Genomic DNA, 57293 nt, shown 5'->3' on the forward strand with positions numbered 1-57293 from the left:
GTTTCGTAGTCCAGCGTGGTGCCGGCCTTGAATTGCAGGTTGGCGCCGCTGAGCTGAAAGCGTGCCTGGTCGGCGCCGCCGACAATGCTGTAGGTGAAGGTGTTGCCGGCATCCGGGTCGGCGCTGGTGAGGGAGCCGATGGTCAGCGCGCTGGCGGTGGCGGTGTTTTCTGCCACACTGCTGTTGCTCAGGCTGATGTCGCTGGGGGCTTCGTTGACATCGGTGACATTGAGGGTCACCGCCTTGGTGGTGGTGTGGGTGGCATCCCTGACATTGATGGTGAGGCTGTAGCTGGATTTGACCTCAAAGTTGGCCGGGCTGAGCAAACGCACGGCGCCAGCGGTGTCGATGCTGAATGATGCCGCATCGGTGCCGGTCAGCGCATAGGTGAGCGCATCGCTCTCGGCATCCGTGGCGGTGGCGGTATAAACCACCGTGCTGGTGGCGGCGTTTTCTGCCACGCTGCCGCTGGCTCCACTGGTGATGACCGGCGCCATATTGGCCAGGCTGATGACGATGGTTTTGGCTTGGTTGAGATAGTAGCCACCGGCATCGGTGGCGCGCATCAGCACATGATAGCTGCCTGCCGCCAAAGGCGTGGCGCCCACTTTCAGCGTGTTTCCCAGCATGGTGAACTTGCCATTGTCGGCGTCATTGCTGCCATTGCCCAGAGCCAGGCTGAAGGTGTGTGTGTCGCCAACATCGGGGTCTGCTGCGGACAGCGTGCCCACCGAGGCGCCCGCCACGGCGGTGGCAGAATTCAGGCCAGCGCTGGTGAAATTGACCGCTGTCGGCGCTTCGTTGACATTGCTGATGCTCAGTGTCACCGCCTGGCTGCTGGTGGCATAGCCATCGGCGGCATTGACGGTGAAGCTGTAACTGGGCTGGGTTTCATAGTCTGCCGGGCTGAGCAGGCGGACGGCGCCGGCGGTGTCGATGCTGAATGCAGCGGCATCGGTTCCGCTGAGCGAATAGGTAATGGCGTCGCCTTCCGCATCGCTGGCGCTGGTGGTGTACACCACGGTGCTGGTGGCGGCGTTTTCCGCCACGCTGGCAGTGTCGCCGCTGCTGATGGTCGGAGCGGTATTGCTGGGCTCGGCAATGTCGATGTCGTCCAGGCCGATGCCGCTGGCACTGCCGGCAAACTGGATCACCACGCTGGTAACACGATTGAAATTGCTGGTGACGCCGGGCGTGTAGCTGGCAAGCGAAGTAAAGCTGCTGGGCACTTCCACCAGCTCCTGCCCGCTGCTGGCGCCGTTGGGTTTGATGGTATAAATGCCGCCGGTATTGCTTGGGTCGGCCAGTTTCAGGCTTTTCAGCCAGAAGGCATCGCCAAACACGCCGTCGTTGTTGATGTCGGCGGTCAGGGTAACCGAGCTGCCGGCGCTGGAACCGGTATTCAGCGCCCAGGCGCCGGTGAATGCCGAGCCGCCCCAGCCGTATATGCCGTTATAACCGTAATCGTTGATCATCCGCCAAGTGCCGTTGGCGGCGGTCAAGCGGATGGCGGTGATGGGGGCGCTCCAGCCCCAGGTGGTGGAGGTGGCCACCGAGGTATAATCGCCCCCATCGGTGGTGCTGTCAAAATCATGCGAGGCCGCCAGCACGCCACGATACTGGTTGGCCACCTTGGTCAACCAGGCCGGAATCCGCTGGCGGCTGGGCCGGCCGACCTGCACATCCAGCGTCCAGCCATGGCCCGCGCCAATTGGCGTGGATGCTGCGGCAAGCTGGGCGCCGCTCCACTGTGCCAGCTCAGCGACAAAACGCTGGCCACGTGCTCCCTGTGCCACTTCACAGCCATACACCCACCAGTCGGCGTCTGTCGCCAGTGCGCGGCCAATCTGGCGCAGGCTATCCGCGTGTGTGGCCAGATTGGCTTGCGTCAGCCACTGCTTGCCCAGTAACAAGCCACCGCTGCGGCCGTGACAGAGCAGATGCAGTGTGTGCAGCGAACCTGCCGGCCTGTGCGCCAGGTGGGTGGCCAGTTGATCCAGCCCGCCATCCAGTATCACTACTTCAGTATGTGCAGATGAGGCTGGCAACAGGCTGACCAGATATGGCCAATCCTGGATGCCCTGATCAACCACAATCAATGATGCGGGCTTGGCTGCTGCGTACAGGGTGGGGGTGTCTGGATGGCGAACGAAAAAAGCAGGATTCATGGGTCTGGCGCGGTAAAAATGGTCGCTGATCGTGACATCAGCGCCGATCACTTCAATCGGTGAAAACGCAATATCCATCAAAAAACATATATGGCATGTTTTGGGCTTGAATTTAGCTGGATTCGTGTGCGCAGGGCGCCGGCAACATGCTGTTTGATTACGTCATGATGTGGGCCACTTCATCCCCAGGTGGGTGAGAAAATGGCCAAGGCGACGTTCAGCGCCGCTCACAAAATCCCTTGTGGCGTGGCGTACGCTCTTACGGCCACATGCCTAAGCACGATCACTTCGAGTTTTGTGAGCGGCGCTTAACCGGGCAAGATTTGGCAGCCTCCGCCATGGCGAAACCTTGCACGTTTTTCAACGTTTGCCGATGTTGGATAGCGGGCCAGGCAAAGTCAATTGCCACCAGAACGATTAAGACAGATTGAGCGGACTTTGCGATGAAATGTCGGTTTCCCAGCGCAAAAACTCCGCTTGCAATACGAATAAGGCCGCTCAAAAATGCCGTGAGGCAGGCGGCCGCAGACAGTAGAACTGACGTGCAACAATGCCACACGTGTTTTGTGCGTGCTTATTAACCGTGTTGATCTGCCGTGATTTCATGCATCCAGCGGGTAATGCCCTGCCCGTCGTCCAGCGCAGGATTGTGCGGGCCAGTCCGAGCCGGATTCAATGCCGACACGCTGCGCAGCGCGGCCGGAGTGACACCGTATGCCGCCTTGAAGGCACGGGTAAAGGTGGCCATGCTGGCAAAGCCACAGCGTTGGGCTATGTCGCTGATGCGCAGATTGGCCAGTTCGCGGGCACGCAAGGCAAAAAACGCCCGGCGCAGGCGACGGCTGCGGATATAGCCGGCCACACCGCCAAACGGTTCAAACAGCCGGTATAGGGTGGCGCGCGACAGGGCAAAGCGGGCAGCCACCTGCTCGGCGTCCAGCGCGGGGTCAGAAAGGTGGGCGTCAATATGGCGGCGCACGTGCAGCACCGTGCGGGTGACATTGGCGCCAGCCTGTTCATCCCGGGTTTCGATTTCACCTTGCAGACAAGCCGCCAGCAGGGCAATGGCGCCACCGGCGATTCTTTCGCACTCGCGCACGGTCATGTGTGGCGCCTGCTCGAACAGCACCAAAAGGTGTTGCGACAGAATCCGGTTCCAGGTGCTGCCGGCCTTGAGCACCAGGCCATGCAGGGCTTCCAGCCGGGGCAATTTGGCCTCCAGCAGTACCCGGGGAATCACCAATGTGAGGTTTTCAAAATCACTGGCCTGAGTATCAAATGTCTCCGCGCAATCCAGCACACAAATATCCCCAGCCTGTACTTCAATCTCTGCTGAGCCGGCGCGGCCGTGATACCCGCCCACCATGTAAAGCTGGACGATGATATGGTCAATGCCACTGCGGGCAATGGTGGTGGTCGAGCGGGAAAAACACTGCGCCACCGAGCGGGTGTGGCCCAGCAATACCGAGCCCAGTGAATAAGAGGTTAAATCCGCCTGAAAACGCCCGGCTTGCCCCGGGTCATGCAGGGCAATATCAAACAGCGTATCGGTGGCCTGACGCCAGATGGCGTAATTCTGCTCAGCCGGCAAATCCTGGCTGGTGAAATGAATCAGGGGCAGGCGGTCTTCACCTGTGCTGGACATCGGTGCGCTCGTGTGAGAATGATCCGAAAGATATTCTGCCGGATCATACCACCATTCATTATCCGCACTGTGACAGGCCAGACAGCACATGATTTTGCCTGGCCTGTACGCAAACGCCAGATTTTGTACCACTCCACGTTTTGTCCCCTTGTGCGGCCGGCGCGGGCGCACCTGACCAGATATGCCGCTCACAAACCCCTCTCGGCGTTGTTGCCCAGTACTTGTACGGCCTGCGGCTGCGCGCCTGGCCAGGCGTGCTCCGCTGAGTTTCGTGAGCAACTCTTAGCAGAAATTCTGCTAACGATGTGCAATTCCCTTGTTTAAAGCGCATAAAAACTGCGTGCTAAGGTGCGACCATCTTGACTGCATTCTGGCCTACCCGATGAACGTCCTCGCCATTTCTGGCAGCCCCAGCGCCACCTCGAAAACCCTGCGTCTGCTCGACCCGCTGGAGCAGGCGCTCAACGCCGCCGACATCGAGCTGCGCCGTGTGTCGGTCAGTGATTTTCCGGCCGAGGCGGCGCTGTTGGCGCGCTTTGACCATCCAGCCGTACAGGGTTTTCACCGCCAGCTGGCGCAGGCCAGCGGCGTGGTGGTGCTCACCCCGGTGTACCAGTCGGCCTACGCCGGCGCGCTGAAAGTGCTGCTGGATTTGATCCCGGAAGGCGGGTTGGCCGGCAAGCCGGTGTTGCCGCTGGTCAGCGGCGGCTCGGCCGGGCACCTGCTGGCGGTGGATTACGCGCTCAAGCCGGTGCTGTCGGCGCTGAAAGCCAGCGAGATTCATCAGGGCGTGTTCGCGGTCAGCGGCGACATCGGCGTGGACGCCGACGGCGGCCTGGCATTGGCGCCGGCGCTGCGCGCCCGGCTGGACGAAGCCGCCCAGCTGTTTGCCAGCCAGCTGTCGGCGCGACGGCGCGCCCAGCAGGCGCCGGCCTCGTGGTCTGGCCTGCGAGTGTGTCTGTGAGCGCGCGCCGCTGTGTCTGGGCGCCGTTGCGCGACATTGATCAGGGAGACATGTCATGAAACCGGTTTTTCGTCTGGCCAGCGCGCTGCTGCTGGCGGCATCGCTGTCTTCAGCCTGGGCGCTGGAGCTGAACATCGGCTACCAGAAAAGCGCCATCAATCTGGCTTCGCTGAAAGCGCAGGGCGTGCTGGAGCAAAGGCTCAAGCCGCTGGGGGTGGAGGTGAAGTGGTTTGAATTTCAGGCCGGCCCGCCGATTCTGGAGGCGATGAACGCCGGCAGCGTCAGCTTGGGCATGACCGGCGATTCGCCGCCGATCTTTGCCCAGTCTGCCGGCGCCGAGATTGTCTACATCGGCCAGGAGCCGGCCAAGCCGGAATCCTCCGCCATCCTGGTGCCGGCGGCGTCGTCGATTCGCACGCTGGCGGATCTGAAGGGCAAGAAAATCGCCTTCACCAAGGGCTCCAGCGCCCATTACCTGACGGTGAGCGCGCTGCAAAAAGCCGGCCTGAGCTACGCCGACATTCAGCCGGTGTATCTGAGCCCGTCCGAGGCGCGCGCCGCGCTGGAGCGCGGCAGCGTGGACGCCTGGACCATCTGGGATCCGTACTACGCCGCCGCCCAGCGCGCGGGCGGCGTGCGCGTGCTGGCCACCGGCCAGGGGCTGACCAGCAACAACACGTTTTATCTGGCTGCGCGCAAATTTGCCCGCGCCAACCCCAAGGTGATCGACGTGGTGTTTCAGGCGCTCACCGAAAACGACCGCCAGCTGGCTGGCGAGGTGAAAAAAGTGGCTGCCACCTTGTCCGGCTACACCGGCCTGGACGCTGGCGTGTACGAAACCATGCTGGAGCGCCATCCCAGCTATCGGGTGGATTACCTGACGCCTGCGGTGCTGCGCGAGCAGCAAAAGATCGCCGACACCTTTCATGGTCTGGGGCTGATCCCGCGTCCGATTCAGGTGCACGAAGCCGCCTGGCGGCCAGGCCGCTGAGCGCCGGCTCGGGGTTTCCGCCCATCACCGAATTCAATCTGGCAGGAGTGTATTGCAATGAATGTGTTCTGGTTTTTCCCCACCCATGGCGACGGCCGCTTTCTGGGCAGCCCGGAAGGCGCGCGCACCGTGGACCATGATTATCTGAGCCAGATTGCCCGCGCCGCCGAGTCGCTGGGTTTTGATGGCGCGCTGATTCCCACCGGGCGTTCGTGTGAAGACCCGTGGGTGACCGCGTCCAGCCTGATTCCGCTGACCCGCAAGCTGAAGTTTCTGGTGGCGGTGCGCCCCGGCATCATGTCGCCCACCGTGGCGGCGCGCATGGCGGCCAGTTTTGACCGTCACTCCAATGGCCGCTTGCTGATCAATGTGGTGGCTGGCGGCGACCCGGTGGAGCTGGCCGGCGACGGCTGCTGGCTGAGCCACGACGAGCGCTACGAGGCGGCCAGCGAGTTTCTGGATGTCTGGAAGGGCGTGCTGTCCGGCCAGGTGGTGGACCTGGAAGGCAAGCACATCACCGTCAAAGGCGCGCAACAGTTGTTTCCCCCGGTCAGCCAGCCGCATCCGCCGGTGTATTTTGGCGGCTCGTCGCCGGCAGCGCACGACCTGGCCGCCCGCCATGTGGATTTGTACCTGAGCTGGGGCGAGCCGCTGGACGAGGTGGCGAAAAAAATTGCCGATCTGCGCCAGCGCGCTGCCGCCTATGGCCGCACGTTGCGCTTTGGCCTGCGCGTGCATGTGATTGTGCGCGACAGCACCGAAGAAGCCTGGCGCGCAGCGGATGCCTTGATCAGCAAGCTGGATGATCAGGTGATCACCAACGCCCAACACACCCTGGGCCGCGCCGATTCTGAAGGTCAGCGCCGGATGGCGGCCTTGCACGGCGGCCGCCGCGACCGGCTGGAAATCGCCCCCAATTTGTGGGCGGGCGTGGGCCTGGTGCGCGGCGGCGCCGGCACGGCGCTGGTGGGCGATGGCCCCACCGTGGCGGCGCGGCTGCGCGAATATGCCGAGCTGGGCATCGACACCTTTGTGCTGTCCGGCTATCCGCACCTGGACGAAGCCTATCGGGTGGCCGAACTGGTGTTTCCGCACCTGCCGGGCCGCGCCCAGCCGGCGCGCACCGGCGGCCATGCGGCCGGCGAGGTGATGGCCAACCAGCATGTGCCGCGCCTGGCGGCGGCGTCGTGAACGGAGCATCCGCATGAAAGCTTCCTGGTTTTCCCGGCTGATTCCCTGGCTGGCGCCGTTCACCCTGCTGGCGCTGTGGCAGCTCGGCTCCAGCCTGGGCTGGATCAATCATCGCGTGCTGCCGGCGCCGCTGGCGGTGCTGACTTCTGGCTGGGGCTTGCTGAGCAGCGGCGAGTTGTTTCGCCATCTGGCCAGCAGCTTTGGCCGCGCCGCCAGCGGCTTTGTCATCGGCGGCGGCCTGGGTTTGATTTTTGGCCTGATCGCCGGCCTGTCGCGGCTGGGCGAGGCGCTGTTCGACACCACCCTGCAAATGCTGCGCAACATCCCGCCGCTGGCGATTTTGCCGCTGGTGATTTTGTGGTTTGGCATCGATGAATCGGCCAAGGTGTTTCTGGTGGCGTTCGGCACGCTGTTTCCGGTGTACCTGAACACCTATCACGGCATCCGCTCAATCGACCCGGCCTTGCTGGAAATGGCGCGCAGCTATGGTGTGTCCGGCCGCGAGCTGTTCCGCCATGTGGTGCTGCCTGGCGCGTTGCCGTCGATTCTGGTGGGCGTGCGCTACGCGCTGGGCATCGCCTGGATCTTGCTGATCGTGGCGGAAACCTTGTCGGCCACCAGCGGCATTGGCTATCTGGCCGCCAACGCCCGTGAGTTTTTGCAAACCGACATTGTCGTGCTGTCCATCCTGCTGTACGCCCTGCTGGGCAAGGTGGTGGATTCGCTGGCCCGCTGGCTGGAGCGCCGCTGGTTGCAGTGGCATCCCTCGTACTTCCAGCCCGCATGACGCCGTGCAGAAGAAAGGAAACCGTGATGAAACTTGACGACCTGCCCAGCGCAGAACACGCGCCGATTGTGTTGTCCGGCCTGACGCGCCGCTTTGGCGAACGGGTGGTGCTGGATGGGCTGAACCTGAGCATTCCGGCCGGCCAGTTTCTGGCGGTGGTCGGCCGCTCCGGCTGCGGCAAGAGCACGCTGCTGCGCCTGCTGGCCGGGCTGGATCGCGCCGACGGCGGCGAGCTGCGCCAGCCGGCGCAGCAAAGCGTGCGGGTGATGTTTCAGGAGGCGCGGCTGTTGCCGTGGAAGTCGGTGCTGGACAACGTCGCCCTGGGCCTGGCCCCGGCGCAGCGCGAGCAGGCGCGAGACGCGCTGGCCGAAGTCGGCCTGGCCGATCGGGCCGATGAATGGCCGGCGCGCTTGTCCGGCGGCCAGCGCCAGCGGGTGGCCCTGGCCCGCGCGCTGGTGCACCAGCCGCGCCTCTTGCTGCTGGACGAACCCCTGGGCGCGCTGGATGCGCTCACCCGGCTGGACATGCAGGGGCTGATCGAACGGCTGTGGCTGGCGCATCGCTGCACCACCGTGCTGGTGACTCACGATGTGGGCGAGGCGGTGAACCTGGCCGACCGGGTGGTGCTGGTGGAAAACGGCCAGGTGGCCATGGACACGCCGGTGCCGCTGGCGCGCAGCCGCAACCCGGCCGACCCGGCCTTTGTGGCGCTGGAGCACGCCATCCTGCAACGGGTGCTGCAAGGCCCCAACGCCCAGCCGGCGTCTACGCCTACGCCTGCGCCGGCGATTCATGTTTCGCAATTGCAGTGGGCGCTATAAGAGCGGCTCACAACACCCAGCGCAGCGATCCTGGCTAGGCGCACGACCGTAGACAGTACGGGTAGTACGGCAAGGTCGGGCAACAACGCCAGGAGGGTTTTGTTAGCCGCTCGAGGCCCCGCTGCGTGTTTTTGACAGACATCCCTCTGAATACTGAATAAGGACTCACCCCATGACCATCCAATCCATCAATGTGCGCAACCAGTTTCGCGGCACGATCAAGGAAATCATCGAAGGCCCGGTGCTGTCGGAAGTCGATGTGCAAACCGCCTCGGGCATTGTCACCTCGGTGATCACCACCCGCTCGGTGAAAGAACTGCAACTGAAGGTCGGCTCGGAAGTGGTCGCCTTCGTCAAATCGACCGAAGTGTCGATCGCCACGCTATAACCCCCGCCCAAGGAGCCTCACCATGGCCACGCCCCTGCCCGACGCCGCGCTGGAACAACTGTTCACCCAGGCGCGCTCACTGCACCGTTTTACCGATCAGCCGGTTAGCGATGCGGTGATCGAATCGCTGTACGAGCTGCTGAAATGGGGGCCGACCGCCTTCAATGGCCAGCCGGCGCGCTATGTGTTCGTGCGCGGCGCCGACGCCAAGGCGCGCCTGGCGCCGACTTTGTCCGGCAGCAACCGCGACAAGACCCTGGCCGCGCCGGTGACGGTGATTGTCGCCTACGACCGCGAGTTCCACGAGCGTCTGCCCGAGCTGTTCCCGGCGTTTGACGCGCGCGGGGTGTTCGCCAAGGCCCCCGAATTGATCGAACCCAGCGCGCGCACCAGCGCCACCTTGCAGGCGGGCTATCTGATTCTGGCGGCGCGCGCGCTGGGGCTGGACGCCGGGCCGATGACCGGCTTTGACGCCGACGCGGTGGATCAGGCGTTTTTTGCCGACAAGCGTTTGCATTCGCTCTTGCTGGTGAATCTGGGCTATGGCGTGCGCGAAGGCGCCGCGCCGCGTGGCCCGCGTCTGGCGTTTGACGAGGTTGCACACATCGTGTGACGGGGAGGCTGACATGCGGGCACTGATCATCGGCGGCGACCACGTTGACGCCGCCAAACGCGCGCTGTACGCCAGCGGCTACACCGAGGTGGTGCACTGGACCGGGCGCAAGAACAACGACCTGAAGCGGCCGCTGCCGGCTGGCGTCACCCATATGGTCATCATGCTGGAGTTTGTCAGCCATGCGCTGGCGCGCAAGATGAAAACCACGGCGCGCAGCCAGCGCATCAGCGTGGCTTTTGTCGGCCGCAAGCAGGGCGGTCAGGCCGAAGTGGCCACTCGCCTGCAATCCACGCCGGACACCGCCGCGCTGCGTTATGCGGCGTGAGACAAAAATAGTGTCGGCGCAGTCGCGACAGGCGTTCTGCGCCGATGGCCACGCCTCTGACCGGGGACACTTTCTTCACCGATAACAGCCTGGTTAATACCCCATCAGGTATTACCCCTGAATCCGCTGGTGAAGGTGCGCCCCCGGTCAGAGGCGGGCGGTGAATCCTGGTTTAGCCTGGCTTAGTGCCGCTCACAAAACTCAGCAAAGCGGTCCTGGCTAGGCGCGCGGCCGCAGACAGTACAAGTCGTACGGCAAGGCCGCGTAACGACGCCAGGAGGGTTTGGTGAGCAGCGCTTAGTGCGCCAGGTTTCGTCTCTTGCGTACTTTTCTCATCGCAGGCCGACCGGCCAGATTGCCGTGAATGCCCACGAGCCCCCCAAACGGTTCCAGGTTGGCCAGCATGCCGACAAGCTGAGGGTGACACGAGGTCTTGGCGTTCATCAAGCGTGGGTTCCTTTGGTGAGGCGGCGCTTTCTTGCCGCGAGAGTCTGCTGTGTGCTGGCAGCTGACAAACGTCATCATAGTGGCCACTGTTGGCATCGTTTGTATCTGAATGATATAAGTCCGCAACAATTTGCATGCTTTTCGAATGCTTATCCACGGTCTTTTTAGATTTATTAGAAATATAGAAATCCTGTTTTCTTACAAAAAGAAATATATATGGCCGGTATAGTGAAGCACATCCACTCTTCACAAGGATTTCGCCATGAGCACCGCCACCATTGATGATTCTCTCGATGCCCCGCTGTCTGATCTGGCGGCGCACACCCCTGCCGACATTCTCAGCCAGGCGCGCCTGCGCGGCCAGCAATCCGGCGCCATTTACGCTGGCGGCGTGTATCCGCCAGAAGCCTGGGCGCTGTTTCAGGCCGGCGCCGCGCAGTTGGTCGATGTGCGCTCAGCGGAAGAACTCAAATTCGTCGGCCATGTGCCTGGCGGCCAGCATGTGGCGTGGATGACCGGCGCCGCGCTGGTGAAAAACCCGCGCTTTGTCCGCGAGCTGGAAAAAATCGCCAGCAAGGACAGCGTGATCCTGCTGCTGTGCCGCAGTGGCAAGCGCTCGGCGGCAGCGGCAGAAGCTGCCACCCTGGCCGGTTTTACCGCGGTGTACAACGTGCTGGAAGGCTTTGAAGGCGACCTGGACACCCAGCAACGTCGCGGCGACAGCGGCGGCTGGCGCCACTGGGGGCTGCCGTGGGTGCAGGACTGAGCCAACACCCATCGCCCCCATACGGAGAGTTGCCATGAATGACAGCGTGCGCGCCGGGCTGAGCCCGGCCCCGGAAGTGTTTGGCGGCCAGTGGGCGCTGGCCGATGTGGTGGCGCGGCTGCGCGTGGCGCGCATGAGCTGGCGCAAGCGCCAGGGGCGCGGACGCGAGCCCGGCGGGCGCGAGCTGCCCTCGCGCGAGGCGCTGGCCGAGATTGTCCACGCCGTGTGCGGCGCGCTGTTTCCCATGCGGCTGGGCCCGCCCGATCTGCGCGAAGAAAGCGAAGATTTTTACGTTGGCCACACCCTGGACAGCGCGCTGAACGCCCTGCTGGCCCAGGTCAAGCTGGAGCTTAACTATCAGGTTCGCCACGAGGCGCGCGAGCGGCCGGATTTGCACCAGCGGGCGGTGCATATCGTGCAGGACTTTGCCGCCGCGCTGCCCGGTCTGCGCGGCCTGCTCGACGACGATGTGATGGCGGCGTTTCATGGCGACCCGGCCGCGCGCAGCGTGGACGAAGTGCTGCTGTGCTACCCCGGCATTCTGGCCGTGCTGCATCACCGCCTGGCCCATCAGCTGTATCAGACGGGCGCGCCGCTGCTGGCGCGGATGATCGCCGAGCTGGCGCATGCGCAAACCGGCATCGACATCCACCCTGGCGCGCGGATTGGCCGTGGATTTTTTATTGATCACGGCACCGGCGTAGTGATTGGCGAAACCGCGGTGATTGGCGAGCGGGTGCGGCTGTATCAGGCGGTGACGCTGGGCGCCAAGCGCTTTGCCACCACCGAGGACGGCTCGCTGGAAAAAGGCGCGCCGCGCCATCCGATTGTTGAGGATGACGTGGTGATTTACGCCGGCGCCACTGTGCTGGGACGCATCACCATCGGCCGTGGCTCCAGCATTGGCGGCAATGTCTGGCTGACGCGCAGCGTGCCGCCGGGCAGCCATGTCACCCAGGCCAATGTGCAAAGCGAGGTGCGCCATGACTGAACGCACGTAGCGCCGCTTACCAAACCCTCCTGGCGTGGTCGTGCTTGTACTGTCTAGCCAGGACCGCTCGCTGGGTTTTGTGAGCGGCGCTTATCCCTGCCAGGCGGCAGTGAGCTGAACCCGCAAGACCGCATGGCGCCCATCTGCCGACACACCGGCTGACCGCCACCCGACACTGAATGTTTTCCGTGGATTTTTCCCCCGGCAGGCCCCCGTTTGGCCGCCGAATATGACAAGGAGCTTAAAACATGACAGACTACCAGAATATCCCGCAGCAGGCGCTGGGCGACCATGCCGCCCGCCAGTTGGCCAACGCCACCAAAACCGTGCCGCAGCTGTCCACCATCTCGCCGCGCTGGCTGGTGCACATGTTGCAATGGCTGCCGGTGGAAGCGGGTATTTTCCGCCTGAACCGGGTGAAAAATGCCTCGAACGTGCAAGTGGCCTGCTCGCAACGCGACGAAGCCGAACTGCCGCAAACCTATGTCGATTACGAACAAAACCCGCGTGAGTATTTCCTGAACGCGGTCACCACCGTGCTGGACGTGCACACCCGCGTGTCCGATCTGTACAGCAGCCCGCACGACCAGATCCGCGAACAGCTGCGCCTGACCATCGAAACCATCAAGGAGCGTCAGGAAAGCGAACTGATCAACAACCCGGAATACGGCCTGCTGAGCAATATCGACCCGACCCAGCGCATCAGCACGCTGACCGGCGCGCCCACCCCGGATGATCTGGACGAGCTGCTGACCAAGGTGTGGAAAGAGCCGGGCTTCTTCCTGGCCCACCCGCTGGCGATTGCCGCCTTTGGCCGTGAATGCACCCGCCGTGGCGTGCCGCCGCCCACCGTCAGCCTGTTTGGCAGCCAGTTCCTGACCTGGCGCGGCGTGCCGCTGGTGCCGTCGGACAAGCTGCCGATCGTGGACGGCAAGACGCAAATCCTGTTGCTGCGCGTGGGCGAAAAGCGCCAGGGCGTGGTGGGTCTGTTCCAGCCGGGCCTGGCTGGCGAGCAAAGCCCGGGGCTGTCGGTGCGCTTCATGGGCATCAGCCGCAACGCCATCGCGTCCTACCTGATTTCGCTGTACTGCTCGCTGGCTGTGCTGACCGAAGACGCCGTGGCCGTGCTCGATGACGTGGAGATTGACAAGTACCATGACTACCCCAACACCTACAAGTGAGCTGACGGCCAGCCCGTTTGACGTCGCCGGCCTGGCGCAACTGGCGAATGCCTTTTTTGCCAGCCTGCCCGGCCAGACCCCACCGGTCACCGCCGTGCAGCCCGCCGCCCCCGCCAGCGTGACGCCCGCAGCGCTGCCCGCCACCCCGGACGATGCGCCCGCGCCGCCGGCCGAACTGGCCGACTTTGGCCGCGCCGGGGTGGCCTCCTACGCTGCGCCAGTGGGCTTTGGCGCCGGTCTGCCCGATGTGCCGGCAGGCGGCCCGCGTCCGCACAGCGACAGCGCCGGGGCGTATTACTTCCTGGCGGAAAACGGCGCGCTGGGCGGCCGCAGCGGCCCATCAGAGCCGGCCGACCTGCCGCCGCTGCCGGCGCAGGGCGACGATGCCGTGGTGGCGCGCGCCTTTGGCCTGCCGGGCGAAGATGGCCTGCGCCTGCTGCTGGCCGAGCCGCCGCGCGCCGCGCCAACGCCGGCCGCCGCCAGCGCGCCGTCGTATTATTTTCTGGAGGGCGATATTCCCCGGCTGTATGCCCAGCCGGCCGCGCCCAGTCACCCCGGCCAGCACAGCGGGGCGCTGGATGTGCAGGCGGTGCGCCGGGATTTTCCCATCCTGGCCGAGCGGGTGAACGGCAAGCCGCTGATCTGGCTGGACAATGCCGCCACCACGCACAAGCCGCAGTCGGTGATTGATCGGATTTCGTACTTTTACCAGCACGAAAACTCCAATATCCACCGCGCCGCGCATGAGCTGGCAGCGCGCGCCACCGATGCTTACGAGGCGGCGCGCGACAAGGTGGCGCGCTTTATCGGCGCCGGTTCGTCCAGCGAAATCATCTTTGTGCGCGGCGCCACCGAGGCCATCAATCTGGTGGCCAACACCTGGGGCCAGCAGAATATTGGCGCCGGCGATGAAATCGTGGTGTCGCAGCTGGAGCACCACGCCAATATCGTGCCGTGGCAGTTGCTGGCGCAGCGGGTGGGGGCGGTGATCCGGGTGATTCCGGTGGACGACAGCGGCCAGATCCTGCTGGATGAATACCGCAAGCTGCTGAACGCGCGCACCAAGCTGGTGGCCATCACCCAGGTGTCCAATGCGCTGGGCACCATCACCCCGGTGGAAACCATTGTCGCGCTGGCGCATGCGGCAGGCGCGCGCGTGCTGGTGGATGGCGCGCAGTCGGTGTCGCATCTGCGCGTCAATGTGCGTGCGCTGGACGCGGATTTCTTTGTGTTCTCCGGACACAAGGTGTTTGCGCCCACCGGCATCGGCGTGGTGTACGGCAAGGCAGCGCTGCTGGAGCAGATGCCGCCGTGGCAGGGCGGCGGCAATATGATTGCCGACGTGACCTTCGAGCGCACGCAGTATCAGCCCGCGCCGAACAAGTTCGAAGCCGGCACCGGCAATATCGCCGACGCCGTGGGCCTGGGTGCCGCCATCGACTATGTCGAGCGCATCGGTCTGGAGCGCATTGCCCATTACGAGCATGATCTCTTGGCCTACGCCACCCACGGCTTGCAGCGGGTGCCCGGCCTGCGGCTGATCGGCACGGCGCAACACAAGGCCAGCGTGCTGTCCTTTGTGCTGCCGGGCTACCGCACCGAGGAAATCGGCGCGGCGCTCAACCGCGAAGGCATCGCCGTGCGCTCTGGCCACCATTGTGCCCAGCCCATCCTGCGCCGTTTCGGTCTGGAAGCCACCGTGCGCCCATCGCTGGCGTTTTATAACACCTGCGAGGAAGTGGACGCGCTGGTGGCGGTGGTCAACCGCCTGGCGCACGGCCGCCGCTGAGTTGCATCCAAGCCTAGGGGGCTTGTGTCTGACGGGCATGCCAGCTGGCATGCCCTTTTTTTGTCCCCATTGCATTTAGAATTATTTTAACTATAAAAGTCATATTTTTTGTTTTTTTAATTCTATGCAAGCAAGGTACAGTGGTGGTGCGGCTCGTTTCCGCAACCTCTGATTGTCAACATTGGCTTACGGCAAGGCCTGGAGCCGCTCACAAAACTCAGCGCAGCGATCCTGGCTAGGCGTGTGACCGCAGACAGTACAAACAGTACGGCAAGGTCACACAACAACGCCAGGGAGTTTTGTGAGCGGCTCTTACTCGGCCTTGCCGCTTTTTCGGGAGATTTGACCATGACCCCTCTCAACACTGCCCCGCATTCCAGCCACACCCTGCGCCGTGAACTGCACGATCTGGGCCTGCGTATGTGCGTCTTGCGCTCTCGACTACATGCCTTGCTGGCCGGATAAACCGCGCCAGCGCCTGACAGTGCGGCTGGCGCCAACCGTCAGCCCTTGACGGAGCTTTCTCCATGCTGACTTTCCTGAATCTGATCTGGCGCGTGCGCCTGGGCGTGGCCTTGCTGGTGGCGCTGTTTGCGGTGTTGGGCCTCACGGCCGGTTATGGTGCGGCACGGATGCAGGCGACAGTGCAGCGTCTGGCCCAGGTGGAAGCCGCGCAAGTCGAGCAGGCCACCCGCACCTTGTTTCTGGTCAACGACCTGGAGCGCGATATTCATCTGCTGGTCAACAGCAATCCCACCGCCAGCGAGCTGATGCGCTTCAAGCAAAGCTTGCCCGGCCGTGACAAGGCCATTGGCGCGGCGCTGGCCGGCGCCGCCAGTCAATTAAATCAGCCCGCCGAGCGCGCCGCGCTGGCGCGGCTGCAAAGTCTGCATCGCACGCTGATCACCCTGGCACCGCAATTGGCCTCGCTCTTGCAAAGCGGCCAAGAACCGGAAGCGCGCGATCTGTTCGCCCGCGAAGGCGTACCGGTATTGCGTGAATACAGCCAGCGCATGAGCACTTTTCTGGCCGAGCGTCAGCGCGCGCTGCGTCAGGCTGGCGAGCAAGCCGGCGCCGATGGCCGCCAGCTGACGCACTGGCTGTGGGCGCTGGCGCTGGCCAGCGGGGTGACGGCGCTGGGGGTCGGGCTGGGCATTTTGCACAGCGTGCAACGCCCGCTGGGCGGCGATCCGCGCCAGGCGGCGCATGCGCTGGCCTCGATCGCGGAAGGTGATCTGGGCCACAGCGTGCAGGCAAAAAACGCCCACCCGCACAGCCTGATGGCCAATCTGGAGCGCATGCGCGCCCAGCTGCATGATCTGGTGTCGCGCATTCAGCACGCCACTGGCAGCGTCTCTGGCGCGGCTTCATCAATGGGCGAGCTGTGCCACTCGATCCACCAGGGCGCCGAAGGGCAAAGCACGGCCACCGCCGCCATGGCCAGCGCGGTGGATCAGTTGGGCGACAATATCCAGCGCCTGTCGCACAGCTCGCAGCAGGTGCAAGCGGTGTCTGAGCGAGCGCTGACCTTGTCCGAACGCGGCGACCAAGTGCTGCGCGACGCCGCCGGGCATATCCAGCGCATGGTGGATTCCATCCATGCGTCGTCGCAAGAGGTGGCCGAGCTGGCCAGTAAAACCGACGAAATTCACCGCGTGGTCGGCGTGATCCGCGAGATTGCCGAGCAAACCAATCTGCTGGCCTTGAACGCGGCGATTGAAGCCGCCCGCGCCGGCGAGCAAGGGCGCGGCTTTGCCGTGGTGGCCGATGAAATCCGCAAGCTGTCGGAACACACCACTCGCTCGACCCAGGAAATCGGCGTGACGGTGAACGCCATCCAGCAGCAAACCCGCGCCTCGGCGGCCAATTTGCTGCAAGGCGAAGACCTGGTGGCGTTTGGCGTGCAGTTGATTGGCGAGTTGTTGCAGCCGTTTGCCGAGCTGCGCGAAGGCGCGGCGCTGGCGCACCGCGAGCTCAACGGCCTGATCAACGCCCTGGGCGAGCAATCGCTGGCCACCCGCCATATTGGCGAGCGCACCGAGCATGTGGCGCAGTCGGCGCAACGCTTCAGCGTGGACGCCCATCAGGCCATGGGGCTGGCGGAATCGTTGCGCAGCATTGTGCTGCAGCTGGATCAGGAAGTCGGCCGCTTCCGGCTGGCGACCTGAATGCACCCCGCCCCCGGCGCAGAGAGGCTGCGGCGGGGGCGGGCACGAAAGGTCTGGGTGCGGGCCGGGTGCTTATTGCTTGGCGGCTTCCGGCTTTTCAGCCTTCTTTTCTGCCTTGTGCTCAGCCTTGTGTTCAACCTTCTTCACGTCTTTCTTCTCGGCCTTTTCAGTCTTTTTCACTTCGGCCTTCACTTCCGGCTTGGCTTCAGCCTTGGCAGCCGGGGCGGCAGCGGCTGCCGGGGTCGGTGCGGCGGCGGGTTTGGCTTCCGGCTTGGCGGCGTCGGCGGCAAAGCCCAGGCCGGCGGACACGGCAAACACACCAGCGATCAGGGATTGGGTCAGGGTCTTGGCGTTCATGGCGGCTATCCTTTTATCTCTCAAGCGTTCAGGGTTTGGGGCATATCCCCAGGGGTTTGGGTGTCGCTGCCTTGTCTTGCAGCCGATGAGTGAAGATTACCCGCTGCCCTGAATGCGGTCTGTGAGTGAGGCGTGTCGGAATGTAACCGCGTGTATACCACTACATCCGGAAGCGCTCCACCTGGGTTTTCAGTGCCACGGCAATGCCGTTGAGGTGGGCGGCATTGATGGCCGACTGGCGGATGGTGTCGCTGGTTTCGGCCACCATGGCGGCCACCCGCTGTACCTGGCCGGCAATGGCGTGGCTGGCTTGGGTTTGCCCCTGGCTGGCCTGGGCGATGTCTTCCACCCGTGCCACTGTGCGTTGGGCGCCATCGCGGATGGCATCCAGCGCCCCCGCCGCCTGACTGGCCAGTTTCTGGCCGTCGTCCACTTCCGGCAGAGCGGCGTGCATGGCGTGCACGGCGGCATCGGTATCGTGCTGGATGGCGTTGACCAGGCCGTCGATTTCCAGCGTGGTCTGGGCAGTACGTTCGGCCAGCTTGCGCACTTCGTCGGCCACCACGGCAAAGCCGCGCCCTTGCTCGCCAGCACGGGCAGCTTCGATGGCAGCGTTCAGCGCCAGCAGATTGGTCTGGTCGGCGATATCCTTGATGACCGAGGTCATGCTGGCGATCTTGTCGGCGCGCTGATCCAGCACCTGGATGGTGTTGGCGGCCTGGCTGACCGTGCGCGACAGGCTGTCCATGCGCGTGGCGGCGCTTTGCGCCAGTTGGGCGCCTTCGCGTGACAGGGTCAGCGCGGCGTCTGCGTCGTGGCGGGTGGATTGCGCGCTCTCGGCAATGCGCGCGGCGCTGTCCAGAAAAGCATTGACGCTGTCGGTCAGTGCGCCGGCCGCCAGGGCTTCCTGCTGGGCGGTGTCCGCCATGCTGGCCGAGGCCCGGCTGGTTTCATCGCCATCCAGTGCCAGCTCCACCGCCTGTTTGTCGATGGCTTCCAGCAGGGTGCGCAGCGCGGTAACCATGTCGTCCAGTGTGGCCAGCAAGCTGCCGGCCGGGGCGTCGATATGCACGGTCAGGTCGCCGTCAGCCACCCGGCGCATCATCTGCCGTGCGGCACGCGGTTCGCCGCCCAGCTCGCGCTTGAGGCTGGCCAGCACCCGCTGGATCAGCACGGCAGCCACCAGCAGGCTGACCGCGCCCAGCACCAGCACGGTGTGCATGGCCTGCCGGCTGTCGGCTACGGTATCGGCCTTGATCTGTTCGGCAGTCTGGCGCTGGCTTTGCCGGGCATCCAGCAGCACTTTGCGCAAGGCACGCCAGGCCGGGGTTTCACTGGCATTCAGTGTGGCGACGGCTTCGGCGTGCTGATCGGCCGCCAGTTGGAGAGTGTGTTCCAGTGCGCGGCGGCGCTGCTGTTGCAACTGGTCGATCTGCTGCCAGAGTTCGGCGCGTTCGGGACTGGCTTCGCGCGCGCTGGCCAAGGCGATGTCAAAGGCTTTCAGCGCAGAAGCCAGGTTTTGATGGCCCTGCGGGTTGCTGTGGTCAAGAATGACATTGCGCAGCGCCTGGCCGGTTTGCAATCCCTGCGCGTACATTTCGTCGATGGCGTGCAGGGTTTTCAGGTCGTGGTCAAAAAAGCGGCTGGCGCTGTGCTGGCTGGCTTGCAAGGCCAGGGCAGCGTAGCCCAGGCCAATCAGGGCGAGCAGCAGCGCACCGGCCACCATGCTCATGATGCGAAGACGAAAGCTCATGTGAAAGTCCGTGAAGTCAACGCTGGCCACCGGGTTTTCGCGTGACGCATCAGGCCGGGCGTGCTGGCACAGGCACAGCGCGCCGAGCAGCCAGGCTGCTTCGCCACACGGGAACATACGGTAAACAGCACCAGGAACGGCGGACAAACCCCGCGCAGCGGTTCAGGCCAGTCAGCGCGGCCCACAAAGCCCGTCTGGCGGGCTTGTGTCACCGATATGGTGGTGGTCACACGCCTGGCCAGGACCGTTGCGCTGAGTGTTGTAGGCAATGCTTGAGGATGGGTCAGCCGTTCCAAGGGGCCAGCGCAGCCCGCTGATTCATGGTCAGGCAGACCATCAGGCAAGGCATGCGCTCGGGTGCCAGCCTGCGCCTACGAAGCGCGCTCCGTATCCCGGCTGACGTTCTGTTTTATGTTTTGACAGATTGTAGCGGGATTCCACAAGCACAGAAGGGTTTTTGCCAAATATCAGTCACGCGGGGTGCGCACCACCAGCACCGGCAGGTGGCTTTCCCGCATCACATATTCGGCCACGCTGCCCATCAACGCATGGCGCAAACCACGCCGGCCGTGGGTGCCCATGATGATCAGGTCGGCATGGATGTCGCGGGCATGCTTGAGCAGGGCGCGGGCAATGTCCTTGCCGCCTTCCCAGCAGTGCCGCACGCTGGTGTGCAGCGGGCCGGCATGCTGGCCGGCGTGTTGCTTGGCCGGGGCCAGCACGGTGTGGCCATGCTGATCGGCCAGCGTGGCCAGTTGCGCCGGATCGTGCTGGCGGGGGTCTTCTACGGCCAGCTCCAGCAGGTTGACCACAGTGACCAGATGCAGCTCGGCCGGGTGCAGGCCGGCCAGTTTCAGTGCCTCATCCAGCACATGCGGCGTGCCGTGGCTATTGTCGATGGCAACCAGGATGCGGCGGTACATGACAAACTCCTGTCAACGGGAGAAATTCGGAATGCGCTGGCCACGGCAAGCTGCAGGCCAGCTTGGGCTGGTGGACCCATCCTCAGTCGAAACGTTCGCCTGGCGCCAGATAGCGCCACTGGCCCTGCGGCAGGTCGCCCAGCATGAGCTTGCCGATACGGATGCGCTTGAGGCCCAACACGCGCAGGCCCACCAGATCGCACATGCGGCGGATCTGGCGCTTTTTGCCTTCGCGCAGCACAAAGCGCAGCTGATCGTCGTTTTGCCACCACACCTTGGCCGGGCGCAGCGGCTGGCCATCCAGGCTCAGGCCGTGGTTAAGCTTGGCCAGTCCTTCGGCCGACAATTTGCCGGCCACCCGCACCAGATATTCTTTTTCGACGCCGGAATCTTCGCCAATCAGCGTTTTGGCCACCCGGCCATCCTGGGTCAGCACCAAGAGCCCGGTGGAATCGATATCCAGCCGGCCGGCCGGGGCCAGGCCGCGCAGGTGTTCGCGCTGAAAACGCAACGGCGCCGTATCACCGCCCCAGCGCCGCTCGGGCAGGATCAGGCTGACAGCGGGTTGATAGCCTTTTTCCGCCTGGCCTGAGACATAACCCACCGGCTTGTGCAGCAGGATGGTCACCCGCTCTTGCTGGGCGCCGCGCGCCTGGGCCAGCAACTCGATGCGGGCGTCCGGGCTGACGCGCAACCCGAGGGTGGCCACTTCACCATCCACTTTCACCCAGCCGCGCTCGATATAGCTGTCTGCTTCGCGGCGCGAGCACAGACCGCGTTCGGCCATCAGTTTGGACAGGCGGGGCAGGGCGGCGGAGTCGCTCATGGACGGAAACTTTCGTGAACAAAACCGCATTGTAGCGCAGCCATCACGACAAATTACCCGGGCATCAGCCATGCCAGGCTGACAAACCGGGCAGCCATGGCATACCATTCAACTAAATCACGCTGGATATTGATCAAAATCAAACGATTAATCGCTTGTTGCCTTTGTGTGCAAAGGCCGGAGATATCGCCATGCTGAACCAATTGAGTATCCGCACCCGCCTGGCCATTCTGGCCATCATGGCATCGCTGGCCCTGCTGGTGCTGGGCTCGGTGAACTACTGGCAGACGCGCCAGCTGACCCAGGCACTGGAGCAGGCATCGGCCGGCCAGGGCAAGCTGCGCAACCAGGGTGAGGCCGACATGATGCACGACGCGGTTCGCGGCGATGTGCTGGAAATGTATTACCAGGCCAGCCAGGCCAATACCACGCCGGCCACGCTGGACGAGGTGCGCAAATCGTTTGCCGAGCATGCCAAGGATTTGCGCGAACATGTCGCCAAAAACGACGCGCTGCCGCTGTCGTCCCAGGAGCGCCGCGAGCTGGATGCGCTCAAGCCGGATCTGGAAGCCTATCTGCGCGAGGCCGACGCCGCGCTCAACACCCTGGCCAGCCACGGCGATGCCCACCAGGTATTCGATACCTTCAACCAGCGTTTCAAGGCGCTGGAAAAATCCATGGATGCCTTCAGCACCACGCTGGAGCGCGAGGGCCAGCAAGAGCAGCAGCAGGCCAGCGCCCAGGCCGAGCGCACCAGCACCAATCTGGTGATTGCCCTGCTGCTGTGCATGGCGGGGCTGATTACCCTGGATGTGCTGTTCGGCCGCAGCATCGTGCGTTCGCTGGACGATATCCGCCAGTTTCTGGCCGGCCTTGGCAATCATCTGGACCGGCGCTTGCATAGCCGTGGCCGTGATGAAGTGGCGGATATCGCCCGTGCCATCGACAGCATGCTGGATAAGCAGGCTGACACCATCCGCATGATCCAGCATGCAGCCAGCACCCTGCGCCAGACTTCCGGTCAGGTGTCGTCACAATCGCAGACCGCCAGCTCGCGCGGAGCCGATATCGCCCACACCATGTCGGCGCTGACCGCCGCCGCCGAGCAGATGCGCGCCGGGATCGACGCCATGGCGCGGGCGATTGGCGGCCATGCCGAAGAAGTGCGTCAGGCCAACCAGGCCAACCAGCATGCTGAATCAGCCATGCTGGCCTCGCGTGATGCCAGTCAGGGGCTGGTAGACGCCACCCGCCAGTTGGGCAGCATGATGAGCGAGCTGAACGAAGCGGTGGGGCGTATCGGGGCCATGGCGCAAGTGATCAACGACATCGCCGATCAGACCAATCTGCTGGCCTTGAACGCGGCGATTGAAGCCGCCCGTGCCGGCGAGCAAGGGCGGGGTTTTGCCGTGGTGGCCGATGAGGTGCGCAAACTGGCCGAGCGCACCAGCAGCAGCACCGGCGATATCACCGCCATTATTGAGGCGATCCGGGGCTCGACCGAGCATGCCGCACAGTCGATGGGGGCGCTGACCAGCCAGGTGGAAGATGGCCTGGCCGCGCTGGATCAGGCTCGTCTGGCCCAGGACACCATTACCGGCCACATGCACAATATCCATCAAGTAGCAGGCGAAGTGGCCAGCGCCACCCGCCAGCAGGCGGCGGCCATGGCAGAAAACGCCGAAGGCATGCAACATATTCATGGCAGCTTGCAGGTTTTGCAGCAGGTAGTGGAGCAGCTGGATGTCTCGGCCAGCGCCCTGGCTGAAGAAGCTCAGCACCTGGCCGGCCATGCGTCGGCGTTTCATACCGGCTAGGCCACGTCCTCACGCTTATAATGGCGTTTTGCCGGAGCCCTTGCCATGTCTGATCCCGTTGTTGTCCGCCCCAGGGTGGAAATCCGCTATTGCACCCAGTGCCGCTGGTTGCTGCGCGCTGCCTGGATGGCGCAGGAGCTGCTGACCACGTTTGACGGGGATCTGGGCGAGGTAGCGTTGATTCCGGCCACGGGCGGGCTATTCAGTGTGCATGTGGATGGCGTGTTGCTGTGGGACCGCAAAACCGAAGACGGCTTTCCCGATATCAAGACACTCAAGCAGAAAGTGCGCGACCAGATCGACCCTGGCCGCTCGCTGGGGCACAGTGACCGGCCGGCCAATTAGCGCGGAGAACAAAACTCTCCTGGCCGTACTGGCGCATCGCGGGTCTTGTCCGCCGAGTGTGATTCGCGGCACTCAATGAAAAATAAAAACCCCCGCGCCATGCACTGGCGCGGGGGGTTTTTATTGAGCGGCTTGCGGGTTACACCACGAAGCGGCTGGCCATATCGCGCAGCGAGCCGGCCAGTTCTTCCAGGCGCTGGGCCGAACTGGCGCTTTCGCGGGTGGCCGCGCTGTTTTCTTCGGCCATGCGGGCAATCAGTTCGACATTGCCGGACAGCACATTGGTGGCTTCGCGCTGCTGGTGCAGTACTTCGGCAATCACGCCCACCGAATCCGAGGCAGCAGCCAGATCGTTGTAAATCTCGCCCATGGTGGCGCTGGCGCCATTGGCCTGATCCACACCACGGCCCACCTGGCTGGCGGCGCTGGCCATGCCATCCACTGCGCCAGAGGCGCTGTCCTGCACCTGCTGGATCATGCCAGCGATTTCGCTGGTGGCCACGGCGGTGCGTTCGGCCAGCTTGCGCACTTCGTCGGCCACCACGGCAAAGCCACGGCCCTGTTCACCCGCGCGGGCGGCTTCAATGGCGGCGTTCAGCGCCAAGAGATTGGTTTGGTCGGCGATTTCACGAATCACGGCGACAATGCCGGAAATCTGCTGGGATTTCTCGGCCATGGCGTGAATGCCCGAGGCGGCTTCCTGCACCAGCGAGGCGATGGCTTCCATTTCGCTGGCGGTGGACGAAATCGCTTCGCGGCCGGTGTGCGAGCGGGTGCTGGCTTCGTGGGCAATCTGTTTGGTGGTGCTGGCGTTTTCGCTGACGCCGGAAATGCCGGTGGACAGGGTTTCCACCGCCAGGGCCATCGACGAGGCCGACTCGGCCTGCTCCATCGAGCGCGAAGCCACTTGCGACGAGGCCACCGACACTTGCTGGGCGGCGGCGGCGACTTCCAGCGAGTTTTTCTGGATACTGCTGATCACTTCGCGCAGGCCGTCACGCATCGACGCCAGGTCAGCCAGCAGGCTGCTGCGGTCGCCAGACTTGACCGGCACATGGGCGGACAGATCACCCTTGGCAATCTTGCGCATCACTTCGCTGGCCACATGCGGTTCACCACCCAACGGCACGGTGACGCTGCGCACAATCCAGAAGCCTGTGGCGAAGGCCACCACGCATGCACCCAGGGTGACCACCACCAACAGAGTACGCAGCACATCAGCAGCGTCTTCTGCGGTTTTGGCATTGGTGTCAAAGTGCTTGTTTTGCTCGTCCACCAAGTCTTCGAGTTTTTTCATATAGGTCACCAACGGACCTGCCGCCTCGTTTTTGAACACCAGGCGGCCTTCGTCAAACTTGCCTTCTTCAAATAGCTTGAAGGTCTTGAAATAGACATCCGTATAGGCTTTACGCTTGGCAGTCAGATCATCAAGAAAGGCTTTTTCTTCCGGCTCGGTCATCAGCGTGGCCAGTTTCTTGAAATTTTCCGAGATGCGGCCACGCTGACCAGGAAATTTGGCTTTGACTTCTGGCAGCAGCGAGGGGTTATCAAACATCAGGAACATGCCGTTATTGAACTGGTTGGCCATGTAAATGATGTCAGCCGCTGCGCGGGCGCGCTCCCAGTCTTTTTCCACCATTTTTTGCATGGTGTGCTGGCTTTGCGTCAGGCCATAAATCCCCAGTGCGGCTGTCACCAACAGCGATAGCACCATCATGCCAATGCCAAGCATCAGCCGGGCAGAGAGAGTCATGCGTCCCATGGTCATTAATCTCCGGTAAGTCTCAAATAGCGTGTGTGTTTAGCGCGAATACGTAGAAATACGTAGCGCAACCATGGGTTGCGCGGTTTTTGTCATTTTTGTGGCTATTGTAACACCAACATAGCACATGTTGCGGCGCAGCAAAAGAGTGTTTCTTGCGTTTGTCACAACAAAAAAATCTATTGCATTTACAGAGGCTTGTATGCATGCATGAAAAATTCCCGGTTGCCATCTCCACCGGTGATCGGACTATCCAGCCAATTCAGCCAATTCAAATGATTTTCCACCGCCATACTTTCCATTCGCATACGAACATCAAGATAACGCGATGGGTCTTTTACCAGCCCACCACGGCCAATGCCTTCCCGCCCCACTTCGAATTGGGGTTTCACTAAATGCAGAATATGTCCGCCTGGCCGCAACAGGGCAAGCAAGGGAGGCAGGGTCAGGGTCAGCGAAATAAACGAGACATCGCCGACAATCAGATCAAACAACGCGCCGTCATTGGCCTGGCGCAGGCTGTCCAGCTCGGGAGCCCGGGCATTGACGCCTTCGAACCAGCGTACACGGTCATCGGCGCGCAAGCGCGGGTGCAATTGGTCGTGGCCAACATCAATGCCGACCACCCGCGCAGCGCCTGCCTGCAACAGGCAATCGGTAAAGCCGCCAGTGGACATCCCCACGTCCAGCGCCCGCCAGCCCAGCACATCCAGGCCCACTTCAGCCAGCGCGCCGGCCAGCTTCAAGCCACCGCGCGAGACAAAGCGGTCATCGGCATGTGGTTCGACATACAGTTCGACATCGTCATCCAGCTTGGCACTGGGCTTGCCTACCCGGTGGCGCTGGTTTGCCGGGCCATGATAGACCCGCCCTGTGTCAATCAAATGTTGCGCGGCAGTGCGCGAGACGGCCAGTCCACGACTGACCAGCAAGACATCGGCTCGAGTCATGTTGTGCTTGAGTGAGAATTATTCTTTTATTATATCCCAGGCCCGACCCGACAGGCAGCTTAGAGCGGCTAACAAAACTCAGCGCAACGCGCCTGGCCAGGCGCACGACCGCAGACAGTACGGTAAGCAACAACGCCAGGAGGGTTTTGTTAGCCAAAGCCGCACATGCCAGAGCCAGAATGGGCGCAGAAAACAGGCAGAACACCAGGGTAGGCCATATGGCAAAAGCCCTGGAAAAATCAAGCGAAGCATTGGAGCATGCTACGTATTTTTACGCAAGTTGGGCATGCTGTTTGGGAATGATGTACCGAAAAATGGCACATTCATGCAACACTTTTGTGATTGGCCAGGGCAAGGACGCGCCGTCATGGCTGATGTATGCCAATACGGCAGCGCCAGCGTATTGGCATTAAGAGCCCGTTGGTGGAAAGCTCGCTTACAGGTGGGCGCGTACCGCGGCGTCCAGTTGCGCCTCGCTGAGTTTGCCGGTCAGCCGGGCGACAATCTCGCCGCGCTTGTCCAGCACCAGGGTGAACGGCAGCACCCCCACCTGATTGCCGGCCGCACGCATCACGTTCAGCGCGCTGCTGTCGCCCAGCAGCACCGGATAGCGGATATTGAACTGCTGAACAAAATTGCGCACCGCCACCTTGTCGTCAATCGCTACGCCCACCACTGCCAGCGGGGCGGCGCCGTAGCGGTCGGCATACTGGTTGAGCATCGGCATTTCCTCACGGCACGGCGCGCACCAGGTGGCCCAGAAATTCAACACCACCACCTTGCCGCGCCAGGCGCCGGTCAGCCCTTGCGATTTGCCGGCCAGATCGGGATAAAACACGCCATCCAATGGCGCAGCGCGCGCCGGCAGAGCAATGCTGCACAAGGCGGCGGCAGCCAGCCCCAGGGCGTGGCGACGGGTAAAGAGAGGCATGGTGGGCTTCCTTGTTGATCTGATCATGACATTCTGTGCACAAGACGGGCGAATGCTAGACTGGCGGCCATTGCAATCTATTGATAAAGGCCTGCTTCGTCATGTCCGTGCTTGTTTGCGGTTCGCTGGCCTACGACACCCTGCTGCATTTTGACGGGGCGTTCAGCGACCATCTGCTGCCCGACCAGCTGCACAAGCTGTCGGTGTGTTTCAAAGTGCCGCGCCTGCGCCGCGAGTTTGGCGGCTGCGCCGGCAATATTGTCTACAATCTGCGCGCACTGGGCGGGCATCCCTGCCTGCTGGCCAGCGTCGGTGAGGACTTTGCCCCTTACCAGGCGCATCTGGACGCGCTGGGGGTGGACAGCCGGCTGGTGCGCACAGTTCCCGGCCAGTATACCGCGCAGTGTTTCATCACCTCCGACCAGGCCGATAACCAGATCACCGCGTTTCATCCCGGCGCCATGGACAACCCACCAGCGGCGCACCCGTCGGCCGCCGGGCCGCTGCAACTGGCCATCCTGGCCCCGGGCGGGCCGCAGTCCACCCTGCAACTGGCCGATGAGCTGAGCGCGCTAGGTGTGCCATTCATGTTTGATCCGGGCCAGGAGCTGCCGCTGTTCAGCGTCGAGCAATTGCATGCGCTGATTGCCCGCGCCCGCTGGCTGGCGCTGAACGACTATGAATCAGAATTGCTGATGCAGCGCACCGGGCTGGACGTGGCGCAACTGGCCGCGCGCGTGGCCGGGCTGGTGATCACCCGTGGCGGGCAAGGCTCGGACTTGTACGCCGACGGCCAGCACTGGCGCGTGCCGGCGGCGGCGGCCGACGCGATTGTCGACCCCACCGGCTGCGGCGACGCCTACCGCGCCGGGCTGTTGCACGGTCTGGCGCAAGGCTGGCCCTGGCTGGATTGCGGCCGGTTGGCCAGCGTGCTGGGGGCGATCAAAATCGCCAGCCGCGGCGGACAGAATCACCCGCTGAATCACGACGACATTCGCCAGCGTTATCAGACAGCGTTTGGCGAGCCGTGCCCGCTGTGAGTGACGGTTAGGACAGCGCGGATTGCTCCAGCACAATCGCGCCGGCCAAACACACCGCAAAATCAAACCCCTCGATGCCCAACTTTGCCGGCATCGAGGGGTTTTTACGTTGGCCGCGCTTAACCCAATCGCCCGCGCCGCAGGCGCAAGCCGCTGTGCTGCAATGCGCTGAGCGCGCCCTGGCTGTGGTTGGCGTGGCACAGCGCCACCGCCAGCGCGTCGGCGGCGTCGGCCTGTGGCGTGCCATTGAGCTTGAGCAGGCGCACCACCATGGCCTGCACTTGCTCTTTGCCGGCATGGCCGTTGCCGACCACCGATTGCTTGACTTGCAGCGCGGTGTATTCGGCAATCGGCAGATTGGCCAGCACCAGCGCCGACAGCGCCGCGCCGCGCGCCTGGCCCAGCAGCAGGGTTGAGGCCGGGTTGACGTTGACGAACACTTGCTCGACGGCGGCTTCAGTCGGTTGGTGCAGGCGGGTGACTTCGGCAATGCCGTCCAGAATGGCGCGGATGCGCTCGGGCAGCGGCGCGCCTTCTGGCGCTCGGATGCAGCCCGAGGCCACATACTGGCGATGCTGGCCGTGCAAATCCACCACGCCAAAGCCGGTGATGCGCGAACCAGGATCGATGCCCAGCACCCGGCGCGGCGCGCTCACGCGCCGGCCGCCAGCGCGCGGGCGTCGTCCAGCCGCGCTGGCGTGCCCACGTCCAGCCACTGGCCGTCCCAGCATTCGCCGCTGACCTGACCGCGCGCCATGGCCGCGCGCAGCAGCGGGGCCAGTTTGGCCGGCGCATGGGCCGGGGTGTCGGTAAACAGGGCCGGGTGATACACGCCGATGCCGGAGAAGGTCAGCCCCGGCGCATCGTGCACGCGGCCGTCGGCGTCCAGGGCAAAGTCGCCCTTGGGGTTGTGCTCGGGGTTGGCCACCAGCACCAGGTGCGCCAGCACGCCGTCGGCGTCCAGCTGCGGCGCGCGCGCCAGCAGGCGAGCAAATGGGTAGTCAGTGTAGACGTCGCCATTCACCACCATGAACGGCCCCTCACCCAGCAAGGGCAGCGCGGTGGCGATGCCGCCGGCGGTTTCCAGCGCGCTGGGCTCGGCGGAATACGCCAGTTGCACGCCCCAGGCGGCGCCGTCGCCCAGCCGGGCTTCGATCTGCGCGCCCAGGTGGGCGTGGTTGACCACCACCCGGCGCACGCCAGCGGCGGCCAGCCGGCGCAAATGCCAGCCAATCAGCGGCTCGGCGCCCACTTGCAGCAGGGGTTTGGGCGTGGTGTCGGTCAGCGGGCGCATGCGCTCGCCGCGTCCGGCGGCCAGCACCATGGCCGGGCAGGCGGGCGCGGCCATCAGAAGGTGTAGCCCACTTGTTCGTCCTCGCCCACCAGCGACTGAATCAGACGCCCCAGCGGCAGCAGCTCGGTGTAGCGCTTGCAGGTGCGCTTGAGGTAGTGCACCACCAGCGGGATGTCGTCCAGGTAGGCGTGCTTGCCGTCGCGGTGCGACAGGCGGGCAAAGATGCCGGCCACTTTCAGGTGGCGCTGCACGCCCATCCATTCAAAGTCGCGATAGAACGCATCAATGTCCGCCTGCACCGGCAGGCCGGCCTTGCGGGCTTTTTCCCAGTAGCGGATGACCATGTCGAGGATGAATTCTTCCGGCCATTCCAGATAGGCGTCTTTCAGCAGCGACACCAGATCGTAGGTGAGCGGGCCGTACACCGCGTCCTGAAAATCCAGCACGCCGGGGTTGGGTTGGCTCACCATCAGGTTGCGGCAGTGGTAGTCGCGGTGCACCAGCACGCGCGGCTGCGCCTGAATGGCGTCCAGCAGCAGGCGCTGGGCGTCTTTCCACACCGTCAGGGTGTCGTGGTCAAACGGCTTGCCCAGATGACGGCTGGCGAACCACTCGGGGAACAAATTCATTTCGCGGGTCAGCAGCGCCTCGTCGTAGGGCGGCAGGCTATCGCCGCCAGCTGCTTGCTGGATCAGCACCAGCGCGTCGATGGCGTCCAGGTACAGCGCGCGGGCCTTGTCTTCGGTGAGGCCGGCCAGATAGGTGGTCGAGCCCAGATCGTCCAGCAGCAAAAAGCCCTGTTGCAGATCCTGGGCGTGCACGCGCGGCACATGCACACCGGCGGCGGCCAGCAGGCCGGACACGCGCACAAAGGGCTCGCAGTTTTCGTGCTCGGGCGGCGCGTCCATGACGATGGCGGTGGCGCCATCGGCAAAGGTGGCGCGGAAGTAGCGCCGAAAGCTGGCGTCGCTGGAAGCCGGCTTGAGGGTGAAGGTTTGGCCGGGACGTTGTGTCGCCAGCCAGGCGGAAAGGGTGTCAAAACGTGCAGTCATTGGGGGCGCCAGAATTGCGGTAAACGCTAAAGTATGCGATTTTATACCGCCTTGATTTCCAACGTACACGGGCGCTTGTGCCCCGGATGTTCCATGCCGCTCTTTCGCCTGACCCCGATTGCCGCCGCCCTGGTGGTGTACTGCGCCCACGCAGACCCCGTAGAACCCGCCGACCCGGTCGCCGGGCAGATTGCCGTTGAAGCCGACCACATGAGCGGGGTAGGCTCCGAACGCGTGCGCGCCGAAGGCCGAGTGGTGGCCGTGCGCGACGACGAACGGGTGGAGTCCGACTGGCTGGAATACTACCAAACCCGCCAGCATGTGCGGGCCGGCGACCGTGTGCACATGACGCGCGGCCCGGACGACCTCACTGGCGAGGCGCTGGATTACAGCATGGAAGCCTCGCAAGGCACGCTGGAAAACGCCGATGTCTACCGCAACCAGCCTGGCCGACGCGGTGCGCCTGGCTATCGCGCCGGTGGCGCACTGGTGCGCATGACCGGCAAGGATACCTACGAAATCAGCCAGTCGCGCTTTACCACCTGTGAGCCGGGGCGCGATGACTGGTATGTGCGCGCCCGCGAGATGGATCTGGACTACGCCAGCAATCTGGGCGTGGCGCGTGGCGCCTGGGTGGAGTTCAAAGGCGTGCCGCTGCTGTACACGCCATGGATTGATTTTCCGCTGCAAGAGCGCCGCAAAAGCGGCCTGCTGGCGCCTACTTTCAAGCTGGGCGGCGGCAATGGCATTGAGTTTGCCCAACCGTATTACCTGAATCTGGCGCCCAATTACGACGCCACCGTCATCCCGCGCGTCCTGTCGCGGCGCGGCCTGATGCTGGGCGGCGAGTTCCGCTACCTGATGCCGGACTACAACGGGCAGATGGCCGGCGAAATCATGCCGGACGACCGCAAGCGCAATGGCGACACCCGCTTTGCCTATACGCTCAGCCACCTTCAGCAAGCGCCCAGCCTGAATATGGCGTTTGGCTACAATATCCGCTACGCCTCGGATAATGACTATTTCCGCGACTTTGGCGACCGCCGCGCCATTGCCGACGGCGCCAACCTGCTGCGCGAAGGCTGGGCCAACTGGCATAGCCCGTTTGGCTTTTTCACCGTCAAGGCCCAGCGCTACAAAACCATGCAGGACAGCAAGGCGCTGGTGGATGAGCCGTATGCCCGTCTGCCGCAGCTGACCTGGAATTACGGCATCGGCTTGCCGGCTGGCGTAGAGGCCAATTTTTACGCTGAATACAACCAGTTCAGCCACGGCCAGCAAGTGGTCAATGGCGGCCTGAACGCTCGCCAGGATGGCAAGCGGCTGACGTTCTATCCGAGCTTGTCCTTGCCCTTGCAAGCCAGCTACGGCTTTATCACCCCGAAAGTCGGCCTGCACTACACCGAATACTGGCTGTCGGCGCAAAACGCCCCGGCGCAAGGCGAAACCGGCAATTATTCGCGGGCGCTGCCAGTGGCCAGCGTGGACGCCGGCCTGGTGTTCGAGCGCGACAGCAACTGGTTTGGCCAGAGCCTGACGCAAACGCTGGAACCGCGGCTGTACTATCTGTACATCCCTTACCGCGATCAATCGCGCCTGCCCAACTTCGACAGCGCACGCTACGACACCAGCTTTGCCCAGCTGTTCAACGAAAACCACTATGCCGGCGGCGACCGCATCAATAACGCCAACCAGCTGACTGCCGCCATCACCAGCCGCTTTATCGACAACGACAATGGCGTCGAGCGCCTGCGCGTGTCCTTGGGCCAGCGCATGTATTTTGACGAACAGCGCGTCACCCTGGACGCCAACGACGTGCGCCGCACCAAAACCCTGTCCGATTTTCTGGCCTCGGTCAGCGGCCAGCTGACCCGCGACGCCTGGATGGACACCAACTACCAGTACAACCGCGAGCTGGGCAAGGCCGAGCGTTACAATCTGGGCTTGCGCTACAACCCGGCGCCGGGCAAGACGCTGAGCCTGCGCTGGCGCTACGAGCGCGATACCGAAGTGGCCGGCGCCGCCCTGCGTGGCCCGTCGCGACAGATCGACATTGCCGGTCAGTGGCCGATTGCCCGCAAATGGTATGTGGTGGGCCGGCAGAATTATTCTTTTACTGGCAAGCAATCGCTGGAAACCCTGCTGGGCGTGGAATACAACGACGGCTGCTGGGCCGTGCGCCTGGTGGGCCAGCGTTATCAGAAAGACCTGAACACCAGCACCACTGCCTTCTACCTGCAACTGGAGCTCAACGGCCTGGGCGGCATTGGCAGCAATCCGCTGCAAACCCTGCGCCAGAGCATCCCTGGTTATAGCAAGATCAACGACGTTCCCGGAAAACTCTGATGAAAAAACTGCTGATTGCCGCCCTGCTTGCCACCGCCTTCGCCCAGGCCGGCGCTGCCGTGCGCGAGGCCGACCGCATTGTGGCGGTTGTCAACAAGGACGTGATCACCGAAGTCGGCCTGCGCCAGCGCGTGGCCGAAGCCCAGGCCATGCTAAAAAAGCAAAATGTGCCGCTGCCGCCGGCCGAGGTGCTGCGCACCCAGGTGTTCGAGCAAATGGTGACCGAATCGGTGCAACTGCAATACGCCGAGCAGACCGGGCTGCGCCTGGACGACGCCGAGCTGGAGCGCACACTGACCCGCATTGCCGAAAGCAACAAGCTCAGCCCGGAAGCTTTCCGTGAGCGCCTCAAGCGCGAAGGCACCGACCTGAACCAGTTCCGCGAACAAGTGCGCCGCGAAGTGATGCTGGACCGCCTGCGCGAGCGCGAAGTGGACAATAAAGTCGTGGTCACCGACGCCGAGGCGGATCTGTTCATGAAAAGCGCGGTAAACGCCAACCGCAGCGAATACCACCTGGCGCACATTCTGGTGTCGCTGCCCGAGCAAGCCACCCCGCAAGTGCTGGAAGGCCGTGCCCGCCGTGCCGAAGAAGCGCTGCAAAAAGTGCGCGCTGGCGGCAACTTTGCCCAACTGGCGGCCAGTTATTCTGACGCGCGCGACGCCATGAGCGGCGGTGAACTGGGCTGGCGCCCGGCCAGCCAGCTGCCGGCGGAGTTTGTGCGCGAGCTGGACCAGCTCAAGGCCGGCGGTGTCACCCCCATCCTGCGCTCGGCCTCTGGCCTGCACATCTTCAAGCTGCTGGACAAGCGCTCCGGCGGTCAGTCGCATGTGATTGAACAAATCCAGGCCCGTCACATCCTGATCAAGACCAACGAAGCCATCAGCGAAGCCGACGCCAAGCGTCGTATCCTGCAAATCCGTGACCGCCTGCAAAGCGGCATGAAATTTGAAGAAGCCGCCCGCCTGTACTCCGAAGACGCCAGCGCCAACCGTGGTGGCGACCTGGGCTGGCTGGCGCAGGGCGACACTGTGCCGGAATTCGAACGGGTGATGCTGGCCCTCAAGCCGGGTGTGCTATCCGAGCCGGTGCGCTCGCCGTTTGGCTGGCACCTGATTGAAGTGATCGGCCGCCGCAACCAGGACGTGGGCGCCGAGCGCGACGTGCAGGCAGTCAAGCGTGAAATCCGTACGCGCAAGGCCGAGCAGCAATACCAGGACTGGATTCGCCAGCTGCGCGACAGCGCCCATGTGGAAAACTACCTGAACGAGCAATAAGCATGGCCACAGCCCTGCCGGTGATCGCCATCACCGCCGGCGAACCCGCCGGCATCGGCCCTGATCTGCTGGCGCTGCTGGCCGCCCGCCCGGCGCTGCCCGCTGGCGCGCGCTGGGTGGCGATTGCCGACCGCCATCTGTTGGCCAGCCGCGCCGCGCAACTGGGCGTGGATGCCCAATGGGCGGGTTTTCAGCCAGACGCCCCCGCCCCGGTGCGCGGTCTGGAAGTGCTGCATGTGCCGCTCGCCGCGCCAGCCGAGGCCGGCGTGCTCAACGCCGCCAACGGCCGCTATGTGCTCAACACGCTCGACGCCGCGATTGACGGCTGTCTGGCCGGGCAATTTGCCGCCATGGTCACCGCCCCGGTGCACAAGGGCGTGATCAACGACGCGGGTGTGGCGTTTTCCGGGCACACAGAATACCTGGCCGAGCGCACCCACACTCCACGCGTGGTGATGATGCTCACCGGCGGCGGCATGCGCGTGGCGCTGGCCACCACCCATCTGCCGCTGGCGCAAGTGGCGCCCAGCCTGACGCCGGCCTTGCTGGACGAAGTGTTGCGCATTGTCCACGCTGACCTGCACGATAAATTCGGCATCGCCCAGCCGCATATTCTGGTGGCCGGGCTGAATCCACACGCGGGCGAAGGTGGCCATATGGGCCGCGAAGAGCTGGACGTGATCATCCCGGCGCTGGATGCCTTGCGCGCAGAAGGCCTGCGTCTGAGCGGCCCCTTGCCGGCCGACACGCTGTTTAACCCAGCCACCCTGGCCGACGCCGACGCCGTGCTGGCCATGTACCACGACCAAGGCTTGCCAGTGCTGAAATACGCCAGCTTTGGCCATGGTATTAACGTCACCCTGGGCCTGCCGATTGTGCGCACCTCGGTGGACCACGGCACCGCGCTGAGCCTGGCCGGCACCGGCCAGATCGACCCTGGCAGCCTGGACGCCGCCATGGCGCTGGCGCAGCAGCTGGCCAGCGTGCGCGCCGCCTGAGCGGCGCACACAAAACCCCGCGCCGCGTGCGCGCGGCCGCCCCGCGCAACACCGCCCGGAGGGTTTTGTAAGCGGCGCTCACCCCGCAAATCCTGTTCTTTTTCCGCTGACTTGGGTCGGCGGCGGAATAACCTTGTTTCCAAACGTGTTTTTCGCAGCGCGCCAATTCCGCTAAAATGAACGACTTTTCCGTATTTGGCCGCTGCCGCGAGTCCCGATGAACGCTCCCACACCCCGCTTGCGCGAAATTCCGTACAACTACACCTCGTTTTCCGACCGCGAGATCGTCATCCGCCTGTTGGGCGAGGACATCTGGAGCTTGCTCAACGAGCTGCGCGGCGAACGCCGCACTGGCCGTTCCGCGCGCATGCTGTTTGAGGTGCTGGGCGATATCTGGGTGGTGCGCCGCAACCCCTACCTGCAAGACGACCTGCTGGACAACCCCAGCCGGCTGACCCTGCTGGTGGGCGCCATGCGCCACCGGCTGAACGACATCGGCCAGCGCCGCGCCGGCAACGAGCGCGTCAGCCAGATGCTCGCCGCCGCCCATCAGGCGGTGGACAGCTTTGCCGCCGCCTTTGCCGACATGGCCGCGCTGCGCAAACAGATCCAGCAGCGCTTTGCCGGCATCACCCGCAAAGACAACGTCGCCTTTGATGGCCTGGCCCGCGTGGCCCACGTCACCGACGCCACCGACTGGCGGGTGGAATACCCGTTTGTGGTGCTCTACCCGGACACCGAAGACGAAATCGCCCACATGGTCAAAGCCTGTATCGAACTGGGCCTGACCATCATCCCGCGCGGGGGCGGCACTGGCTACACAGGCGGCGCCGTGCCGCTGTCGCCCAAGTCGGCGGTGATCAACACCGAAAAACTCGACCGCCATCAGGGCGTGGAATACATCGAGCTGCCTGGCCTGGAAGGCAAGCACGCCACCATCCAGTGCGGCGCGGGCGTGGTCACTGCGCGCGTGTCCGAAGCCGCCAGCGCGGCGGGCGTGGTGTTCGCCGTCGATCCGACCTCGGCGGAAGCCTCCTGTATCGGCGGCAATGTGGCGATGAACGCCGGCGGCAAAAAAGCCGTGCTGTGGGGCACCGCGCTGGACAATCTGGCCAGCTGGAAAATGGTCGACCCGGACGGCAACTGGATGTTTGTCGAACGCATCGGCCACAACTACGGCAAGATTCACGATGTGGACGTGGCCAGCTTCCGGGTGCGCCGCTTTGCCGCAGATGGCAAAACCCTGCTGTCGGAAAACACCCTGAACATCCCCGGCCCGTCCTTCCGCAAGGTGGGCCTGGGCAAGGACGTGACGGATAAATTCCTGGCCGGCCTGCCGGGTGTACAAAAAGAAGGCACTGACGGCATCATCACCAGCGCGCGCTTTGTGCTGCACCGCATGCCCAAGCACACCCGCACCGTGTGTCTGGAATTCTTTGGCACGGTGGCCGAAGCCACGCCGGCGATTGTGGAAATCACCGACTACTTCAAGCCCGGCGGCGGCGGCGTGCTGGCTGGCGTGCAGCTGGCTGGCCTGGAGCATCTGGACTGGCGCTATGTGCGCGCAGTGGGCTATGCCACCAAGGCCAAATCCAAGGGCCGGCCGAAGATGGTGCTGATTGCCGATATTGTCTCGGACGACGAAGCCGCTGTCGGCGAAGCCGCCAGCCATATCGTGCGCCTGGCCAATGCTCGCAATGGCGAAGGCTTTATCGCCGTCACCCCGGAAGCGCGCAAAAAATTCTGGCTGGACCGCAGCCGCACGGCGGCGATTTCGCGCCACACCAACGCCTTCAAGATCAACGAAGACGTGGTGATTCCGCTGCCGCGCCTGGGTGATTACTCCGACGGTATCGAGCGCATCAATATCGAGCTGTCGATGGCCAACAAGCTGCGCCTGCTCGACCAACTGACCGAATTCTTCCACGGCCGCCTGCCGGTGGACACCTTGGGCAGCGCGGTCACCGCTGATGAGCTGCTGGGCGACCGCCGCGAAGCCGCGCTGGCGCTGATTGACGCAGTGCGTGCGCGCTGGAGCTGGATCAACAGCCAGATGGACGCGCCGTTTGCCGATTACACCGCCCGCTACCCGGACGCGCCGCTGGAGCCCAGCGCCGCCCACCTGAGCCCGGCCACGGTGTTTCACGCCATGCGCGACTTTGCCCTGCGCGTCTCCTGGAAGCGCGAGCTGCTGGAAGACCTGGACACCCTGTTCTCGGGCAAGACCGACGCGCCGATTCGCCAGGCGGTGGCCAATATCCACCAGCAGGTGCTGCGCGGCCGGGTGTTTGTCGCCCTGCACATGCACGCTGGCGACGGCAATGTGCACACCAATATCCCGGTGAACTCCGACGACTACGACATGCTGCAAACCGCACACAAGGCGGTGGCGCGCATCATGGACCTGGCGCGCGGGCTCAATGGCGTGATTTCGGGCGAGCACGGCATTGGCATCACCAAGCTGGAATTTTTGCGCGACGAAGAAATCGCCCCGTTTGTCGCCTACAAGCAACAGGTTGACCCGAAAGGCCACTTCAACCAGGGCAAGCTGCTGCCGGGCGCCGACCTGCGCAACGCCTACACCCCCAGCTTTGAACTGCTGGGCGCGGAAAGCCTGATTCTGGAGCAATCCGACCTGGGCGAGATTTCCGCCTCGGTGAAAGACTGCCTGCGCTGCGGCAAGTGCAAGCCGGTGTGCTCCACCCACGTGCCGCGCGCCAACCTGCTGTACAGCCCGCGCAACAAGATTCTGGGCGTGGGCCTGTTGACTGAGGCCTTCCTGTACGAAGAGCAAACCCGGCGCGGCGTCAGCCTCAAGCATTTTGACGAGCTCACCGACGTGGCCGACCACTGCACCGTCTGCCACAAGTGCGTGAACCCCTGCCCGGTGAAGATCGACTTTGGCGATGTGTCGGTGGCCATGCGCAACTTCCTGCGCAAGGCCGGCAAGAAAAAATTCAACCCCGGCACCGCCGCCGCCATGGCCTTCCTCAACGCCAAGGACCCGGCCACCATCAAGGCCATGCGTGCGGGCATGATGGGGCTGGGCTACAAGGCGCAGCGCGCCGGCCACCAGCTGTTCAAGCGCCTGGGCCTGATTCAGGAGCAAACCAGCCAGCCGCCGTCCACGGTGGGCAAGCCGGCGGTGAAGAGCCAGGTGATTCACTTCTTCAATAAGCCGATGCCGGGCAATCTGCCCAAGAAAACCAGCCGCGCCCTGCTGGACATCGAAGACCCGAACATCGTGCCGGTGATCCGCGACCCGCAAAAGGCCAGCGAAGGCGCCGAAGCGGTGTTTTACTTCCCCGGCTGCGGCTCGGAGCGCCTGTTCAGCCAGGTGGGCCTGGCCACCCAGGCCATGCTCTACCACGCTGGCGTGCAAACCGTGCTGCCGCCCGGCTATCTGTGCTGCGGCTACCCGCAAAACGCCACCGGCAACGCCGACAAGGGCCAGGCCATCACCACGGAAAACCGCGTGCTGTTCCACCGCGTGGCCAATACGCTGAATTATCTGGACATCAAGACGGTGATTGTCTCTTGCGGCACCTGCATGGACCAGCTGCAAAAATACGCCTTTGGCCAGATCTTCCCCGGCTGCCGGATTCTGGACATCCACGAATACCTGATGGAAAAGGGCATCAAGCTCGACGGTGTGCAAGGCGTGCGCTATATGTACCACGACCCCTGCCACACGCCGATGAAGACCCACGCCCCGCTGAAGGTGGTCAACGAGCTGATGGGCAGCGAAGTCAAGCTGACCGACCGCTGCTGCGGCGAATCCGGCACCCTGGCCGCCACCCGCCCGGATGTCTCCACCCAGGTGCGCTTCCGCAAGGAAGAAGACATCCGCAAAGTGGCCGCCGGCCTGCGCGAGCAAAGCCCGGACAGCGAAGTGAAAATCCTCACCTCCTGCCCGGCCTGCCTGCAAGGCCTGTCGCGCTACCACGACGACGCCAACGCTGACGCCGATTACATCGTGGTGGAAATGGCCAAGGCGGTGCTGGGCGACAACTGGATGGCGGATTATGTGGCCAAGGCCAGCCAGGGCGGGGTGGAACGGGTGTTGTTGTAAGCGACGCTCACAGCTGCGGCGGGTGCGCCAGCGTGCATCCGCCGCCCTGTCTACACGGTATTTTTTTGGCCCGTCCTGCACGGGCCATTTTTCTGAAAGCCCACCATGCCCTCAGCCTGTGAACTCTGCGCCGCCGACGGCGGCGAACTGCTCTACCGCGACGCCAAGCTGCGCATCGTGCTGGTCAACGACGCCGATTACCCCGGCTTTTGCCGGGTGATCTGGAACGCCCATGTGCGCGAGATGACCGACCTCCCGGCGGTGGACCGCTACTACCTGCTGAACACCGTGCTGCAAGTGGAAGCCCTGCTGCGCGAGGTGTTGCGCCCGGACAAGATCAACCTGGCCAGCCTGGGCAATGTCGTGCCGCATCTGCACTGGCATGTGATCCCGCGCTTTGCTGACGACCGCCACTTCCCGGCGCCGGTCTGGGCCACGCCGCAGCGCGAAGCGGCCACCGCGCACACCCTGCCCCATCTGGCCGACTGCCTGCGCGAACGGCTGGCCACCCTGCATCAGCATCCCTGAGTGGTTTTTTATCATTGCATGTCCTGAGGCCTTTGCCGGTGTCTGCCGGCAAAGGCCTCACAGTTTCTCCCTTGCCGCGTCCTCTCCTGCATGCCTGTTCCCGGTCGGTGAATGGCAGCCGGACTGCATCGGGCGCGCGGGGCCCCGGCGCAGTGGCGTTCACCGCCAACTTGCCCCCAAGGAGCCCGAAGGATGGAAATCGACATGCACTACCAGGCCACCTATCTGGCGGCGCGACTGGCCGGCTTTGACAAGCCTCAGGCCACCACTATTGCCCATGCCGCCCAGTATGTGGACGAATCGGACATGAGCCGGCTACAGGACAAGGACGCCGGTTTCTGGATCAGGGACTTCAAGCCGCACCCCACCGTGCAGTCCACCAATGAACTGATCCGCGATACCGTCAATCTGTGGAAATGGGACAGCAGCACCCGCACCGGCTGGAGCGAAGCCTATCTGCGCCATCTGCGCCGGGTCTGGGCGTGTTTTCACTTTTTGCCGGGCAACTATGGCCCCGACGCACCGTTTAGCTACGAAGGCCCGACCGAGGCGCGTGGCTGGCGTTACGACGACCAGTGCGCCGAAGAATTCAGCATGCTGTGCCTGACCAACAGCCCGCTGGTGGCCAATATGGTCAACGACCTGCTCAACCACCAGGATCAACCCTACCTGCCGCACCTGATTGGTGTGCGCATGCATGTGCTGGCCGATACCTGGGCACACACCTATTTTGCCGGCACGCCGTCGTGGTGCGTGAACGAGGCGGATAATCCGGTCACCCGGGTGTTTCCGGATGGCAGTACCGCAGAAATCAAATGGGGGCCGGGCGGGCAAGGGCGGGAAGAATTTTCGCCGGGCACCTCCCTCAGCTACTGGGGCATGCCCTTTCTGGGCCACGGTCGCATGGGGCATCTGCCGGATTATCCGTTCATGCGCTATATGTACCCGGCCAAGTGGTCGGGGCAGCCGATTTTCAAAAACAATCCGCGCGACTATCTGAACGGCATGGGGCAGATGATCCAGGCCATGCGCTGCGTGCTGACCGGCCAGCCGTTTGTGATCAACCAATATGCCCCGCTGTCGGAAGACGTGACGTTCAAGATCAATGCCCTGGTCCAGATGCTGGAAAACACCAACGCCAAGGTGCGCACACGCAAGTGGGCCGAAGCACTGGACAGCTGGACATTCGACGGCCAATGCTTTGGCGCGCCACCGCCATTCCGCGCCGATGCCTGGCTGGATGAATACAAGCGCACGGCACTGGAAAATCAGCCTGGCACCGATTACTACCGCTTCAACCAGGCCGCCGTCCGCCATGTCCAGCTGGTGGGCGATGTGCTGCGCACCGATGCGGCCATCACCATTCAGGAAAACCCCAACTGCGCCGTGCAGCGGGTGCAACTGGCCTCCCGCTCGGGTCGCCCGGTGTATATCGGCCCGATGAGCCGCAGCAGCACGCTGCTGGGTGGCATCAAGTATTGCTTCCCACGCGCGGCCACCTCGCCGATTTCCCTGCAACTGGTGATGGTGGATGGCCGTCAGGCGCTGGAAACCGGCGGGCTGGTGAAAATCATCACCGAAGAATCGGCCGTGGGCCCGGAAGACTGCCTGGGCGACTGGCGCACCAGCGATTCCCTGTATTACTACTATGACGGCTATGCCCCCACCCGGCAAAGCTGGCTGCTGGAAAAAGCCGACGGCAGCAGCGGCCCGATCCGTTCGGGCGACGCCATCCGCCTGCGCAATCAGGAAACCACCAAGGCCATCAGCTGCGGTCGCGAATGGCTGTCCACCTCGTCCGGCACGTCAGCCGACACGGAGTGGGTGATTCATTACCTGTGAGAGGGGCATCATGGTGAAAAATGGGGGTGACGCGCAACATTGCAAATGAATTAAAAAGTGCTTTTATGTATTTTATTGGCATGAGTTGAGCGCTGAGTATGAAGCGCCTGAAGCGCCTATCCGCGTGTTGCGAGATAGGCGCTATTGGCTTAAGAGCCGCCCACAATACTCAGTGCATGCGGATCGCAGACAGTACGGGCAACGCTAGGAGGTGAGCGGTAGGGCTCGCATGAATGAAATCAGCCCACATCCGCAAATGAACACGCTGCCAGCCGCTACAGACCTTCTTTTTTCATGATTCCATCTAAAAAACCACAAATCAGAGAGGATGTGGACAGTCTCTGACCTGTCGATTGTGGATAAACATCAGTCAAATGCACGATAAAAGGATCTGTACCATTGCCCTGTCGTGCTGCGCCACAGCGCTGTCTGTGCCATGTCGCTAGGGTCGATAGGCTTTTTTTTGGCATATTGCGTAAACCCACATCACTTTGTCATCCTCGCCCCCGCCAGCTAGAATCACCCAGCAATCTTGCCCGTCGCACCAGGAGTCTTCGCCATGTTCACCACCCTGATTTCCGCCGCCGAGCTGGCCGCCCGCGCGGCCGGCAGCGTTGTGCTGATCGACTGCCGCCACCAGCTGACCGACACCGACTACGGCCGGCGTGCTTACGCAGCCGGGCATGTGCCTGGCGCGCATTTCTTGCATCTGGATGAAGACCTCTCCGGCCCGCGCACTGGCGACAACGGCCGCCATCCGCTGCCCGATGTTGGCCGGCTGGCGCTGACCCTGGGCGCCTTGGGCATTGGCCCGGAAACGCAAGTGGTGGCGTATGACGACGCTGGCGGCATGTTTGCCGCGCGCGCCTGGTGGCTGTTGCGCTGGCTGGGCCATGAGGCGGTGGCGGTGCTGGATGGCGGCGTGCAGGCCTGGCAGGCCGCGGGCGGCGCGCTGGACGCCATCACCCCCGCGCGCGGTCATGGCGGTTTTCTGCTGCGCCCGACGCTGGAGGCCACGCTGAACGCCGATCAACTGCTGGCCCTGCTGACCACGCCCACGCTACGCTTGATCGACGCGCGCGCCGCCAACCGCTTTGCCGGCCAGGATGAAACGCTGGACCCGGTGGGCGGGCATATTCCTGGCGCGCGCAACCGGTTTTTTCAGCTGAATCTGGACGCTGACGGCCGCTTCAAGCCGGCGGCGGCGCTGCGCGCCGAATGGTTGGCCTGCCTGGACGGCCAGCCGGCTGGGGCGGCGATTCATCAGTGCGGTTCCGGGGTGACCGCCTGCCATAATCTCTTGGCGCTGGCGCACGCCGGCCTGGGCGGCGGCCGGCTGTATCCGGGTTCGTGGAGCGAGTGGTGCGCCAACCCGGCGCGCCCGGTGGCTACCGGCGCTTGATCCAGGTCAGCCCCGCCCGCCTGCGCGGCTTGCCCGGGCCCGGCGGGCTCTGCATAATCGTCAGCGTTTCTCAATCAGACACGCCGCCCCTCGGGCGGCTGCGCAAGCCGATGCTTATCCCCGCCTTCGTGTGTTGCGCCCAAAAACCCTCCCACCGCAGCGCCGGCCACCCCGGCGCGCGTCTGTGCCCCCGCACATGTGTGGATGACTTCGCATGGTGAAAGATCTGACCGAACGCCGGCTGGCCCGCATTCTGCTGCTGGGCATGGTGGGCATGTCCCTGCTGATTGCCCTGTTGCTGGGTGGCTATTATTTTGTGGTGCAGCGTCACGACTTTGACGGGGTGATGGTCACCCTGCGTCAGCGCGCGCTGCAAGAGCAGCAAACCCTGCTCAAACGCGAGGCCGAGGCCATCGGCCAGGATCTGGATTACCGGCGCGGCAATGCTGAATCGGTGCTGCGCGCCGAAATCCAGCAGCGGGTAGACCACGCGGTCAGCATTGCCGAAACCATATACCGGCTCAACCATGGCCACCAGGAAGAGGCCCGCATCAAGACCATGGTGATTGAAGCGCTGCGCCCCCTGCGCTTTTTTGAGGGCCGTGGTTATTACTTCATCGACACCCTGGACGGCCAGTGTGTGTTGCTGCCCACCTCGCCACAGCTGGAAGGCAGCTCGCTGTGGAATAACCAGGACCCTACCGGCCACTACATCATGCGTGGCCTGGTCGAAGCCACCCAGAATCTTCAGCGCGCCGGGTTTTCCCGCTATTACTGGTATCCGCCTGGCGAAAAAACCATGCGCGAAAAAATCGCCTATGCCCGAACATTCGCCCCGTTCAACTGGCTGATTGGCGCTGGGGAATATGTCTCCAATATCGAGGCAGACCAGCAGCAGGCGGCCTTGCGCCAACTGCGCGGCGTGCGTTTTGAGTCGCATGGTTATGTGGCCGTGCTGTCGATGGATGGCCGCGTACTGGTGTCGCCCACCCGGCCGCAGTCGGAAGGCCTGCTCGTTTCGCAACTGAACGGCCAGGAGCGCCGCGCGGTGGAGGCCGTGCTTGGCCAGGCGCGACGCGGCGGTGGGCTGGTGCGTTACCAGTGGCATCACCCGGATTCTGACGCGCTGGTGGAAAAACTCTCTTATGTCAGCGTGTATGCCCCATGGAACTGGGTACTGGTTACCGGGGTGTATCTGGACGAGTTTGACCAGGTGATGGCTGCCGAGCAGCAGGCAGTAGACGGGCGCGCCCGCAACCGGCTGCTGGTGGGGGCCGGCATCACCCTGTTGGTGCTGGCCGGGGCGCTGGTGTTTTCCTGGCGCTTTACCCACCGCATGCGCGCCATGGTGCGCCAGTATCAGGCGCGGCTGGAGCAAAAAAATCAGGAACTGCGCGAGCACGCCCGCAAGTTGCAGTTGGCGGCTGCGGTGTTCGAGGGCGGCAGCGAGGCGGTAGTGATCTGCGATGCGGATAACCGCATTCTCACCGTCAACCGGCCATTCACCCAGATTACCGGCTATGCCGCCGAAGACGTGATTGGCCAGAGCCCGTCGCTGTTTGCCTCGGGCTACCACGATGCCGCGTTTTATCAGGCCATGTGGCTGCGGCTGAAGCAGGAAGACCAATGGGATGGCGAAATCTGGAACCGGCGCAAGGATGGGTCGATCTTCCCGGAATGGCTGCGCATTGCCGTGGTGCGCAATGCCGCTGGCGCCATCGAAAACTACATTGCCACCTTCTCGGATATCTCCGAGCGTAAACACGCCGAAGAGCAAATCCGCCACCTGGCCTTTTACGATCCACTCACCGGCCTGCCCAACCGCCGTCTGCTGCTGGACCGCCTGCACCAGGCGCTGCTCAATAGCGAACGCCACGGCCGCCACGCCGCAGTGTTGTTTATCGACCTGGACAATTTCAAATCGCTGAACGACACCCAGGGCCACGATGTGGGCGACCTGCTGCTGGTGGAAGTGGCGGCGCGGCTCAAGCAGTGCGTGCGCGAAACCGACACCGTGGCGCGCTTGGGCGGCGATGAATTTGTGGTGATGCTGGAAAACCTGTCCGTTGAATTTGCCCAGGCGGTGGGCGAGGCCGAGCGGGTGGCCACGCCGATTATCCAGGCCATGCAAGCGCCGTTCGAGCTGGCCGGTTATCGGCATCACAGCTCGTGCAGTATTGGCGTCAGCGTGTTTTTTGGCTGCCGGGAAAGTGTGGAAGAACTGCTCAAGCACGCCGATACCGCCATGTATCAGGCCAAGGCGGCCGGGCGTGGTGTGGCGCGCTTTTTTGTGCCGGCCATGCAAGAGGCGCTGGAAGCGCGGCTGCTCTGGGAGTCCGAACTACGCCGGGGCATTGCCGAAGGCCAGTTGCGCTTATTTTATCAGGTGCAGATCGGCCCCGGCCAGCGCGTGCGCGGCGTGGAGGCGCTGGTGCGCTGGCAGCACCCCGAACGTGGGCTGGTGCCGCCGGGCGAGTTTATTGCCCTGGCCGAAGACACCGGCCTGATTTTGCCGCTGGGGAACTGGGTGCTGGAAGAAGCCTGCCGCCAGCTGGCCGTCTGGGCCCACTCGCCGGCCACCGCCCACCTGCATATTGCCGTCAATGTCAGCGCCCGCCAGTTTCACCAGCCTGGCTTTGCCGAATCGGTGCACGGGCTGATCCAGCGCCACGGCATTCATTCGTCGCGGCTGAAGCTGGAACTCACCGAAAGCCTGCTGCTGGACAATGTCAATGAATCCATCGCCACCATGCAGGCGCTGCGCACGCTGGGCATTGCCTTCTCGATGGATGATTTTGGCACCGGCTATTCCTCGCTGACCTACGTCAAGCGCCTGCCGATTGACCAGCTGAAAATCGACCAATCCTTTGTGCGCGATCTCACCACCGACCGCGACGACGAGGCCATTGTGCGCGCCATCATCGCCATGGCGCACAGCCTGAAGCTGGAAGTCATCGCCGAAGGGGTGGAAACCGAAGCCCAGCGCAGTTTTCTGGAGCACAACGGCTGCCATGCCTTCCAGGGCTATCTGTTTGGCCGCCCGATGCCGATCGAGCAACTGGACAGCTGGCTGGCCAGCACACAGGGGCGGGTGAGCGGCGCGCCGGGCCAGGCAGGGTAGTAGACCAGGCCCTTGCCTGCCTGTTAAACGACGCTTACCACACCTGCTGGCGGCGGTCTTCCACCCGCTTGGCCTTGTGGGTGGCGCGCGGCAGGGTGTCTGGCGCCAGCACCGCCACCTCGGCCGACACGCCGGTGACGGCTTTCAGCTGGCGCGCCAGCTGCGCCGCCAGTTCGCCATCGGCGTGCGGGCTGGCGTCGGCGCGCTCGGCTTCCACCCGCAGGCGGTCCAGATGCTGTTCGCGCTCCACCACCAGCCGGTATTCGCCATTGAAGCCCACCAGCGCGCGCACCACCGCTTCGACATCGCTGGGGAAGATATTCACCCCCTTGATGATCAGCATATCGTCCAGCCGGCCATGAGTGCCCAGCATGCGTTGCGAGGTGCGTCCGCAGCGGCAGGGCTCGGTGGTGAACGAGACAATGTCGCCGGTGCGAAAGCGGATCAACGGACGGGCGGTTTTTTTCAGCGTGGTCAGCACCAGCTCGCCGCGCTCGCCATCGGCCACCGGCAGGCCGGTTTCCGGGTCGAGCACTTCCGCCAGAATATGGTCTTCCGCCCAGTGCAGGCCGTCCTGCTCTTCGCACATACCGGCGCAAGAGCCAAAAATATCCGACAGGCCGTAGTAGTCATACACCTTGGCCCCCCACAGCGCTTCGATGCGCTGGCGGGTTTCCGGGATCGAGCCGCCCGGCTCGCCGGCAACAAAAATCCGCCGCACCGCCAGCTCGCTGCGTGGGTCCAGCCCGGCTTTCAGCGCGGTTTCGCCCAGATGCCAGGCGTAGGACGGCGTGGTCCACATCGCCGTGGCCTGAAACTGGCGCAGCACCGCCAGCAGCCGCTCGGACGGCAGCGTGCCGGCGTGGATGGACAAGGCTCCCAGCTTTTGCGCGCCCAGCACGCACGGGCCGCCGACAAACAGCGAGAAATTCAGCGCATGGCAATAACGGTCGTGCGGGCGCAAGCCGGACGACCAGAATTGGCGTGCCTCGTAATCCATCCAGTCGTCAAAATCGCGTGCGGTGAATGGCGACGCGGTGGGCACTCCGGTCGAACCGCTGGAAGCCGACACATACACAATGTCGCGCTCGGGCGCAGCCAATAAGTCGCCAAACGGCGGAACCGCCAGCTGGCGCTCGCGCAGGATGTGCTTATGGGTAAACGGAAAGCGGCGCAGGTCATCCAGCGTGCGCAATTGCTCGGGGCGCACGCCTGCGGCGTCGAAGTGCTGGCGGTAAAACGGCGACTGTGCATAGGCCAGGCGCAGGTGGTCTTGCAACAAGGCAAGTTTCAGCGCGTCCCAGTCGGCGCGCGACTGGGTTTCCAGCGCGGCGTCCCAATAGCGGCGGTCATCGGCGGCGTGGTGGCTCATCGGCGGGCTCCGGCAGCAAGGCAAAGCCGGCATTGTCGGCCGCCGCGCCGGCGGCCGGAACGAAGCAAGGGTTATGCGCTTATATCCAAGCGGACTACAGCGGGCTCAGAACGCCGGATAAATCTCGTTCTTGAAATGACGCAGGCTAGGCCGCTCACCAAACCCAGCCTTGCCGCACTGCGTGTACTGTCTGCCGCCGCGCGCCAGGCCAGGCGCGCTTTGCTGCATTTTGTGAGCGACGCTTACTGCCCGCACCACGTCGGCGGGCGCTTGTCGATAAAAGCATTAATTCCCTCCTGCGCGTCGCGGGCCTGCAAATTGGCCACCATCACCCCGCGGGTGTAGGCGTAGGCTTGATCCAGCGGCAGTTCCGCCTGGCGGTAAAACGCCTGTTTGCCCATCGCCAGGGTCAACGGCGATTTGCTGGCGATTTGCCGCGCCAGCGCCGTGGTGCGCGCTTCCAGCTCGGCGGCCGGCACATAGTCGTTGATCAGGCCAAAGCGCAGCGCGGTGTCGGCGTCGATCAGCTCGCCGGTCAGCAGCATCTGCATGGCGTGCTTGTGGCTGATATTGCGCGACAGCGCCACCATCGGCGTGGAACAGAACAGGCCGATGTTCACGCCGGGGGTGGCAAAGCGCGCGTCCGCCGCCGCCAGCGCCAGGTCGCAACTGGCCACCAATTGCGCGCCGGCGGCGGTGGCCACGCCGTGCACGCGGGCGATCACCGGCTTGGGCAGGGCGACAATCGCCTGCATCAGCTCGGCACAGTCGGCAAACAGCGCCTCGGTGTAGTCCGGCGCGTAATCGGCGGCGCGCAGTTCTTTCAGGTCATGGCCGGCGCAAAAAGCCGGGCCGGCGCCGGCCAGCACCACCACGCGGGCGTCCGGGTTGGCGGCGATGTCGGCCAGCGCGGCCAGCAGCGCGCGCAGCATGCCTTGCGACAGCGCATTGCGCACCTGCGGGCGATTCAGCGTCAGGGTGACCACGCCATCCTGGTGGTCTTGCAGCACATAGGGGGTGTCGTTCATGGTTGTTCTCCGTTCTCCTCGGGGTGTCCGCATGATAGCCAATGGTCATTTGCCGTGCTTGGCTGGCTTGCGCAAGGCGCCCGTGACATCCACCCGGCGCAGCGCCGCCAGTTCGGCCGAGCTGGGCGGGGCGATTTCCTGCACATCGGCCGCCACGCGCAAGGCCCAGCCGGTGTGCGCCTGAATCTCGGCCACGCTGGAAAACGGGTAATAGCCGGTCAGCACAAATTCCTTGCTGTCTGGCTCGGGGCGCAGCACGCCCAGCGTGGTGACAATGGCGGATGGGCCGCCGCCGACAAAGCCATGGCGGGCGCGGGCGTTGCCGCCTTCCAGATAGCCGGGCGAGCTGATGTAGTCCACCCGTTCGGCAAAGCGCTTGGCTTCATGGCTGACCATGATCACCACCCGCCCGGCGCCGCAGGCAATGTCATTGGCGCCGCCCGCGCCGGTCAGCCGGGTGTCTGGCGCGCGGTAATGCTCGCCCAGGCCATCCTGCCAGATGCCGGTGGTGTTGACGTTGCCAAACTTGTCCACCTGCGCCGCGCCAATAATCCCCACATCGCAACGGCCAGACGCCACCAGAAAGCCCAGCGCATCCAGCGCATGGGTAAAGCTGGTGGCGTTGGCCGACAGCCGGTTGCATTCAATGCCCCAGGGCAGGCCGCCCACTGGCGTGGCGCCGTACACGCCGCCTTCGGTCATCGAGCGCAGTCGGGGCGCGTGGTGCGCCTGGGCAAAATAGCCGGCCAGCATGGACAGGCCAACGCCAAAAATGGCCAGCTCGCCGTCGCGCAGCTCGCGGCCGGCGGCAATCGCCATCATTTCCTGACGGGTGTAAGGCAGCTCGCTCATGCGTGCGTCTCCGGGGTGTGCGCCAGCAGCGCCGCCACTTGCTCGGGGGTTTTGATCCATTGGCGAAACGGGTCGAGCAAAAAGCCGGTGGCGGTGGCCGACAGGCGGGCGCGGACATCGTCGCCAATGCGCGCCAGATAGTCGTCCAGGCTGTTCACCCCATAAACAAATTCATTCAGGTATTGCGCCGTGCCTTCGGCCGTGGCCAGCGCCTGATTCATGTGCAGCATGTGCGCCTCGTCGGCGTCGTACCAGCCGGGCGAACTTTGCGGCCAGGCGGCAAACGGGTGATAGACCACCGCCTCGACCAGAATGTCAGGAATGCGCACCAGATTGGGGAATTGCAGCATGCAAGCGCCATCGACGATGGCGTCGGCAATCAGGATCACCTTGCCGGCGGCGCGCGACAGCTCAAAGCGGCTCCACTCGCTGCCCAGCATGATGGCGTTGCCCTGCGGGTCGGCCAGCGACACATGGATGGCCGCCAATTCGGGCCGCAGCGGGCTGAAGGCGCCGATTTCCCGCCCGGAAAACGGGTCGGTGACGGTCGGGATTTTTGTGGTGGACGGGTAGTCTTCGGGCGCGAAGGCCGAGCGGTGCTGGATGTCCGAGCCGATATTGACGGTGGCCGGCACAAATGGCCAGTTCAGCGCGCCGCCCAGCAGACGCAGCGCCATGGCCAGATTGGAATAATCCTCCAGCGCGGTCTGGCCGGATTCCACCGCCCGGCGCAGGCCGTTGGCAAAGCCGAACACCTCCAGCCCGGAAAACCCGCACTCGGCCTTGTCCACCGCGCCAGCGGCGGCCAGCAGATTGAGCTGCTGGCTATTGCAATGAAAGATGGCGTGCAGCTTGCTGCGGCGCTGGCGCAGCAGTTCGCGGCCAAACACGATGGCGTCCGAGCCGATGGGCAGCGCGGCGCCGCTGGCGTATTGCATGCCGTCGCGGGTGTAGCGGCGCACGGCTTCGGCCAGAGAAATCAAACGATGGGCGGGCATGGTTTAAAAACGGTCCGGATGCGGCGCGCCGGCCCGGCGCGCCAGGGTGAGCAGATCGGCGCGCAACTGCGCCGTCGGGGTTTGGTAAGCCGCCACGCCCAGCCAGCGGCCGCGCGCGTCAAACAAATAAATGCCGGCGCTGTGATCCAGTGTGTAGTCAGCGCCGTCCGCCGCCGGCTGGCGCTCGGCGTGCAGTTGCAGCGCGCGCACCAGCGCAGTGGTGTCGGCTTCGCCATCGCCGCGCAGCGTGGTGATGGCGCGGCCGCCGCGTGGGCGGAAGGCAGCGGCGTATTCGGCCAGGATGGCGGCTGAGTCACGCGCCGGATCGAGGGTGACAAACACCCCCTGCACCCGCCCGCGCAAGCCGGCCGGCAGCTGCTCGATGGCGGTTTTCAGCTCACTGAGCGTGGTGGGGCAGACATCCGGGCAATGGGTGTAGCCCACCGCCAGCGCCACCACCCGGCCGCGCCAGTCGGCCAGCGAACGGCGCTGGCCGGCGCTGTCGCTCAGGCTGAACTGCGGCTGCTGTGGGGCATTCACCGGCGGCGGCGCTGCGTGCAGCTTGGGGCGCGCCGGCTGGCGCGGCACAAAGGGCTGGCGGTCGTAATCGCCCCGGCGCACATAGTCCAGCAACTGGCGCAGGCCATCGGCGTTGAGCACGCCGGTGTAGCGGTAGCGCAACGCGCCATCGGCGGCAAAAAACGCCAGCGACGGCGTGGCGTACAGCCGCAGGCGGCGGGCAAAATCAGCCGCAGTGGTGGACGCGCCGTCCAGGTCGGTCAGCGGGGCGGGGCTGGCCAGATCAATGCGCGCTTCGACAAAGTCCTGACGCAGCCGCGCCGCCAACGCCGGCTGGGTGAACACCTGGCTGGCCATTTCGGCGCAGCCGGCGCACTCAGGCAGGGTCAGCCACACCGCCACGCCCTTGCCGGCGCGCGCAGCGGCCTCCCGCGCCTGATCCAGCCGCAGGGTGTCTTGGGCAAACAGCGCGCCGGCCTGCGCCAGCGCGGCGGCGGCCAGCGCGCACAGCATCAGCAGCCAACGCATCAGGCGCGCACCCAGAACAAGGCGCGGCGCTTGACGGCGTCCAGCGCCGACATCGCCAGCCAGGTGATCAAGCCGGTGTACAGAATGCCGGCGACCATTTTCGGGTAGTCGGCAAAGTCGGCGTAATACTGCACAAAGCGGCCCAGGCCGGCGTTGGCGCCAAACAGCTCGGCCACGGTGAGCAGGATGAAAGAAAAGCCCAGCCCCACCGCCATGCCGGAAAAAATATGCGGCAGCGCAGCAGGAAACACCACCTGACGCTGAAAAGCCCAGCCGGTGAGGCCAAGAATGCGGGCGTTGTCGCGCCAGCGCGCTTCCAGCGCGTGCGCGCCGGCGGCGCTGTTCTGAAAAATCGGCCAGAAGGCGCCGATGAACACCACAAAAATCGCCGACAGCTTGAAGGTGGGCAGCACGGCGATGGCGTAGGGGATGTACACCGTGGGCGGCACTGGCGCGGCGACGCGGGCAAAGGGCAGGCTCATGCGTTGCAGGCGCGGCGAGCTGCCCACCGCCAGGCCGCTGGCGATGCCCAGCAGGCAGGCCAGGCCAAAGCCGGGCAGCAGGATGGAAAACGACGACAGCGTGCCGGTCCACAGTTCGGGCAAGGATTCCACCAGCGCGCGCAGGGTGACGTCGGGCGCGGGGATCAGCGGGTTGTGGCCCAGCGGCAGGTAGCGGGCGGCGGCCAGCCAGGCGGCGAGCAGCAGCAGCCAGATCAGGCTGGCTTCCAGGGCGTGGCGCGCCAGGGTAAGCAGGCGGCGCCAGGCGGGCGGGGCGGCGAGGGCGGCGGTGGGCGCCGGGGCGGTGGTGGCGACGGTGGTCATGGGGTGGGGTCCTTTTTCACGGTCGGGGTAGGGTTGTCGAAATGGGGTTGCAGGCTGCGCTGGCGCGCAGGGATGCCAAGGTTGATTGAGGGCGGGGCTTCTCCCCGCACCCGACCCCTTTTCTTTGTCTCGCCAAAGAAAAGGGGGAAAAGAAAGGCGACCCGGGACGCGCGTCCGTCCCTGCGGGCCGGATGCCCTGTGCTTCTCGAAAGTCAGGGCCGCCCCGGAATGGCGCGTCGGCTACGCCGCCGCTTAACCGGGCCGGACTACCCCCTGACTTTCTGCGATGCTCGGCGCGCTTTACGGGGGGAACCCCAGCTAGGCACAACGAGCTGTGCAATGAAAAACCCCAAAGCAGACTTTGGCGTTGCCAGTCTGGCTTCTGGCATCTGATAACCACCTGAGGCATTTTTCAGGCCATTTATCTTTTGCGTAAGACATAAAGCCCGGTTTCACGCCGGCGCAAGCTGGCGCAGGGTGTCGTCCGCCAGGGTTTCGGCAATCTGTTCGCGCAGCAGCTGGAATTCGGCGCTGGCGAACAAGGCGCGGCGGTCGCGGTGGCGGGGGAAGGGCACGTTCAGGTCGGCGATCACCCGGCCGGGGCTGGAGCCGAGGATGACCACCCGCTGGCCCAGGTACAGCGCTTCGTCCACGTCGTGGGTGACGAACAGCACGGTGGTTTTGGGTTCGGCGGTTTCCCACACATCCAGCAGCACGTCTTGCAGGCGGGCGCGGTTGACCGGGTCGAGCGCGCCAAACGGTTCGTCCATCAGCAATAGCGGCGAGCCGATGGCCAGGGCGCGGGCGATGGCGGCGCGCTGGCGCATGCCGCCAGACAATTCAAACGGGTATTTGTCGCCGATGTCGTCCAGGCCCACGCGGGCCAGCGCGTGGTGCGCTTCCTGGCGGCGCGCGGCGCTGGGGGTGCGTGGGCGGGCTTTGCCGATGGCCAGCGCCAGGTTGTCCACCACCGTCATCCACGGAAACAGCGCGTAATCCTGAAACACCACGCCGCGCTCCAGCCCTGGGCCTTTCAGCGGCCGGCCGGCCCAGTACAGCCGGCCACGCGCCGGCTCCAGCAGGCCGGCGGCCAGGCGCAGCAGGGTGGATTTGCCCGAGCCGCTGGCCCCCAGCAGCGAGACAAACTGTCCGGGCGGCACATGCAGGTGGATATTGTCCAGGATCGGCGCGCCGTCATAGCCAAAGTGCACGCCTTCCAGAATCAGTCCCTGGCTCATCATGCGTCCTTTTGCTTGTACTCTTTTTGCAGCTTTTTCCAGAACGGGTCGTTGGGGTTTTCCCGCGCCAGCTGGGCCAGCACTTTGGCGTACAGTTGGCTGTCGATGGCGGCGTTCAGGTCCGGCTTGGTGGGGATGAATTCGCTGTTCACCATCACGTCGGCAAAGTGTTTGACGCCCTTGACGTTGGGGTCGCTGGATTGGTCCAGATACGGGGAGTAAAACCCGCGCCACAGCAGTTTCGGGTCGAGCTTGACGTATTTGGCGATCGAATCGATGGTTTGTTGTTTGTTCTCGGTGGCGAATTTTTCCGCCTTGAGAATGGCGCGCAGGAATTTCTCCCAGGTGGCCTGATCCTTCAGCCGGGTGTCGGTGACCACCAGCCGGCAGCACGGGTGGCCGGGTTGCAGGTCGGTGGAGTGGATCACCACTTTCAGGCCCTGGTCTTCGGCGCGCAGGTCATGCGGGCCCCACACCACGCCGGCGTCCACCTGGCCGGATTTCACCGCTTCAATCACTGCCGGCGGGTTTTTCAGCTCGAAAATCTGCACATCGGTTTTCCAGCGGATGCCGGCGTCCTTGAGCGCGCCGCGCAGCACGGCGTCCCCCGAGGCCATGCGCACGGTGGCGATTTTTTTGCCGCGCAGCGCGCTGATTTTATTGTACACGCCAGCGTTTTCCGCCGTGGTGATCACCGCCGCGTCGCCGCCCATGATGCCGCCAATGATCTTCAGGTTGGCGCCTTTGGAAATATGCGCCACCGGGGCGGTGGTGCCAAACGCGCCCACGTCCAGCTTGCCGGCCACCACGGCATTCAGGCCGTCGGCCGAGTTCTGGAATTCCACCAGCTCGACATCCAGCCCTTCCTGGGCGAACAGGCCCTGCTCTTTGGCGACAAAAAACTTGGCGTGGCCGGTGACCGGCAGATAGCCAACCTTGATCGGTTCGGCCAGCGCCAGGCCAGACAGGCTCAGCGCCAGCGCGGCGCAGGCGGCGCGCACGGCGTGCGGACGCAGCAAACGGGTAAAGGACATGACAGCGCTCCTGAAGTGCAATGGGGATGCGCCGCACTGTACCCAAGCCGGCCGGCCAGGCTAAACAAGGAATCCGCACAACGATATGGCTTTTTCAGATAAGCGCGGCTCACCAAACCCGCCAGGCGTCGCCGGCTTACGGCGCCGGGTTGAACCAGCGCAGGCGGATGTCCGCCACCGCCTGTTCCAGCGCCTCGCTCCACGGCGCCTCCCAGGCGTTGAGGTTTTCTTCCAGCTGGGCCAGCGAGGTGGCGCCGATGATGGTGCTGGCGACAAACCAGCGCGAATAAACAAACTTCAGCGCCAGCTGCGCCGGGCTCAAGCCGTGCGCCTCGGCCAGCGCGGCGTAGGCGGCCACCGCCTCGGGCACGCCTGGCTTGCTGTAGCGCTGGGCAAAGCCGTCAAACTCGGTCACCCGGCCGCGCGCCTGCGGGTCGCGCAGGTATTTGCCGCTGAGCAGGCCAAACGCCATCGGCGAATACGGCAGCAGGGCAATCTGCTCACGGTGGCAAAACTCCAGCATGGCGGTTTCCCAGGTGCGGTTCAGCAGGCTGTAGGCGTTTTGCACGCTGACCACGCGCGGCAGCTGGTATTCACGGGCGGCGTTGAGAAACTGCATCAGCCCCCATGGCCATTCGTTGGACAGGCCGATATGGCGAATCTTGCCCTCGTCCACCAGCTCGGCCAGCGCTTCCAGCGTTTCGCGCGGCGGGGTAAACGGCCGCTCCTTGGCCGGATCGTAAACAAACTCGCCAAACATCGGCGTGTTGCGCTCGGGCCAGTGCAATTGGTAGAGATCAATGTAGTCGGTTTGCAGCCGGCGCAGCGAGTCTTCCACCGCCGCGCGCAAATTGGCGCGGGTGAAGGCATGCTGGCCGTCACGAATCCATTGCAAACCCCGGCTGGCGCCGGTGGCCTTGGTGGCCAGCACCACTTTGTCGCGGTCCTGGCGGGCCAGCCAGCTGCCGACAATCCGCTCGGTGGCGTGCACGGTGTCGGCGCGCGGCGGCACCGGGTACATCTCGGCGGTGTCGATGAAGTTGACGCCACGGGCAAAGGCGTAATCCAGCTGGGCATGGCCTTCGGCCTCGCTGTTCTGCTGGCCAAAGGTCATGGTGCCCAGGCAAATGGCGGAGACATGCAGCGTGCTGCCGGGCAGGGTGCGGTATTCCATCGGGGCTTCCTTGTCGGTGGGGAGGGCAGGCGGATGCGGCAGTCTACGCCGCGGGCAGTACAGAACGCGATGGGCTATGGCCCATTTTTTGCCATGCAGCACATGGGCCTGGGCCTCTGGGTTTGCTGCCAACCAAATACGTATAAGCCGCAAAATATCGCTTCTTTCCGGGCGCACACGCTCGCCGCCTATGCTGGCGGGCCGGATCACAGCCCGTGATCCCCCACGACAGGAGACCGGCATGCTCGCCCGCCCAGACTTTTCCCGGCCGCCGGGAGCCGCGCGATGAATTTTCAGCAACTGCGCATCATCCGCGAAACCGTGCGGCAGAATTTCAACCTCACCGAAGTGGCCAATGCGCTGTACGCCTCGCAATCCGGCGTCAGCAAGCACATCAAAGACCTGGAGGACGAACTTGGCCTGGAGCTGTTCATCCGCAAGGGCAAGCGCTTTCTTGGCCTGACCGACCCCGGCAAGGAGCTGCTGGTGATTGTCGAGCGCATGCTGCTGGACGCCGCCAACATCCGCCGCCTGGCCGAGCAGTTCAGCCAGCGCGACGAAGGCCAGCTGACCATCGCCACCACCCACACCCAGGCGCGCTACGCGCTGCCGCGCGTGGTCACCGCCTTCAAGGCGGCGTTTCCGAAAGTGCATCTGGTGCTGCACCAGGCCAGCCCCAGCGAGCTGGTGCGCCTGTTGCAGGAAGGCGAGGCCGACATCGGCATCGCCACCGAGGCGGTGGCCGACGTGCCCGAGCTGGTGTCGTTTCCATATTACAGCTGGCATCACGCCGTAATCGCCCCGCCGGCGCACCCGCTGCACCAAGGGCCGCTGACGCTAGAAGCGCTGGCCGATTATCCGCTGATCACTTATCACCACGGCTTTACCGGCCGCACCCGCATCGACCGCACCTTTGCCGACGCCGGCCTGAACGCCGACATCGTCATGGCCGCGCTGGACGCCGATGTGATCAAGGCCTATGTGGAGCTTGGCCTGGGCGTGGGCATCATCGCCTCGATGGCCGTCGATCCCAAGCGCGACGCCCACCTGCCGGTGGTGGCCGGCGAACCGCTGTTTGGCTACCACACCGCCCGCATCGCCGTGCGCCGTGGCCACTATTTGCGCAGCTACGCCTACCGCTTTATTGAACTGTGCGCCGACGTGCTGGATGAGGCGACGGTGAAGCAGGCGCTGAGTCCGGTGACGCAGGAGTAAGCGCGGCTCATAAAATCCCCGACGTGGTGGCGTGACCTTGCTGGACTCCCGCACTGTCTGCGCACGCCTGGCCAGCGCCGCGGCGCCGGGTTTGGTGAGCGGCGCTTACCCCTCGGCGCCGCCCTCCCGCTCCACCCGCAGCCGATAGCGAAAGCGATCTCCCCGGTAGTGAATCCAGTCCAGCTCCAGCGGCTGGCCGTCGCGGGTGTAGGTCATCCGCTCCAGATGAATCAGCGGCGCGCCTTCGGCCACTTCCAGCCGGGCGGCCAGCTCCGCGCTGGCGGCGACGGCGTCGATGCTCAGTTCGGCGTAGCCCAGGGCGATGCCGTAATCCTGTTCGTAGATGGCGAAAATGTCGCGTCCGGCCAGGTCTTCCTGCGCCAGCCGCCGGCCCAGTTCCACCGGCACATAGGTCAGGTCTACCGAAACTGGCGCGCCGTCCAGGTGGCGCACGCGGCGGATTTCGGTGACTGGCGCGCCTTCGGCCAGCGCCAGCCAGCGGGCCACGGCGGCGCTGGCTGGGCGTTCCTGTAGCGACTCCACCCGGTTGTGCGCCAGATAGCCCTGGTCGCGCATGGCTTCGGCAAAGCCTTGCAGCCGGCCCAGCGCCTGGGCGGGTTTGGGCGGGGCGACAAAG

48 protein-coding genes (1 of these 48 running past the window's edge) are annotated in these 57293 nt (G+C 64.2%); 26 read left to right on the forward strand and 22 right to left on the reverse strand.

Annotation, left to right across the window (positions count from 1 at the left end; translation table 11 throughout):
- Together DFR34_RS13080 and DFR34_RS13085 are read right to left on the reverse strand one after the other, a co-directional pair.
- The coding region (locus tag DFR34_RS13080) for a DUF4347 domain-containing protein (protein WP_158281824.1) at window positions 1-2168 on the reverse strand (2168 nt) is incomplete at its 3' end.
- Between the two features lie 577 nt (window positions 2169-2745).
- The gene (locus DFR34_RS13085; protein WP_158281825.1) at window positions 2746-3813 is read right to left on the reverse strand and encodes a helix-turn-helix domain-containing protein; all 1068 of its coding nucleotides are present in this window, start codon (window positions 3811-3813) and stop codon (window positions 2746-2748) included.
- A 382-nt stretch (window positions 3814-4195) separates the two neighbouring features.
- On the opposite strand from DFR34_RS13085, the gene ssuE reads away from it, so the two are divergent.
- From ssuE to DFR34_RS13150, 13 genes are all read left to right on the forward strand, one after another.
- Window positions 4196-4777 carry an NADPH-dependent FMN reductase gene (ssuE, locus tag DFR34_RS13090; RefSeq protein ID WP_110391610.1) on the forward strand — a complete coding sequence of 194 codons (582 nt, stop codon included), beginning with the start codon at window positions 4196-4198 and terminating at the stop codon, window positions 4775-4777.
- A gap of 55 nt (window positions 4778-4832) precedes the next feature.
- Window positions 4833-5768, forward strand: coding sequence for a sulfonate ABC transporter substrate-binding protein (locus tag DFR34_RS13095; RefSeq protein WP_110391611.1), 936 nt, complete (start codon window positions 4833-4835; stop codon window positions 5766-5768).
- Window positions 5769-5825: 57 nt separating this feature from the next.
- Window positions 5826-6959, forward strand: coding sequence for an FMNH2-dependent alkanesulfonate monooxygenase (gene ssuD, locus DFR34_RS13100; RefSeq protein WP_211309410.1), 1134 nt, complete (start codon window positions 5826-5828; stop codon window positions 6957-6959).
- A 13-nt stretch (window positions 6960-6972) separates the two neighbouring features.
- Window positions 6973-7746, forward strand: coding sequence for an aliphatic sulfonate ABC transporter permease SsuC (gene ssuC / locus DFR34_RS13105; protein ID WP_110391661.1), 774 nt, complete (start codon window positions 6973-6975; stop codon window positions 7744-7746).
- Window positions 7747-7772: 26 nt separating this feature from the next.
- Window positions 7773-8567, forward strand: coding sequence for an ATP-binding cassette domain-containing protein (locus DFR34_RS13110; RefSeq protein ID WP_110391613.1), 795 nt, complete (start codon window positions 7773-7775; stop codon window positions 8565-8567).
- Between the two features lie 172 nt (window positions 8568-8739).
- Window positions 8740-8955 carry a TOBE domain-containing protein gene (locus DFR34_RS13115; RefSeq protein ID WP_110391614.1) on the forward strand — a complete coding sequence of 72 codons (216 nt, stop codon included), beginning with the start codon at window positions 8740-8742 and terminating at the stop codon, window positions 8953-8955.
- Between the two features lie 22 nt (window positions 8956-8977).
- The gene (locus tag DFR34_RS13120) at window positions 8978-9568 is read left to right on the forward strand and encodes a malonic semialdehyde reductase (RefSeq protein ID WP_110391615.1); all 591 of its coding nucleotides are present in this window, start codon (window positions 8978-8980) and stop codon (window positions 9566-9568) included.
- A gap of 13 nt (window positions 9569-9581) precedes the next feature.
- Complete coding sequence (locus DFR34_RS13125; protein WP_158281826.1) at window positions 9582-9896, forward strand: DUF2325 domain-containing protein; 315 nt, start codon at window positions 9582-9584, stop codon at window positions 9894-9896.
- A gap of 709 nt (window positions 9897-10605) precedes the next feature.
- Entirely contained in the window at window positions 10606-11109 is a 504-nt protein-coding gene (locus DFR34_RS13130) for a rhodanese-like domain-containing protein (RefSeq protein WP_110391617.1), read from the forward strand.
- A gap of 34 nt (window positions 11110-11143) precedes the next feature.
- Window positions 11144-12100, forward strand: a complete 957-nt coding sequence (epsC, locus tag DFR34_RS13135) for a serine O-acetyltransferase EpsC (RefSeq protein WP_110391618.1) — start codon at window positions 11144-11146, stop codon at window positions 12098-12100.
- Between the two features lie 248 nt (window positions 12101-12348).
- Entirely contained in the window at window positions 12349-13281 is a 933-nt protein-coding gene (locus tag DFR34_RS13140; protein ID WP_110391619.1) for a family 2A encapsulin nanocompartment shell protein, read from the forward strand.
- Window positions 13256-15070 (forward strand): family 2A encapsulin nanocompartment cargo protein cysteine desulfurase, encoded by a 1815-nt coding sequence (locus tag DFR34_RS13145; protein ID WP_110391620.1) that lies wholly within the window; start codon window positions 13256-13258, stop codon window positions 15068-15070. Before DFR34_RS13140 ends, DFR34_RS13145 begins: the two co-directional genes overlap by 26 nt.
- Before the next feature lie 527 nt (window positions 15071-15597).
- Entirely contained in the window at window positions 15598-17238 is a 1641-nt protein-coding gene (locus DFR34_RS13150; RefSeq protein WP_110391621.1) for a methyl-accepting chemotaxis protein, read from the forward strand.
- A gap of 72 nt (window positions 17239-17310) precedes the next feature.
- Here DFR34_RS13150 and DFR34_RS17190 read toward each other — a convergent pair whose 3' ends face one another.
- From DFR34_RS17190 to DFR34_RS13170, 4 genes are all read right to left on the reverse strand, one after another.
- Complete coding sequence (locus DFR34_RS17190) at window positions 17311-17595, reverse strand: hypothetical protein (RefSeq protein WP_158281827.1); 285 nt, start codon at window positions 17593-17595, stop codon at window positions 17311-17313.
- 160 nt (window positions 17596-17755) lie between these two features.
- Window positions 17756-19348 (reverse strand): methyl-accepting chemotaxis protein, encoded by a 1593-nt coding sequence (locus DFR34_RS13160; protein ID WP_146215149.1) that lies wholly within the window; start codon window positions 19346-19348, stop codon window positions 17756-17758.
- Window positions 19349-19815: 467 nt separating this feature from the next.
- A complete protein-coding gene (locus tag DFR34_RS13165; RefSeq protein WP_110391624.1) occupies window positions 19816-20271 on the reverse strand; it encodes a universal stress protein in 456 nt (151 codons plus the stop codon).
- An 82-nt stretch (window positions 20272-20353) separates the two neighbouring features.
- Window positions 20354-21097: a pseudouridine synthase gene (locus DFR34_RS13170; protein WP_245906892.1), complete on the reverse strand. Its 744-nt coding sequence runs from the start codon at window positions 21095-21097 to the stop codon at window positions 20354-20356.
- 191 nt (window positions 21098-21288) lie between these two features.
- Here DFR34_RS13170 and DFR34_RS13175 point away from each other — a divergent pair, with 191 nt between their 5' ends.
- Window positions 21289-22914 carry a methyl-accepting chemotaxis protein gene (locus DFR34_RS13175; protein WP_110391625.1) on the forward strand — a complete coding sequence of 542 codons (1626 nt, stop codon included), beginning with the start codon at window positions 21289-21291 and terminating at the stop codon, window positions 22912-22914.
- A gap of 45 nt (window positions 22915-22959) precedes the next feature.
- Window positions 22960-23259, forward strand: a complete 300-nt coding sequence (locus DFR34_RS13180) for an Rdx family protein (RefSeq protein ID WP_110391626.1) — start codon at window positions 22960-22962, stop codon at window positions 23257-23259.
- 139 nt (window positions 23260-23398) lie between these two features.
- Here DFR34_RS13180 and DFR34_RS13185 read toward each other — a convergent pair whose 3' ends face one another.
- Both DFR34_RS13185 and DFR34_RS13190 read right to left on the reverse strand, forming a co-directional pair.
- A complete protein-coding gene (locus DFR34_RS13185; RefSeq protein ID WP_158281828.1) occupies window positions 23399-25021 on the reverse strand; it encodes a methyl-accepting chemotaxis protein in 1623 nt (540 codons plus the stop codon).
- Between the two features lie 188 nt (window positions 25022-25209).
- Window positions 25210-25971, reverse strand: coding sequence for a TlyA family RNA methyltransferase (locus DFR34_RS13190; protein ID WP_110391628.1), 762 nt, complete (start codon window positions 25969-25971; stop codon window positions 25210-25212).
- A 218-nt stretch (window positions 25972-26189) separates the two neighbouring features.
- Here DFR34_RS13190 and DFR34_RS17410 point away from each other — a divergent pair, with 218 nt between their 5' ends.
- Window positions 26190-26384 carry a hypothetical protein gene (locus tag DFR34_RS17410; RefSeq protein WP_211309412.1) on the forward strand — a complete coding sequence of 65 codons (195 nt, stop codon included), beginning with the start codon at window positions 26190-26192 and terminating at the stop codon, window positions 26382-26384.
- A gap of 23 nt (window positions 26385-26407) precedes the next feature.
- Here the strand turns inward: DFR34_RS17410 and DFR34_RS13195 are convergent, their stop codons facing one another.
- Window positions 26408-26902, reverse strand: coding sequence for a TlpA family protein disulfide reductase (locus DFR34_RS13195; protein WP_110391629.1), 495 nt, complete (start codon window positions 26900-26902; stop codon window positions 26408-26410).
- A 101-nt stretch (window positions 26903-27003) separates the two neighbouring features.
- Between DFR34_RS13195 and DFR34_RS13200 the strand changes: the two genes are divergently transcribed.
- Complete coding sequence (locus DFR34_RS13200) at window positions 27004-27942, forward strand: carbohydrate kinase family protein (RefSeq protein WP_110391630.1); 939 nt, start codon at window positions 27004-27006, stop codon at window positions 27940-27942.
- 119 nt (window positions 27943-28061) lie between these two features.
- Here the strand turns inward: DFR34_RS13200 and ruvC are convergent, their stop codons facing one another.
- Genes ruvC through DFR34_RS13215 form a run of 3 tightly spaced genes read right to left on the reverse strand, consistent with a single transcriptional unit; the run spans window position 28062 to window position 30288 of the window.
- Window positions 28062-28598: a crossover junction endodeoxyribonuclease RuvC gene (gene ruvC, locus DFR34_RS13205; protein ID WP_211309413.1), complete on the reverse strand. Its 537-nt coding sequence runs from the start codon at window positions 28596-28598 to the stop codon at window positions 28062-28064.
- Window positions 28595-29290: an N-acetylmuramate alpha-1-phosphate uridylyltransferase MurU gene (gene murU / locus DFR34_RS13210; protein WP_211309414.1), complete on the reverse strand. Its 696-nt coding sequence runs from the start codon at window positions 29288-29290 to the stop codon at window positions 28595-28597. The genes ruvC and murU overlap by 4 nt, the downstream gene beginning before the upstream one ends.
- Entirely contained in the window at window positions 29290-30288 is a 999-nt protein-coding gene (locus DFR34_RS13215) for an aminoglycoside phosphotransferase family protein (protein ID WP_110391632.1), read from the reverse strand. The genes murU and DFR34_RS13215 overlap by 1 nt, the downstream gene beginning before the upstream one ends.
- Window positions 30289-30381: 93 nt before the next feature.
- Between DFR34_RS13215 and DFR34_RS13220 the strand changes: the two genes are divergently transcribed.
- The 8 genes from DFR34_RS13220 (at window position 30382) to DFR34_RS13255 (ending at window position 45874) form a co-directional block, all read left to right on the forward strand.
- The gene (locus DFR34_RS13220; protein WP_158281829.1) at window positions 30382-32634 is read left to right on the forward strand and encodes an LPS-assembly protein LptD; all 2253 of its coding nucleotides are present in this window, start codon (window positions 30382-30384) and stop codon (window positions 32632-32634) included.
- The gene (locus DFR34_RS13225) at window positions 32634-33911 is read left to right on the forward strand and encodes a peptidylprolyl isomerase (protein WP_110391634.1); all 1278 of its coding nucleotides are present in this window, start codon (window positions 32634-32636) and stop codon (window positions 33909-33911) included. Before DFR34_RS13220 ends, DFR34_RS13225 begins: the two co-directional genes overlap by 1 nt.
- A 2-nt stretch (window positions 33912-33913) precedes the next feature.
- Window positions 33914-34909 carry a 4-hydroxythreonine-4-phosphate dehydrogenase PdxA gene (gene pdxA / locus DFR34_RS13230; protein ID WP_110391635.1) on the forward strand — a complete coding sequence of 332 codons (996 nt, stop codon included), beginning with the start codon at window positions 33914-33916 and terminating at the stop codon, window positions 34907-34909.
- Window positions 34910-35126: 217 nt separating this feature from the next.
- Entirely contained in the window at window positions 35127-38981 is a 3855-nt protein-coding gene (locus tag DFR34_RS13235) for a DUF3683 domain-containing protein (protein WP_110391636.1), read from the forward strand.
- Between the two features lie 105 nt (window positions 38982-39086).
- The gene (locus tag DFR34_RS13240; RefSeq protein WP_110391637.1) at window positions 39087-39509 is read left to right on the forward strand and encodes an HIT family protein; all 423 of its coding nucleotides are present in this window, start codon (window positions 39087-39089) and stop codon (window positions 39507-39509) included.
- Window positions 39510-39701: 192 nt separating this feature from the next.
- Window positions 39702-41351, forward strand: coding sequence for a DUF6765 family protein (locus tag DFR34_RS13245; RefSeq protein WP_110391638.1), 1650 nt, complete (start codon window positions 39702-39704; stop codon window positions 41349-41351).
- A 559-nt stretch (window positions 41352-41910) separates the two neighbouring features.
- Window positions 41911-42753, forward strand: coding sequence for a sulfurtransferase (locus tag DFR34_RS13250; protein ID WP_110391639.1), 843 nt, complete (start codon window positions 41911-41913; stop codon window positions 42751-42753).
- Between the two features lie 214 nt (window positions 42754-42967).
- On the forward strand, window positions 42968-45874 hold the full coding sequence (locus tag DFR34_RS13255; protein ID WP_110391640.1) for a bifunctional diguanylate cyclase/phosphodiesterase: 2907 nt from the start codon (window positions 42968-42970) through the stop codon (window positions 45872-45874).
- Between the two features lie 34 nt (window positions 45875-45908).
- Here DFR34_RS13255 and DFR34_RS13260 read toward each other — a convergent pair whose 3' ends face one another.
- The 9 genes from DFR34_RS13260 to DFR34_RS13300 all read right to left on the reverse strand — a co-directional run bounded on the left by DFR34_RS13260 (window position 45909) and on the right by DFR34_RS13300 (window position 55441).
- Entirely contained in the window at window positions 45909-47246 is a 1338-nt protein-coding gene (locus DFR34_RS13260) for a phenylacetate--CoA ligase family protein (protein ID WP_110391641.1), read from the reverse strand.
- A gap of 242 nt (window positions 47247-47488) precedes the next feature.
- Complete coding sequence (locus tag DFR34_RS13265; protein ID WP_110391642.1) at window positions 47489-48274, reverse strand: enoyl-CoA hydratase; 786 nt, start codon at window positions 48272-48274, stop codon at window positions 47489-47491.
- A gap of 45 nt (window positions 48275-48319) precedes the next feature.
- Window positions 48320-49126 (reverse strand): CoA-transferase subunit beta, encoded by an 807-nt coding sequence (locus DFR34_RS13270; protein ID WP_110391643.1) that lies wholly within the window; start codon window positions 49124-49126, stop codon window positions 48320-48322.
- Window positions 49123-50124 (reverse strand): CoA transferase subunit A, encoded by a 1002-nt coding sequence (locus DFR34_RS13275; protein WP_110391644.1) that lies wholly within the window; start codon window positions 50122-50124, stop codon window positions 49123-49125. Before DFR34_RS13275 ends, DFR34_RS13270 begins: the two co-directional genes overlap by 4 nt.
- Window positions 50125-50127: 3 nt before the next feature.
- Window positions 50128-51171, reverse strand: a complete 1044-nt coding sequence (locus DFR34_RS13280; RefSeq protein WP_110391645.1) for an SCO family protein — start codon at window positions 51169-51171, stop codon at window positions 50128-50130.
- Window positions 51171-51995, reverse strand: a complete 825-nt coding sequence (locus DFR34_RS13285; protein WP_110391646.1) for an ABC transporter permease — start codon at window positions 51993-51995, stop codon at window positions 51171-51173. The genes DFR34_RS13280 and DFR34_RS13285 overlap by 1 nt, the downstream gene beginning before the upstream one ends.
- 452 nt (window positions 51996-52447) lie before the next feature.
- A complete protein-coding gene (locus DFR34_RS13290) occupies window positions 52448-53236 on the reverse strand; it encodes an ABC transporter ATP-binding protein (RefSeq protein ID WP_211309415.1) in 789 nt (262 codons plus the stop codon).
- Window positions 53233-54267, reverse strand: coding sequence for an ABC transporter substrate-binding protein (locus DFR34_RS13295; protein WP_110391647.1), 1035 nt, complete (start codon window positions 54265-54267; stop codon window positions 53233-53235). The genes DFR34_RS13290 and DFR34_RS13295 overlap by 4 nt, the downstream gene beginning before the upstream one ends.
- Window positions 54268-54403: 136 nt before the next feature.
- Complete coding sequence (locus tag DFR34_RS13300) at window positions 54404-55441, reverse strand: aldo/keto reductase (RefSeq protein WP_110391648.1); 1038 nt, start codon at window positions 55439-55441, stop codon at window positions 54404-54406.
- A 285-nt stretch (window positions 55442-55726) separates the two neighbouring features.
- On the opposite strand from DFR34_RS13300, the gene DFR34_RS13305 reads away from it, so the two are divergent.
- On the forward strand, window positions 55727-56656 hold the full coding sequence (locus tag DFR34_RS13305; RefSeq protein WP_110391649.1) for a CysB family HTH-type transcriptional regulator: 930 nt from the start codon (window positions 55727-55729) through the stop codon (window positions 56654-56656).
- A 105-nt stretch (window positions 56657-56761) separates the two neighbouring features.
- Here the strand turns inward: DFR34_RS13305 and DFR34_RS13310 are convergent, their stop codons facing one another.
- Window positions 56762-57293 carry the 3' portion of a GntR family transcriptional regulator gene (locus tag DFR34_RS13310; RefSeq protein ID WP_110391650.1) on the reverse strand. Its footprint extends 215 nt past the window's final position, so only the last 532 of its 747 coding nucleotides appear in the window; its start codon lies off the right edge, out of view; the stop codon is at window positions 56762-56764.

This window comes from Rivihabitans pingtungensis (genome assembly GCF_003201855.1).
GTDB classification, from domain to species: domain Bacteria; phylum Pseudomonadota; class Gammaproteobacteria; order Burkholderiales; family Aquaspirillaceae; genus Rivihabitans; species Rivihabitans pingtungensis.

What these genes read in the sequence shown, in the direction of transcription:
- DFR34_RS13235 (WP_110391636.1), top strand. Translation starts at nt 35,127, where the DNA reads ATGAACGCTCCCACACCCCGCTTGCGCGAAATTCCGTACAACTACACC.
- DFR34_RS13145 (WP_110391620.1), top strand. Translation starts at nt 13,256, where the DNA reads ATGACTACCCCAACACCTACAAGTGAGCTGACGGCCAGCCCGTTTGAC.
- DFR34_RS13260 (WP_110391641.1), bottom strand. Translation starts at nt 47,246, where the DNA reads ATGAGCCACCACGCCGCCGATGACCGCCGCTATTGGGACGCCGCGCTG.
- DFR34_RS13290 (WP_211309415.1), bottom strand. Translation starts at nt 53,236, where the DNA reads ATGATGAGCCAGGGACTGATTCTGGAAGGCGTGCACTTTGGCTATGAC.
- DFR34_RS13265 (WP_110391642.1), bottom strand. Translation starts at nt 48,274, where the DNA reads ATGAACGACACCCCCTATGTGCTGCAAGACCACCAGGATGGCGTGGTC.
- DFR34_RS13215 (WP_110391632.1), bottom strand. Translation starts at nt 30,288, where the DNA reads ATGACTGCACGTTTTGACACCCTTTCCGCCTGGCTGGCGACACAACGT.
- DFR34_RS13240 (WP_110391637.1), top strand. Translation starts at nt 39,087, where the DNA reads ATGCCCTCAGCCTGTGAACTCTGCGCCGCCGACGGCGGCGAACTGCTC.
- DFR34_RS13115 (WP_110391614.1), top strand. Translation starts at nt 8,740, where the DNA reads ATGACCATCCAATCCATCAATGTGCGCAACCAGTTTCGCGGCACGATC.
- DFR34_RS13275 (WP_110391644.1), bottom strand. Translation starts at nt 50,124, where the DNA reads ATGCCCGCCCATCGTTTGATTTCTCTGGCCGAAGCCGTGCGCCGCTAC.
- DFR34_RS13305 (WP_110391649.1), top strand. Translation starts at nt 55,727, where the DNA reads ATGAATTTTCAGCAACTGCGCATCATCCGCGAAACCGTGCGGCAGAAT.
- DFR34_RS17190 (WP_158281827.1), bottom strand. Translation starts at nt 17,595, where the DNA reads ATGAACGCCAAGACCCTGACCCAATCCCTGATCGCTGGTGTGTTTGCC.
- DFR34_RS13130 (WP_110391617.1), top strand. Translation starts at nt 10,606, where the DNA reads ATGAGCACCGCCACCATTGATGATTCTCTCGATGCCCCGCTGTCTGAT.
- DFR34_RS13175 (WP_110391625.1), top strand. Translation starts at nt 21,289, where the DNA reads ATGCTGAACCAATTGAGTATCCGCACCCGCCTGGCCATTCTGGCCATC.
- pdxA (WP_110391635.1), top strand. Translation starts at nt 33,914, where the DNA reads ATGGCCACAGCCCTGCCGGTGATCGCCATCACCGCCGGCGAACCCGCC.
- DFR34_RS13295 (WP_110391647.1), bottom strand. Translation starts at nt 54,267, where the DNA reads ATGTCCTTTACCCGTTTGCTGCGTCCGCACGCCGTGCGCGCCGCCTGC.
- DFR34_RS13120 (WP_110391615.1), top strand. Translation starts at nt 8,978, where the DNA reads ATGGCCACGCCCCTGCCCGACGCCGCGCTGGAACAACTGTTCACCCAG.
- ssuD (WP_211309410.1), top strand. Translation starts at nt 5,826, where the DNA reads ATGAATGTGTTCTGGTTTTTCCCCACCCATGGCGACGGCCGCTTTCTG.
- DFR34_RS13195 (WP_110391629.1), bottom strand. Translation starts at nt 26,902, where the DNA reads ATGCCTCTCTTTACCCGTCGCCACGCCCTGGGGCTGGCTGCCGCCGCC.
- DFR34_RS13270 (WP_110391643.1), bottom strand. Translation starts at nt 49,126, where the DNA reads ATGAGCGAGCTGCCTTACACCCGTCAGGAAATGATGGCGATTGCCGCC.
- DFR34_RS13300 (WP_110391648.1), bottom strand. Translation starts at nt 55,441, where the DNA reads ATGGAATACCGCACCCTGCCCGGCAGCACGCTGCATGTCTCCGCCATT.
- DFR34_RS13170 (WP_245906892.1), bottom strand. Translation starts at nt 21,097, where the DNA reads ATGAGCGACTCCGCCGCCCTGCCCCGCCTGTCCAAACTGATGGCCGAA.
- DFR34_RS13245 (WP_110391638.1), top strand. Translation starts at nt 39,702, where the DNA reads ATGGAAATCGACATGCACTACCAGGCCACCTATCTGGCGGCGCGACTG.
- DFR34_RS13150 (WP_110391621.1), top strand. Translation starts at nt 15,598, where the DNA reads ATGCTGACTTTCCTGAATCTGATCTGGCGCGTGCGCCTGGGCGTGGCC.
- DFR34_RS13085 (WP_158281825.1), bottom strand. Translation starts at nt 3,813, where the DNA reads ATGTCCAGCACAGGTGAAGACCGCCTGCCCCTGATTCATTTCACCAGC.
- DFR34_RS13285 (WP_110391646.1), bottom strand. Translation starts at nt 51,995, where the DNA reads ATGACCACCGTCGCCACCACCGCCCCGGCGCCCACCGCCGCCCTCGCC.
- ssuC (WP_110391661.1), top strand. Translation starts at nt 6,973, where the DNA reads ATGAAAGCTTCCTGGTTTTCCCGGCTGATTCCCTGGCTGGCGCCGTTC.
- DFR34_RS13220 (WP_158281829.1), top strand. Translation starts at nt 30,382, where the DNA reads ATGCCGCTCTTTCGCCTGACCCCGATTGCCGCCGCCCTGGTGGTGTAC.
- DFR34_RS13250 (WP_110391639.1), top strand. Translation starts at nt 41,911, where the DNA reads ATGTTCACCACCCTGATTTCCGCCGCCGAGCTGGCCGCCCGCGCGGCC.
- DFR34_RS17410 (WP_211309412.1), top strand. Translation starts at nt 26,190, where the DNA reads ATGGCAAAAGCCCTGGAAAAATCAAGCGAAGCATTGGAGCATGCTACG.
- DFR34_RS13140 (WP_110391619.1), top strand. Translation starts at nt 12,349, where the DNA reads ATGACAGACTACCAGAATATCCCGCAGCAGGCGCTGGGCGACCATGCC.
- DFR34_RS13185 (WP_158281828.1), bottom strand. Translation starts at nt 25,021, where the DNA reads ATGGGACGCATGACTCTCTCTGCCCGGCTGATGCTTGGCATTGGCATG.
- DFR34_RS13110 (WP_110391613.1), top strand. Translation starts at nt 7,773, where the DNA reads ATGAAACTTGACGACCTGCCCAGCGCAGAACACGCGCCGATTGTGTTG.
- murU (WP_211309414.1), bottom strand. Translation starts at nt 29,290, where the DNA reads ATGGCCGCGCCCGCCTGCCCGGCCATGGTGCTGGCCGCCGGACGCGGC.
- DFR34_RS13200 (WP_110391630.1), top strand. Translation starts at nt 27,004, where the DNA reads ATGTCCGTGCTTGTTTGCGGTTCGCTGGCCTACGACACCCTGCTGCAT.
- epsC (WP_110391618.1), top strand. Translation starts at nt 11,144, where the DNA reads ATGAATGACAGCGTGCGCGCCGGGCTGAGCCCGGCCCCGGAAGTGTTT.
- DFR34_RS13255 (WP_110391640.1), top strand. Translation starts at nt 42,968, where the DNA reads ATGGTGAAAGATCTGACCGAACGCCGGCTGGCCCGCATTCTGCTGCTG.
- DFR34_RS13160 (WP_146215149.1), bottom strand. Translation starts at nt 19,348, where the DNA reads ATGAGCTTTCGTCTTCGCATCATGAGCATGGTGGCCGGTGCGCTGCTG.
- DFR34_RS13125 (WP_158281826.1), top strand. Translation starts at nt 9,582, where the DNA reads ATGCGGGCACTGATCATCGGCGGCGACCACGTTGACGCCGCCAAACGC.
- DFR34_RS13095 (WP_110391611.1), top strand. Translation starts at nt 4,833, where the DNA reads ATGAAACCGGTTTTTCGTCTGGCCAGCGCGCTGCTGCTGGCGGCATCG.
- ssuE (WP_110391610.1), top strand. Translation starts at nt 4,196, where the DNA reads ATGAACGTCCTCGCCATTTCTGGCAGCCCCAGCGCCACCTCGAAAACC.
- DFR34_RS13180 (WP_110391626.1), top strand. Translation starts at nt 22,960, where the DNA reads ATGTCTGATCCCGTTGTTGTCCGCCCCAGGGTGGAAATCCGCTATTGC.
- DFR34_RS13280 (WP_110391645.1), bottom strand. Translation starts at nt 51,171, where the DNA reads ATGCGTTGGCTGCTGATGCTGTGCGCGCTGGCCGCCGCCGCGCTGGCG.
- DFR34_RS13190 (WP_110391628.1), bottom strand. Translation starts at nt 25,971, where the DNA reads ATGACTCGAGCCGATGTCTTGCTGGTCAGTCGTGGACTGGCCGTCTCG.
- DFR34_RS13225 (WP_110391634.1), top strand. Translation starts at nt 32,634, where the DNA reads ATGAAAAAACTGCTGATTGCCGCCCTGCTTGCCACCGCCTTCGCCCAG.
- DFR34_RS13165 (WP_110391624.1), bottom strand. Translation starts at nt 20,271, where the DNA reads ATGTACCGCCGCATCCTGGTTGCCATCGACAATAGCCACGGCACGCCG.